At 36.1% G+C, this 57,671-nt stretch carries 57 protein-coding genes (2 of these 57 cut by a window edge); 31 read left to right on the top strand and 26 right to left on the bottom strand.

Features of this window, described 5'->3' with window-relative positions; translation table 11 throughout:
- Positions 1–55, bottom strand: partial view of an aminotransferase class V-fold PLP-dependent enzyme gene (locus B3C16_RS04780; RefSeq protein WP_291129332.1) — the beginning only. 1,433 nt of this gene lie to the left of the window's left edge; only the first 55 of its 1,488 coding nucleotides appear in the window; the start codon lies at positions 53–55; its stop codon lies beyond the left edge, outside the window.
- A gap of 142 nt (positions 56–197) precedes the next feature.
- On the opposite strand from B3C16_RS04780, the gene B3C16_RS04775 reads away from it, so the two are divergent.
- The 14 genes from B3C16_RS04775 (at position 198) to B3C16_RS04710 (ending at position 11,781) form a co-directional block, all read left to right on the top strand.
- The gene (locus B3C16_RS04775; protein WP_291129329.1) at positions 198–1,013 is read left to right on the top strand and encodes a hypothetical protein; all 816 of its coding nucleotides are present in this window, start codon (positions 198–200) and stop codon (positions 1,011–1,013) included.
- Positions 1,014–1,017: 4 nt separating this feature from the next.
- The gene (locus tag B3C16_RS04770; protein WP_291129327.1) at positions 1,018–2,409 is read left to right on the top strand and encodes a DUF1800 domain-containing protein; all 1,392 of its coding nucleotides are present in this window, start codon (positions 1,018–1,020) and stop codon (positions 2,407–2,409) included.
- Between the two features lie 2 nt (positions 2,410–2,411).
- Complete coding sequence (locus B3C16_RS04765) at positions 2,412–3,581, top strand: DUF1501 domain-containing protein (RefSeq protein ID WP_291129324.1); 1,170 nt, start codon at positions 2,412–2,414, stop codon at positions 3,579–3,581.
- 107 nt (positions 3,582–3,688) lie between these two features.
- Complete coding sequence (locus B3C16_RS04760; RefSeq protein WP_291129323.1) at positions 3,689–4,141, top strand: hypothetical protein; 453 nt, start codon at positions 3,689–3,691, stop codon at positions 4,139–4,141.
- 10 nt (positions 4,142–4,151) lie between these two features.
- Positions 4,152–5,930: a tetratricopeptide repeat-containing sensor histidine kinase gene (locus B3C16_RS04755; RefSeq protein WP_291129321.1), complete on the top strand. Its 1,779-nt coding sequence runs from the start codon at positions 4,152–4,154 to the stop codon at positions 5,928–5,930.
- Complete coding sequence (locus B3C16_RS04750; RefSeq protein ID WP_121314510.1) at positions 5,927–6,541, top strand: response regulator transcription factor; 615 nt, start codon at positions 5,927–5,929, stop codon at positions 6,539–6,541. Before B3C16_RS04755 ends, B3C16_RS04750 begins: the two co-directional genes overlap by 4 nt.
- A 324-nt stretch (positions 6,542–6,865) precedes the next feature.
- Positions 6,866–7,603, top strand: coding sequence for a hypothetical protein (locus tag B3C16_RS04745; protein ID WP_147406878.1), 738 nt, complete (start codon positions 6,866–6,868; stop codon positions 7,601–7,603).
- 41 nt (positions 7,604–7,644) lie between these two features.
- A complete protein-coding gene (locus B3C16_RS04740) occupies positions 7,645–7,872 on the top strand; it encodes a hypothetical protein (protein WP_291129319.1) in 228 nt (75 codons plus the stop codon).
- A gap of 301 nt (positions 7,873–8,173) precedes the next feature.
- Positions 8,174–8,647 carry a hypothetical protein gene (locus B3C16_RS04735; protein WP_291129318.1) on the top strand — a complete coding sequence of 158 codons (474 nt, stop codon included), beginning with the start codon at positions 8,174–8,176 and terminating at the stop codon, positions 8,645–8,647.
- A gap of 153 nt (positions 8,648–8,800) precedes the next feature.
- Positions 8,801–9,448, top strand: a complete 648-nt coding sequence (locus tag B3C16_RS04730) for a hypothetical protein (protein ID WP_291129315.1) — start codon at positions 8,801–8,803, stop codon at positions 9,446–9,448.
- 371 nt (positions 9,449–9,819) lie between these two features.
- On the top strand, positions 9,820–10,467 hold the full coding sequence (locus B3C16_RS04725) for an intradiol ring-cleavage dioxygenase (RefSeq protein WP_291129312.1): 648 nt from the start codon (positions 9,820–9,822) through the stop codon (positions 10,465–10,467).
- A 163-nt stretch (positions 10,468–10,630) separates the two neighbouring features.
- Positions 10,631–11,167: a DUF2975 domain-containing protein gene (locus tag B3C16_RS04720; protein WP_121314517.1), complete on the top strand. Its 537-nt coding sequence runs from the start codon at positions 10,631–10,633 to the stop codon at positions 11,165–11,167.
- A 3-nt stretch (positions 11,168–11,170) separates the two neighbouring features.
- Positions 11,171–11,374, top strand: coding sequence for a helix-turn-helix domain-containing protein (locus tag B3C16_RS04715; RefSeq protein WP_121314518.1), 204 nt, complete (start codon positions 11,171–11,173; stop codon positions 11,372–11,374).
- Between the two features lie 38 nt (positions 11,375–11,412).
- Positions 11,413–11,781: a glyoxalase gene (locus B3C16_RS04710; RefSeq protein ID WP_291129308.1), complete on the top strand. Its 369-nt coding sequence runs from the start codon at positions 11,413–11,415 to the stop codon at positions 11,779–11,781.
- Positions 11,782–11,867: 86 nt separating this feature from the next.
- On the opposite strand, the gene B3C16_RS04705 is transcribed toward B3C16_RS04710, so the two are convergent.
- Complete coding sequence (locus tag B3C16_RS04705) at positions 11,868–12,596, bottom strand: biotin--[acetyl-CoA-carboxylase] ligase (protein WP_291129305.1); 729 nt, start codon at positions 12,594–12,596, stop codon at positions 11,868–11,870.
- A gap of 93 nt (positions 12,597–12,689) precedes the next feature.
- On the opposite strand from B3C16_RS04705, the gene rsfS reads away from it, so the two are divergent.
- The 7 genes from rsfS (at position 12,690) to B3C16_RS04670 (ending at position 18,247) form a co-directional block, all read left to right on the top strand.
- Positions 12,690–13,061 carry a ribosome silencing factor gene (gene rsfS, locus B3C16_RS04700; RefSeq protein ID WP_121314521.1) on the top strand — a complete coding sequence of 124 codons (372 nt, stop codon included), beginning with the start codon at positions 12,690–12,692 and terminating at the stop codon, positions 13,059–13,061.
- A gap of 18 nt (positions 13,062–13,079) precedes the next feature.
- Entirely contained in the window at positions 13,080–15,014 is a 1,935-nt protein-coding gene (ftsH, locus tag B3C16_RS04695; protein ID WP_121314522.1) for an ATP-dependent zinc metalloprotease FtsH, read from the top strand.
- A gap of 114 nt (positions 15,015–15,128) precedes the next feature.
- Positions 15,129–15,734: an LUD domain-containing protein gene (locus tag B3C16_RS04690; RefSeq protein ID WP_291129299.1), complete on the top strand. Its 606-nt coding sequence runs from the start codon at positions 15,129–15,131 to the stop codon at positions 15,732–15,734.
- Position 15,735: 1 nt separating this feature from the next.
- On the top strand, positions 15,736–16,539 hold the full coding sequence (locus B3C16_RS04685) for a phosphatidate cytidylyltransferase (protein WP_291129297.1): 804 nt from the start codon (positions 15,736–15,738) through the stop codon (positions 16,537–16,539).
- Positions 16,529–17,179 carry a phosphatidylserine decarboxylase family protein gene (locus tag B3C16_RS04680; RefSeq protein ID WP_121314525.1) on the top strand — a complete coding sequence of 217 codons (651 nt, stop codon included), beginning with the start codon at positions 16,529–16,531 and terminating at the stop codon, positions 17,177–17,179. Before B3C16_RS04685 ends, B3C16_RS04680 begins: the two co-directional genes overlap by 11 nt.
- Before the next feature lie 12 nt (positions 17,180–17,191).
- Complete coding sequence (locus tag B3C16_RS04675) at positions 17,192–17,467, top strand: acyl-CoA-binding protein (protein WP_121314526.1); 276 nt, start codon at positions 17,192–17,194, stop codon at positions 17,465–17,467.
- 3 nt (positions 17,468–17,470) lie between these two features.
- Positions 17,471–18,247: a superoxide dismutase gene (locus tag B3C16_RS04670; RefSeq protein WP_121314527.1), complete on the top strand. Its 777-nt coding sequence runs from the start codon at positions 17,471–17,473 to the stop codon at positions 18,245–18,247.
- 34 nt (positions 18,248–18,281) lie between these two features.
- On the opposite strand, the gene B3C16_RS04665 is transcribed toward B3C16_RS04670, so the two are convergent.
- The 14 genes from B3C16_RS04665 to B3C16_RS04600 form a co-directional block, all read right to left on the bottom strand.
- On the bottom strand, positions 18,282–20,321 hold the full coding sequence (locus tag B3C16_RS04665) for a M13 family metallopeptidase (protein ID WP_121314528.1): 2,040 nt from the start codon (positions 20,319–20,321) through the stop codon (positions 18,282–18,284).
- A 109-nt stretch (positions 20,322–20,430) separates the two neighbouring features.
- The gene (locus B3C16_RS04660; RefSeq protein ID WP_121314529.1) at positions 20,431–20,616 is read right to left on the bottom strand and encodes a YgaP family membrane protein; all 186 of its coding nucleotides are present in this window, start codon (positions 20,614–20,616) and stop codon (positions 20,431–20,433) included.
- Between the two features lie 11 nt (positions 20,617–20,627).
- Positions 20,628–20,933, bottom strand: coding sequence for a hypothetical protein (locus B3C16_RS04655; protein WP_291129291.1), 306 nt, complete (start codon positions 20,931–20,933; stop codon positions 20,628–20,630).
- A 4-nt stretch (positions 20,934–20,937) separates the two neighbouring features.
- Positions 20,938–24,168: an efflux RND transporter permease subunit gene (locus B3C16_RS04650; RefSeq protein ID WP_291129408.1), complete on the bottom strand. Its 3,231-nt coding sequence runs from the start codon at positions 24,166–24,168 to the stop codon at positions 20,938–20,940.
- Between the two features lie 76 nt (positions 24,169–24,244).
- Positions 24,245–25,330, bottom strand: a complete 1,086-nt coding sequence (locus B3C16_RS04645; protein ID WP_291129289.1) for an efflux RND transporter periplasmic adaptor subunit — start codon at positions 25,328–25,330, stop codon at positions 24,245–24,247.
- Positions 25,331–25,359: 29 nt separating this feature from the next.
- On the bottom strand, positions 25,360–26,667 hold the full coding sequence (locus B3C16_RS04640; protein ID WP_291129288.1) for a TolC family protein: 1,308 nt from the start codon (positions 26,665–26,667) through the stop codon (positions 25,360–25,362).
- Between the two features lie 143 nt (positions 26,668–26,810).
- On the bottom strand, positions 26,811–28,409 hold the full coding sequence (locus tag B3C16_RS04635) for a hypothetical protein (RefSeq protein WP_291129285.1): 1,599 nt from the start codon (positions 28,407–28,409) through the stop codon (positions 26,811–26,813).
- A 111-nt stretch (positions 28,410–28,520) separates the two neighbouring features.
- On the bottom strand, positions 28,521–28,721 hold the full coding sequence (locus B3C16_RS04630) for a hypothetical protein (protein WP_121314534.1): 201 nt from the start codon (positions 28,719–28,721) through the stop codon (positions 28,521–28,523).
- 121 nt (positions 28,722–28,842) lie between these two features.
- Complete coding sequence (locus B3C16_RS04625) at positions 28,843–29,043, bottom strand: DUF6132 family protein (protein WP_121314535.1); 201 nt, start codon at positions 29,041–29,043, stop codon at positions 28,843–28,845.
- 3 nt (positions 29,044–29,046) lie between these two features.
- Positions 29,047–29,313 (bottom strand): heavy-metal-associated domain-containing protein, encoded by a 267-nt coding sequence (locus tag B3C16_RS04620; RefSeq protein ID WP_291129280.1) that lies wholly within the window; start codon positions 29,311–29,313, stop codon positions 29,047–29,049.
- Between the two features lie 3 nt (positions 29,314–29,316).
- Positions 29,317–29,622: a thioredoxin gene (trxA, locus tag B3C16_RS04615; RefSeq protein WP_291129277.1), complete on the bottom strand. Its 306-nt coding sequence runs from the start codon at positions 29,620–29,622 to the stop codon at positions 29,317–29,319.
- Positions 29,615–29,818: a hypothetical protein gene (locus B3C16_RS04610; RefSeq protein ID WP_121314538.1), complete on the bottom strand. Its 204-nt coding sequence runs from the start codon at positions 29,816–29,818 to the stop codon at positions 29,615–29,617. Before B3C16_RS04610 ends, trxA begins: the two co-directional genes overlap by 8 nt.
- 9 nt (positions 29,819–29,827) lie before the next feature.
- Positions 29,828–31,246: an MBL fold metallo-hydrolase gene (locus tag B3C16_RS04605; protein ID WP_291129273.1), complete on the bottom strand. Its 1,419-nt coding sequence runs from the start codon at positions 31,244–31,246 to the stop codon at positions 29,828–29,830.
- Positions 31,247–31,378: 132 nt separating this feature from the next.
- Entirely contained in the window at positions 31,379–32,011 is a 633-nt protein-coding gene (locus B3C16_RS04600) for a Crp/Fnr family transcriptional regulator (protein WP_121314540.1), read from the bottom strand.
- 116 nt (positions 32,012–32,127) lie between these two features.
- Here B3C16_RS04600 and B3C16_RS04595 point away from each other — a divergent pair, with 116 nt between their 5' ends.
- The 5 genes from B3C16_RS04595 (at position 32,128) to B3C16_RS04575 (ending at position 36,346) form a co-directional block, all read left to right on the top strand.
- Positions 32,128–32,331, top strand: coding sequence for a YgaP family membrane protein (locus B3C16_RS04595; protein WP_291129269.1), 204 nt, complete (start codon positions 32,128–32,130; stop codon positions 32,329–32,331).
- Positions 32,332–32,481: 150 nt separating this feature from the next.
- On the top strand, positions 32,482–34,062 hold the full coding sequence (locus tag B3C16_RS04590; protein ID WP_121314542.1) for a bifunctional response regulator/alkaline phosphatase family protein: 1,581 nt from the start codon (positions 32,482–32,484) through the stop codon (positions 34,060–34,062).
- Positions 34,063–34,159: 97 nt separating this feature from the next.
- The gene (gene tsaE / locus B3C16_RS04585) at positions 34,160–34,567 is read left to right on the top strand and encodes a tRNA (adenosine(37)-N6)-threonylcarbamoyltransferase complex ATPase subunit type 1 TsaE (RefSeq protein ID WP_121314543.1); all 408 of its coding nucleotides are present in this window, start codon (positions 34,160–34,162) and stop codon (positions 34,565–34,567) included.
- A 38-nt stretch (positions 34,568–34,605) separates the two neighbouring features.
- Positions 34,606–35,805, top strand: a complete 1,200-nt coding sequence (locus tag B3C16_RS04580; RefSeq protein WP_291129406.1) for an alanine dehydrogenase — start codon at positions 34,606–34,608, stop codon at positions 35,803–35,805.
- A gap of 154 nt (positions 35,806–35,959) precedes the next feature.
- Positions 35,960–36,346: a DUF4258 domain-containing protein gene (locus B3C16_RS04575; protein WP_121314545.1), complete on the top strand. Its 387-nt coding sequence runs from the start codon at positions 35,960–35,962 to the stop codon at positions 36,344–36,346.
- A 66-nt stretch (positions 36,347–36,412) separates the two neighbouring features.
- On the opposite strand, the gene secDF is transcribed toward B3C16_RS04575, so the two are convergent.
- The 4 genes from secDF to asnB all read right to left on the bottom strand — a co-directional run bounded on the left by secDF (position 36,413) and on the right by asnB (position 44,423).
- Positions 36,413–39,385, bottom strand: a complete 2,973-nt coding sequence (secDF, locus tag B3C16_RS04570; RefSeq protein WP_291129264.1) for a protein translocase subunit SecDF — start codon at positions 39,383–39,385, stop codon at positions 36,413–36,415.
- A gap of 226 nt (positions 39,386–39,611) precedes the next feature.
- On the bottom strand, positions 39,612–40,547 hold the full coding sequence (gene mdh / locus B3C16_RS04565) for a malate dehydrogenase (RefSeq protein WP_291129261.1): 936 nt from the start codon (positions 40,545–40,547) through the stop codon (positions 39,612–39,614).
- A gap of 132 nt (positions 40,548–40,679) precedes the next feature.
- Positions 40,680–42,620 carry a DNA topoisomerase (ATP-hydrolyzing) subunit B gene (gyrB, locus tag B3C16_RS04560; RefSeq protein WP_291129258.1) on the bottom strand — a complete coding sequence of 647 codons (1,941 nt, stop codon included), beginning with the start codon at positions 42,618–42,620 and terminating at the stop codon, positions 40,680–40,682.
- A gap of 186 nt (positions 42,621–42,806) precedes the next feature.
- Positions 42,807–44,423, bottom strand: coding sequence for an asparagine synthase B (gene asnB, locus B3C16_RS04555; protein ID WP_121314549.1), 1,617 nt, complete (start codon positions 44,421–44,423; stop codon positions 42,807–42,809).
- Between the two features lie 265 nt (positions 44,424–44,688).
- On the opposite strand from asnB, the gene B3C16_RS04550 reads away from it, so the two are divergent.
- Complete coding sequence (locus B3C16_RS04550) at positions 44,689–45,711, top strand: acyltransferase family protein (protein WP_291129255.1); 1,023 nt, start codon at positions 44,689–44,691, stop codon at positions 45,709–45,711.
- Positions 45,689–47,194, top strand: a complete 1,506-nt coding sequence (locus tag B3C16_RS04545) for a phosphoethanolamine transferase (RefSeq protein ID WP_291129253.1) — start codon at positions 45,689–45,691, stop codon at positions 47,192–47,194. The genes B3C16_RS04550 and B3C16_RS04545 overlap by 23 nt, the downstream gene beginning before the upstream one ends.
- A gap of 6 nt (positions 47,195–47,200) precedes the next feature.
- Here B3C16_RS04545 and B3C16_RS04540 read toward each other — a convergent pair whose 3' ends face one another.
- The 3 genes from B3C16_RS04540 to B3C16_RS04530 form a co-directional block, all read right to left on the bottom strand.
- On the bottom strand, positions 47,201–47,650 hold the full coding sequence (locus tag B3C16_RS04540) for a hypothetical protein (protein WP_291129251.1): 450 nt from the start codon (positions 47,648–47,650) through the stop codon (positions 47,201–47,203).
- 108 nt (positions 47,651–47,758) lie between these two features.
- Entirely contained in the window at positions 47,759–49,480 is a 1,722-nt protein-coding gene (locus tag B3C16_RS04535) for a TonB-dependent receptor (protein ID WP_291129249.1), read from the bottom strand.
- A gap of 54 nt (positions 49,481–49,534) precedes the next feature.
- On the bottom strand, positions 49,535–52,549 hold the full coding sequence (locus B3C16_RS04530; RefSeq protein WP_291129247.1) for a tetratricopeptide repeat protein: 3,015 nt from the start codon (positions 52,547–52,549) through the stop codon (positions 49,535–49,537).
- A 255-nt stretch (positions 52,550–52,804) separates the two neighbouring features.
- On the opposite strand from B3C16_RS04530, the gene B3C16_RS04525 reads away from it, so the two are divergent.
- Positions 52,805–53,488, top strand: coding sequence for a cell division ATP-binding protein FtsE (locus B3C16_RS04525; RefSeq protein ID WP_121314554.1), 684 nt, complete (start codon positions 52,805–52,807; stop codon positions 53,486–53,488).
- Here the strand turns inward: B3C16_RS04525 and B3C16_RS04520 are convergent.
- Positions 53,457–54,740 carry a glycosyltransferase family 39 protein gene (locus B3C16_RS04520; RefSeq protein WP_291129245.1) on the bottom strand — a complete coding sequence of 428 codons (1,284 nt, stop codon included), beginning with the start codon at positions 54,738–54,740 and terminating at the stop codon, positions 53,457–53,459. The genes B3C16_RS04525 and B3C16_RS04520 overlap by 32 nt on opposite strands.
- A gap of 205 nt (positions 54,741–54,945) precedes the next feature.
- Here B3C16_RS04520 and B3C16_RS04515 point away from each other — a divergent pair, with 205 nt between their 5' ends.
- Together B3C16_RS04515 and B3C16_RS04510 are read left to right on the top strand one after the other, a co-directional pair.
- Entirely contained in the window at positions 54,946–55,842 is an 897-nt protein-coding gene (locus B3C16_RS04515) for a glycosyltransferase family 2 protein (RefSeq protein ID WP_121314556.1), read from the top strand.
- The gene (locus B3C16_RS04510) at positions 55,842–56,768 is read left to right on the top strand and encodes a glycosyltransferase family 2 protein (RefSeq protein ID WP_291129242.1); all 927 of its coding nucleotides are present in this window, start codon (positions 55,842–55,844) and stop codon (positions 56,766–56,768) included. Before B3C16_RS04515 ends, B3C16_RS04510 begins: the two co-directional genes overlap by 1 nt.
- Here the strand turns inward: B3C16_RS04510 and B3C16_RS04505 are convergent.
- Together B3C16_RS04505 and B3C16_RS04500 are read right to left on the bottom strand one after the other, a co-directional pair.
- A complete protein-coding gene (locus tag B3C16_RS04505) occupies positions 56,754–57,158 on the bottom strand; it encodes a sugar 3,4-ketoisomerase (protein WP_291129240.1) in 405 nt (134 codons plus the stop codon). The genes B3C16_RS04510 and B3C16_RS04505 overlap by 15 nt on opposite strands.
- Positions 57,151–57,671, bottom strand: the final stretch of a protein-coding gene (locus B3C16_RS04500; protein WP_291129238.1) for a glycosyltransferase. 568 nt of this gene lie beyond the right edge of the window; the window shows 521 of its 1,089 coding nt (coding positions 569–1,089); the start codon falls outside the window, past its right edge — the gene reads right to left on this strand; its stop codon occupies positions 57,151–57,153. Before B3C16_RS04500 ends, B3C16_RS04505 begins: the two co-directional genes overlap by 8 nt.

Raw genomic sequence — 57,671 nt, 5'->3', positions numbered from 1 at the left:
GGCGAAATTGTTGGAAATACTGCTCTAAAGCCGTTTGGGTTTCTGTGGTAATCATAATGCAACTATTTGTGTTCAAAGATACATTATTTTTAATTTTAGGTCAAAAAAAATACTATTTATTGATAAATTCACAAAAGTCTAATAGGTTTTAAACCTTAACTGTTGGAGATAAGTCTTAACTAGAAATCTCTTTGAATATGAAAAAAAGTTTATCCCTGCTGATGGTTGTACTAGGAATAACCACAGGTTTTAGTCAAGAAGACAATCGTCCTATAAATACCGGTGATGATTTTAGTTTGGAAGGTGCTTTGGCCCTATTTAAAAAAGCCAACTCCTTAGAAGAATTTGAAAAACTCCTCAACGAGGAAAACAACCATGTCAATAATCTTGATCTCAATAACGATAACGATATTGATTACATTGTTGTGGAAGACATCAAAGAAGGAGATTCTCATGTTATCCTTCTGAGTACTTATCTCAATGAAAAAGAAAAACAAGATATTGCCACCATTGGCATTGAAAAAACCGGTGTAAGCCAAGCAGCACTTCAGATTGAAGGGGACAAAGATTTATATCCCGAAAATACCATCGTTGAGCCAATTGATGAAAAGGAATCGATTAAAAGTTCTAAAGGTGGACCTAATATTCCTGAAATAGACATTCAAATAGTTTCCGTCAATGTTTGGCTTTGGCCAAGTGTGCGCTTTTTATACGCTCCGAATTATGTGGTTTGGGTTTCCCCTTACCGTTGGAGAAACTATCCTCGTTGGTGGAAACCTTGGCGACCAATTTCACACCCCGTATTTTATGCCCATTGTGCACCTCACCGCGTTTATTATCGTCCGGTAACTACGCGCAGAGTAGTTGTTGCTCGCAAAACTTATAGTTCCAGAAGACATTCCTCTACTCTAGTGGTGCACAATCGCCGTGGAACTACAGTGATTCACAAAAACAAAAGAGGCAATGTAAAAGCCGTGAAAGTAAGAAGAACTCCGGTAAGAGGAAGAAGATAAAATTATGAACAAGAACTCTCTTTGGTCTTTACGTTTAGGTTTCTCGGGAAAGCAAAGTAATCTCATTCAAAATATGGGGCTCCCAAAGTTTCTCGAGCAATCTTATGCCTCAAAATTGGACAAAAACGTGCCTTCTTTTTTAAACAATAGTCCAAAATCAATTCAAGAATTAAGAGCCAAACGACAAGCACTAAAAAGTACTTCTCCCGAAGAAGCCAAAGAATTACTCAAAATAGAACTCCAAGTTTCTCAAGAAATGAAAGCTTGGTGGTTAGAAAAAATGATAACCGAAGAATTTCCGCTGCGCGAAAAAATGACTTGTTTTTGGCACAACCATTTTGTTTCCACTTTTCAAAAAGTAAAAGTCAATCATTGGATTTTTCAGCACAACCAATTGCTTCGCGAAAATGCTTTCAGCAACTTTAAAACCCTGACCAAGCAAATCATCCAAACCAATGCCATGGTTCGTTATTTGGACAATGTCGACAATCGAAGAGACAAAATTAACGAAAACCTCAGCCGAGAATTATTAGAATTATTTACGCTCGGCATTGGGAATTACACCGAAGACGATATTAAAAATGGTGCCAAAGGTTTGGCCGGATTAAACATAGGTGAAGACCAAGCCATTTATCGTAAAATTCTTGAGAACAATGATACGATTACCTATTTTGGTAAAACCGGCAAATTCAAAGCAGATGAAATGGTTGATATTATTTTCGAACAAAAAGCGGTTCCTTACTTATTGACGCGAAAAATACTAAAGTGGTTTATCTATGACAACCCATCGGAAGCATTGGTAGAATATTATGGTGATTATTTCCGAAAAGTAGATTTTGAAATCAAACCGTTGCTAACGAAAATCTTCACGGAAGAATTCGCCAAAGACAATGCCGGAAGCAAAATCAAAGACCCATTGGTTTACATTATACAATTGATGCACGAGTTAAAAGTCGAGCAATTGAACCCGAAACTTATTGCATTTTACCTTAAACAACAAGGCATGGATTTGTTCAATCAACCTAATGTAAAAGGTTGGAATGGTGGCAAAGAATGGCTAACATCCCAAATCTATTTGCAACGCAACAATGCCGCCGATTTACTTTGCAACGGCAAAAGTTTGAGCCGAAGAAAACAATTCAACGATGATGAGATGATTAATGAAAGTATGAACCAATTGGTGAAAGTAAAACTGAATTGGAACAAAACCGGCAACAACAAAACCATCATAGCCGAGCTTTCAGACAGATTGTTATTTCATACTGATGACAATTTGCAGAAAGATTTTGAAGCGATTTTAAAATACGATTTTAATCCCAAAGCTGAGAATGCCGATTCTGCCGTATTGCGATTGTTCAATGCGATGATAAAAACACCCGAATACCAATTGATTTAGCCATGAACAGAAGAAACTTTTTATCGTTGACAGGCACATTTACCGGCGGTGCCTTATTGCTGCCCGATTTCCTTCATGCTTTCGGGATTCAAGCGAGCTTGGTGATTGGAGAACAATGTTTGGTCTTCATTCAACTAAACGGCGGCAATGACGGTTTGAACACATTTATTCCGTTTGAGAATCCTTTGTATTATGATTTGCGTACCAAAATCGCGCTTCCTAAAGACACTATCATCAGCAAAAACAAAGGCATGGCGTTTCATCCGGCGTTGAAAGATTTTGCGAACATGCAGCAAAACGGTGACTTGAGCATCATTCAAAACGTAGGTTATCCAGAGCCGAATCGCTCGCATTTTCGCAGTCAGGAAATTTGGCAAACCGCTTCGGGTTCGAAACAGTATTTGAATGAAGGTTGGCTCGGACGCTACCTCGATTTGCAATGTAAAGACCACCAACCTACAGCCGGCGTGAATTTGGATTCGATAGATAATTTGGCGCTAAAAGGTAACGAACCCAATTTCATTACTGTCAAAGATCCAAATCGTTTTAAAATCAGAACTGACAATAACGATACTGTAAAACTTTCCGATAATCCGCAATTAGATTTTGTTCGAAAAATTGCCAATTCAGTTTCCGAAGGTTCGGATGAAATTCAGAAAGCGATTGCGAAATCAACTACAGAAATGAGTTATCCTAAAACCAATTTGGGCAAAAATTTAGAATGGATTGCCAGATTAATCAAAGGAAATTTGAACTCCAAAGTCTATTACACTTCTCAAAATGGTTATGATACTCATGACAATCAGTTGAACATCCACCAACGCAATTTAACAGAATTGAACGATGCAGTTTTTAGCTTTTATACCGATTTGAAAAAAGCCAAATTATTGCAAAATGTAACCCTAGTAGTTTTCTCAGAATTTGGGAGAAGAGTCAAAGACAACGGTAACGGAACCGACCATGGAACCGCCGCTCCGATGTTTATCATTGGCGGAAACAACACTGGAAAAGTCATAGGTAACAATCCCAATCTAAGCGATTTAGATAATGGTGATTTAAAACATGAAACCGACTTTAGAAGCGTTTATGCCGGTTTACTTCAGAGCAAAATGAATTTTGATTATGCCAAAATCGGGATTACTGCTCCACCGATAAAAGGGTTGTTTTTCTAATTGTACTATTTATTCCATACAAAGCTGTAAGAAATCCCTATTGTGGGGTTTTTTTTTACAAATTAATTCCTCATCTTTGGTATTACTAATCAAAACATTAAGGCAACATGAAAGTTTACGAATCAACAGGCACTTTTAACCCGGGTGATGGAACCTTCTCTATTACCATTCAAACTACTGATATCAGTCCGGATGCATTTTATATCAGCCAATATTACAATATATGTAATAAAAATCGATATGCGATAGTGGGCATCCTTGAAACTAAAGATAAAGACGCTACCGATTTTTCTTCCTATCCGCCTAATGAACTGCTTATTCAGGAAGACGTGCCCTTTGGCGACCTTGACAATTCCTATGTTGTAGCTGGTGACAAAGACATTTGTGACATTACCTCCGCTGACGAAATTGTAGTTTACATTCACGACGGGATTGGTTTTGACCCGACAACCAATGAGGATGACAACAAATACATCGAAAACTATAAATTAGGCATTTATGTGCACTTAGCCGGTGGATCACCTCCGGGAGTTGGTGGACCAGGTAGTCTAAATGATTAAATCTTCTTCTATGAAGTCAAATCCAATTAAATTCATTTTTATAGTGCTTTTTTTTTTTAGCACGATCATAACTGTTGCTCAAAACGCAGCTTTAAAACAATTTGAATCTGAATTTGACAATCTAGATTATAAAACTCGTTTGGCTGAATTAAAAAAGTTTAAGCCAGGCGAGCTATCCTTAAAAGACCAAGCGCTTTTTGAACATTTATCGGGTAAAACCCAATACCTAAATAGCTCCGGTGTCGGTGCCGTAGAGCATTTTGTTAAGTCCAAAGAATTATATCTTCAAGCTAAAGATTTTGATAAAGTAGCCGAGCTGTTAGTAACATTAGCCGAACAAAAAAGTTTGAGTGATTATCAATATGCCGATTACAAACCTTTGTTAGATGAAGCTATTATCTATGCCGAAAAAAGTAAGAATCCAAATTTATTATGCAAAACCTATAAACAGATTGGAAAAAGCATTTATAAGTTGGAACCTCAAAAAGCGATTCGTTTTTTTCAAAAAGCGATTGCAATTGCCAATAAAAACAAGCTATTTATTCATGAGATTAAGATTAATGGCAACATTGGAGTTACCTATTTTGAAGTACTTAATGATTTAAAAAAAGCACATTATTATCATAATTTATCTTTAGAAATAAGTAAAAAACACAATTATCAGGAAGGTATAGCTTATGCCTATGTTAATTTCGCAGCCATCTGTCGCAAAGAAAAAAAGTATGACACTGCTTTAGAGTACTATGAAATGGTTCAAGATTTAAAATTTGACAATTACAGAGCTAATTTTGATCTGCATGTACTCCAATTCATATCGGATACTTACAAAGAGATGAAGAATTATGAAAAGGCTTTTGAATATCTCGATAAGAAAAAAGTGCTTGAGAAAGAACTTAGCGATCAGGAAGAAAATAAAATCATCCGTGACATTAATACCAAATACGAAACCCAAAAGAAAGAACTCGAAAACAAAAACCTAAAAATCAAAGACCAACAAAACAAACTGATACTCTACGCGTTTGTTGGTGTGTTTTTGCTTTTTGTGATTGGGGCCTATTTCAGAATCCTAAACATAAATAAAAAGAAAAGAATTGCCGAGCAAGAAAAACAAATTGAAAGCCAAAAACTAGAAAATGTACTCAAAGACCAAGAGTTGCATGAAATAGACAAAATGTTAGAAGGTCAGGAAAAAGAACGGCTTAAAATTGCCAATGATTTACACGATAACTTGGGCAGTATTTTAGCCACTTTGCGACTCAATTTTCAAAATTTGTACCAACAAAAAGAAGGTATCAATGAAGAAGAACAAGAAATGTTTGCCAAAACAGATGATTTGATTGAAGAAGCTTACCAAAAAGTTCGTGGTATGGCGCATGCCAAAAATGCCGGTGTAATCGGTAGCGAAGGCTTGGTTCCGGCAGTACAAAATATTGCAAAAAAAGTAGCGATTCCGAATAAACTTAAAGTACAAGTAATCCCATTTGGCATGACCAAAAGATTAGAAAATGCGCTCGAAGTCACGCTTTTCAGAATGATTCAAGAAATCTTGACCAATACCATTAAGCACGCTGAAGCCACAGAAATAACCATAAGTTTAACCCAAGACGAAGACAGCATCAACATTCTCATTGAAGACAACGGCAAAGGATTTAATCCAAAAGCTATTGACAAAAAAGAAGGCATGGGATTGAACAACATCCAAAAGAAAACCGAACAACTCAACGGTACTTTCAGCATAGACAGTTTTGAAGGAAAAGGAACTACCATCATTATAGACATCCCAATATGATAACGCTAATTATTGCCGAAGACCATCAAGCCCTGATTGACGGAATGAAATCATTTCTGAAAAATGAAAATGACATCAAAATCATTGGCTATGCTAATGATGGCTTAGCTCTTATAGACATTGCGCGCCTACTCAAACCCAATGTGATTATTACTGATATTCGCATGCCCAAATGCGACGGCATCATCGCTACCAAAACCATCAAATCCGAATTGCCACATACCAAAATCATCGCCTTCAGCATGTTTGACCACGACGATGCCATTTCACAAATGAAAGAAGCCGGCGCTTCGGGTTATATTATGAAAAACTCTTCCTTGCAAACGGTTTTAGATGCGATTCGTGCGGTCAACCAAGGACATTCTTATTTTGTCAATGAAACAGATAATGAATACGAAACACCCAAAAATGAATTGTTCTTTAGCTCACGTGAAAAAGAAATCCTACAATTAATTGCAGAAGGAAAATCATCACAAGAAATAGCTGAAACCCTCTTTATTGAGAAATCAACTGTCGATTCACACCGCAAAAACATGTCAAAAAAAATTAAAGTTATAGGAAAAACCGATTTAACAAAATTCGCTTTAGAGCGCAAATACGACTATTTGTAGTAAATTTACATAAGAATCACGATAAAAAATCCCCATTGATGGGGATTTTTTTTTTGGATTTCTTTCCCGAATTTTAAACAATCAAAAAAAAGAAATATTTGATTCTTGATTGGTTGTAAAATAAAGCCCGTTGTTAATAAACTTTCTTAGTGGTATTTGAAGGATATATTTAAGGTTAGATTTTACAAAAAACAATTAGATTCATAATAATTTAAGTTTTGGTTAGTTAATAAGAAGAATCCTGCCCGCTTAAGCAAAAATTTTAGTGGTATTTGATAGTTGTATTAAGGGCAGGTTTTTTTATCCATAAATTAAAATCAATATATGCCTCAAAGAAATCTCAACCCTAATCTGGTCATTTCCTACCATAGCATGCGTCAAAGCATAGGATGGCTCGGATTAAGTTTACCCTTTCTCTTACTAGTGGGCAATTATATTATTAATGAATACAATTTACTCAATAACGACACTTTTGTAATGACACAATGCAATGTTTATACTGCGGACACCTCGTTCAAATCTTCCATCAGTCACTATTACTATACGACTGTTGGCGGACTTTTTACCGGAGTACTTTCTGCCGTGGCTTTGTTTATGTTTAGTTACCGTGGATATCCGCAACGCGATGAAGAGATAGTGCCTTCCGATAGTTTTATGACCAATCTGGCCGGGATTTGCGCTTTGGGCGTGGCTATTTTTCCAACGTCATCCTACAATTGCTTGTCCGATAATGTTCGTACTTTCATCAGCAGTGAAACTATGGGCTATGTACATTATATGTTTGCCGGGTTCTTTTTTATCACGCTGTCACTCATTTCGATTTTTAATTTCAGACGTACCGCCAAAGTTGAAGATTTCGGCAAAATGCCTTCGCATAATTTTTACAAATACTGTGGTATCGTCATGCTGGTTTGTATTTCGCTGATTTTGATTTATTCCGTATGGCTGGAAAACGATTATCCAGAGCTTGACTCTTATAATATTACTTTTATTTTAGAAACCTTTGCTTTGATCGCCTTTGGTTTGTCATGGCTAAAAAAAGGAAGAATAGACAGTAACTAATGCCTTAATATTCAAATAATTTATAACTAAACAAAAAAATCATGTGTTGGAACAAAGTAGAATCGCAGTGTAAAATGGTTTACAGCACTCCTTTCATCAATGCCGAAAAACCGTTAGACCGCAAGTTTATCATTCAAATCATTGCCGAGGAGTTTCCCGATTTTCCACGTGTACGCATTGCGGCCACGGTGGATAGCTGTTTTAAACTATTCCCTACGCCGGTGTCACGCCAAAAGCTACTGCACTTTGTGCAAATGAACTTGCGATAAAAAGACCTCTCTATACCTACCACTCCTCCCTCTTCCATTTTGAGACTTTGAAAGAGGGTTTTGGAGTGACAAAATAGTAATGCAACCCTGAACCCAAATCAGATACAAGTAACCTTATTGGAGATTGTATCTGATTTTTTTTTTTGAAATATACAAAACACTTAAAAGTGGTTGCATACATGATAAAAGTGGTTTTTGTATATTAGCAAGGGGAATAAATTGTATTTGTAATATTTTTAAGCAAGACATAAGGTAACCTAAAGAACATTTCGTTTTACAGAAACAAATACATGAATTATTTATGCACAAAAATTCTTTACCAAACTGGATAAATAGCGATTCTGATTTACAAATTCTTTTAGAAAATATTGATGCTCAAACTGTGAATGAATATGAAAAAGCCAGCATAGCTTTTGATAAATTAACTGAACTATATGGCTTACCAAAATATCCAGAAGACATACAATCTAGAGAAACTTATCAGGTTGGAGATTTTCATCTTTATAACTCAATTTCAATGTATGAAGTTTTAGGAAAACTAAAATTTGTAAACAAGTCAACAGAAGAATTAAAATCGAATGTTCTTCTTGCTGCATATTTAATTAAAAACAGTTTTGAACCAAACATTGATGATGAGCTTGATACTTATTTAGGTGACGATGAATTGTCCGGTTTCGGCTATAAAGGCAAAAGTGTAGATGTCGAAATGATTCCAATAAGAAATGGTGAAACTTGGTTTGACAAAGGTTGCGTGTATTTCATAAAAGAAGAGTAATAAAAGTCAGCCTATAACTGCGGTTTATAGTAACTGTGCTAAAGCTATTTCCGAATTTTCTCCGAAAATTCAAAGCCAAGTTTTGCAATTAGAATAATAAATAATCATACCTATTAAAATAGGTAAAACATTACCCATCAGCATAAAAACAACATGAAAAATTTAGCATTACTTTTAATGGCAGCAATATTAATTTCATGCAATGACAAGACAAACAATCTTGTTGATACCCCAAAAAAAACGAGGAATGAAGAAGTAAAAATTCCCAACAATACTATTGAGCCTGATAGCGCGAAAATTAAAGACTACCCAAATGAAGTAATGCTAGAAGACGATATGCTGTTTAACGGAAAACTAAAAAGATATTTTTCTCTAAAAGACTTCGAAAATGTCTTTGGAAAAGCAGACAGCATAAAATTATTAGCAGAGGAAGAACCATGCACTTATATTTTTGACACCGAAGTTCAAACTAACGATAGTAATGACAACCAGTATTTTTATAAAGATGGCTCTCGTTATGAAAACTATAAAGAAAAAGTTGCCGTTGACAAGTTTAAATTTTTAAAAAATAACTTCATTGTCTACCGAGGAAAAATACTAAGCTCCGCTACATCAATTAATGACCTTAAAAAACTCTTTCCAAATGCCATTCAAAACATAAAAACTATGGAGGTTGTTGGAGAAGGAAAACTACAAATAATTCAGTTAAGAGATGAGGAAAACAATCTTTCTGACGGACATATAAATGTCTATTTAAAAAAGGGGAAATTGTATTATATACATTGGTGGTTTCCTTGCTAACACACCGAATGCAAAATAGCGTAGAATAAAATAGTTGTTCTCAAAAAAGCAGTCATGAAGTTCTAAATTAACATCAACAAAGTCTAAAACAACATGGGAAAAGTCTAAAACGATATGGGAAAGTTCTAAAACGACTCCGGTAAGTTCTAAAATGACATGGGAAAAGTCTAAAACGACACCTGCAATGTTCGAAAAGGCACCTGCAACCTTCAAAAAGACAACTGCCAACTCTGAAAAGCAACCTGCAATATTCGAAAAGTGTCCTGCTAAGTCTAAAAAAGAACAGACAAACAAGGACAAATTAAAAACTGAATACATAATAGCATTCTAAAGAAAATGCTTAGCATAAGTTTTCAACTAAAACAAAAACCATGAAACTTTTTAAAAACATAATTTACTTGCTACTGACAATCATCCTAATCAGCTGCAACAATAAAACGCGCAACGCAACTCCTCAAGATACTAAAAAAGAACTCATCATTGGCGGCGGTTGTGACGGTTGTGAAATCATGTATGAAGGCATGCCCAAAGACCTAAAAGCTATTGACACCAGCGACGGTTGGCAGGAAAAAGGTCAAAAGTTAGTAATAGAAGGCACCGTTTTTAAACCAGACGGCAAAACAAAAGCTCCCAATGTGATTATTTATTATTGGCAAACAGACACCGCTGGTTTGTACTCTAAAACCAAAGAGGAAAACACCATTCATGGTCATTTGCGCGGTTGGTTACAAAGTGATGCCAACGGTAATTATAAAATCTACACGGTTCGTCCGGCGTCATATCCTAACAGTTCGATTCCGGCACACATTCATTTTGCTATTAAAGAACCTAAGCTCAACGAATACTATATCGAAGATTTGCTATTTGAAGACGATCCACATCTAACCAAAGTAGAACGTCAAAAGTTAGAACAACGTGGTGGCAATGGTATTGCCAAAACCAGTACGGTAAATAACGTGCAATATGCCAGACGCGATATCATTTTAGGAAAAAATATTCCGGACTATCCTAAACCATAAGCACAAAATCAAAACTTTTATTATTTCCAATTCTTCTTGAAGGCCATAAACTTCAGGAAAAATGAGTTACGACAAATATTTATTAAAAAAAAATGTATATTTATTGTTTATCAATAAATATTTGTTTTATATTTGTCCTGTTAAACTTTAAAATTCAATCCATATGTCAAAAACAAACAACTTCGTATTTTGGGTCTTGTGTATTATAGCCTGGATCATTTTTGTCGGCTTGTCCATTGAAGCAGGAGGACTAATAGTAAATTTCATTGTCAGTATTTACAACCCTGAATTTGTTCAAAACCTGTATCAAAAGTTGGACTTAATTCAAATGTATAAAGAGAGCAAATTAGCTTTTTTCGGGGTGTATAGCTTTATCCTAATCATTTCGATTTCGAAGGCCTGCCTGTTTTACACAGTGATCTTGCTAATGCACAAAATGGATTTGTCAAAACCGTTCAGTACTTTTGTTGCAAAAAAAATCTCACAAGTTAGTTATTTTGCCCTCTCAATTGGATTGTTGAGTTACGTTGCTAGGCACTTAGTTCAAGATCTAAAGCATTACGGTTTTGTTCCCGACAACTTAAACCAATTTTGGGTAGACAGTGAGGCATTTATTTTTATGGGAGCTGTGATTCATATTATTGCCATTATTTTCAAAAAAGGAGTCGATATTCAAAACGAAAACGATTTAACTGTTTAAGCTATGTCAATAATTGTAAACTTAGACGTGATGATGGCCAAAAGAAAGATGTCGTTAAACGAACTTTCCGAAAAGGTAGATTTGACTTTATCCAATCTTTCCATCCTAAAAACAGGTAAAGCCAAAGCCATTCGTTTCAGTACACTCGAAGCGATTTGCAAAGCCTTGGATTGTCAACCTGGTGATATATTGGAATATACAGACTAAAAGTTTTGTATATTTGAAAGGACTAGAAATTAGAAAAAATGGAACACAAAGGAATATCAATTCGGCCTTTCATTGGTTCAAAAGACTATGAAATATCAAGAAATTTTTACCAAGACTTGGGTTTTGAAGAAGTGGTTTTATCACCCAATATGTCTTATTTCAAAAGCAAGCAATTGGGTTTTTACCTGCAAGACGCTTATGTCAAAGATTGGATAGACAATACGATGGTTTTTATGGAAGTTGGTGATGTAAACCGCTTTTACAAAGAGTTGTTAGTTTTAGACTTACCATCAAAATACGATGGCGCTCGAGTAGTTCCAATACGGCAATTAGATTGGGGTAGCGAATGCTTCTTGCATGATCCTTCGGGAGTGTTGTGGCATTTTGGGGAGTTTATCAAACGATAGAATCTAAAAAACAACCACCGGAATTGAAATTTTTCTAACCACATAGAAGCATAGCTTTTTTTTCTATGACTCTATGTGGTTAAGTCTTAATACAACAGCTTCACTTCTTTCAATTCATAATACGCGATGGTATCGTCATTTAAAAGCACCGCCAATTTCCCATCACGAGTCACACATTTGATAATTCCCATAAACCGGTCGCCATTCGGAAATTCAAAAGCAGAAGGCTTGTCTTTTTTGAACAACAAATCGTTGTAATGCGCCCATGCTTCATCAGCTCTTTCAGGAAAAAGTATCAAATGTAGTTTCAATGATTTGATAAAACTTTGCGCCATTTCATCTAAATCATAAGTTTTGTTGGTGATGTTACTCAGCGAATTGGCTTGGGGTAAATGCTCAAAATCAGTTTGGTTTAAGTTCAATCCAAAACCAACCACTGCTGTAAAACTGCCATCAGACTTTAAGGTATTCTCTATCAATATGCCACCTACTTTTTTATTCTCTGCCATAATGTCGTTGGGCCATTTAACATTTACTTTCGATATGCCATTCATGGTTAGCAAACCTATTCCGGCCAAAGCGACCGCAATATTAAAATCGTAAATCGAAATCATATCTTGCGGAACATCTTTAATCAAAACACTGATAGTTAGATTTTTACCGGATTCGCTCACCCATTCAGAACCCATTTGTCCTCTGCCTTTAGTTTGTACCAAAGCCATGACAGCCGTGTAGTTTTCCAACCACTTTTCTTTGGCCAATTGCTTTAAATAGTCATTGGTCGAATCTATGGCATCGAGTTTGATTATAGGCATAATAGAAATAAAAATTGGAGGTAATTTTAAACTTTTGTTAAGCAAAAATAAGGACAAAAAGTAATACCTTTGCCAAATACACATAAATACTAGATGACGAAAAAAGCAATAAACACTGATGTACTCTTAGCGAGCATCATCAAAGGCATTGAAGAAGTAAAAGGAAATGATATTGAAATACTCGACTTAAGAGCTATAGACACCGCAGTTTGTGATTATTTTATCATTTGCAACGGTAACTCCAATACCCAAGTTAACGCGATTGTTAACTCTATCCAAAAATTAGTTTCCAAAGAATTAAAAGACAAACCTTGGCACGTAGAAGGTACGGACAATGGCGAATGGGTTTTAATGGATTATGTTGACATTGTGGTGCACGTGTTCCAAAAACAAATCCGTGAATTCTACAATATCGAAGGATTATGGGGCGATGCCCAAATTACTACCATTCCAAGTAACTATTAAAAATTGCGCTAAACACATATGGCTACCGAAAAGAAACCCAATAATTTTAAAGTAAGTCCGTGGTGGATTTACGCTGGATTAATCATCATATTCTTCGGATTAAACTACATCGGTGGTTCCGGTTTTCAGGATACTGCTAAGATTTCTTCGTCTAAATTCAACGAATATTTAGACAAAGGACAAATCGAAAAAGTGGTTGTTTTCAACAAAACTGAAGGTGAAGCTTACCTTACTGCCGCGGCTTTAAAAGACAAAGCACACGCCAAAGTTTCGAAAGACATGCTCGACAATGCCAATAAAGGACCACATTACTCTTTTGAGATTGGTAATGATGAAGTCTTCCAAAACAAAATCGAGAAAGCCAAATTAGATGGTAAAATTAAGGACTACGATTTTAAACCCAAAAGCAATTGGTCTGAGATATTTATCAGCTTGTTGCCTATCATCATTATCATCGGAATTTGGATTTTAATCATGCGCAGAATGTCTGGCGGTGGTGCCGGAGGTGGCGGTGGTCAAATCTTCAACATCGGAAAATCGAGAGCCAAATTATTTGACGAGAAAACCGATTTAAAAACCACATTCAAAGACGTTGCAGGATTAGAAGGTGCCAAAGAAGAAATACAAGAAATTGTAGAATTCTTAAGAAACCCTGATAAATACACTACACTTGGTGGTAAAATCCCAAAAGGGGCGCTATTAGTCGGTCCTCCGGGAACCGGTAAAACCCTTTTGGCGAAAGCCGTAGCAGGAGAAGCCAAAGTACCATTTTTCTCTTTATCAGGTTCTGATTTTGTGGAAATGTTTGTGGGTGTTGGTGCCTCACGTGTGAGAGATTTGTTCAAACAAGCCAAAGACAAAGCACCGGCGATTATCTTTATCGATGAGATTGATGCCGTTGGTCGTGCTCGTGGGAAAAACAATTTCTCAGGTTCGAATGACGAACGTGAAAACACCTTAAATCAGTTATTGACTGAAATGGATGGTTTCGGTACGAATACACATGTTATCGTATTGGCCGCTACCAATAGAGCAGATGTTTTAGACAAAGCTTTATTACGTGCCGGGCGTTTCGACCGCCAAATTTATGTAGACTTACCGGACGTGAGAGAGCGTAAAGAAATTTTTGAAGTGCACTTAAAACCTTTGAAAAAAGTAGACGGTTTAGATGTGGATTTCTTAGCCAAACAAACTCCGGGATTCTCAGGAGCAGATATTGCTAACGTATGTAACGAAGCAGCATTAATTGCAGCCCGAAATAACAAAACAGCCGTTGACAAACAGGATTTCTTAGACGCAGTTGACAGAATTGTTGGTGGTCTAGAAAAGAAAAACAAGATTGTTACACCGGATGAAAAACGTGCGATTGCCGTTCACGAAGCCGGTCATGCTACCGTAAGTTGGATGCTCGAACACGCAGCACCATTGGTGAAAGTTACGATTGTTCCGCGTGGACAAAGTTTAGGCGCCGCTTGGTATTTACCGGAAGAGCGTTTGATCGTTCGTCCGGAGCAAATGTTGGATGAAATGTGTGCCACTATGGGCGGACGTGCTGCTGAAAAAGTAATGTTCAACAAAATTTCTACCGGAGCTCTGAGCGATTTGGAAAAAGTAACCAAACAAGCGCGTGCTATGGTTACAATTTACGGATTGAATGAAAAATTAGGAAACATCACTTATTATGACTCTTCAGGACAAAGTGAATACAATTTCTCGAAACCTTATTCAGAAGAAACGGCTTTGGTTATCGATAAAGAGATTTCAAATTTAATCGAAACCGAATACCAAAGAGCTATCCAAATTTTGCAAGACAACAAAGAAAAACTGCAACAATTGGCTGATATTTTGATTGAAAAAGAAGTAATTTTCAAAGACGATTTAGAAACCATTTTCGGCAAAAGACCATACGACAATCACAGTGATGAAACCGTAGCGGATGCCGTAATCGAATAACATTTACCGTTTTTTAACATTTTTTTAAAATCTTAATTCAAAACATACTTTTGAATTAAGATTTTTTTATCTTTGAGGGATTTCAATCACAAAACTCGATTATACCAAACAAGCATGAGTCTTTTCAGAAAAATTTTTGGCACTAGTAATGATGCCTCTGACGAAGAAAGTCAAAGCGAATTTAACAATACTCCTTCCAGCTTTTCGCTACTACCCGTAGATGAGAAGTTTACTTATAATTTCAAAAAAAATGGCGGTAAGTTTTTGTATTGCGAAAACTTGAATGAAGTAAAAGATCAATTCCTAAATATCTTAGAGGAAAACGATTGGTTCGAATGTGAAGCATTATGTTATGAACCAAAATTATTCAGTATGCTTGATGAAAACAAGTTGCAGTACGACAAACCGGCTAACCCAATATTTTTATTCGCCAGCTGTGAAAATCTAATTGCCGATGAAGGTTCGGTGTTATTTTCCTCCAATCAAATCAAGCAAAACAAACCCAACGATTTACCCAATAACATTATCATATTGGCTACAACAAGTCAGATTTTGGAAACCAAAAGCGACGGATTGCGTGTCATCAAAAAGAAATATGATAAAGATTATCCAACCAATATTACTACTATCAAATATTTCGAAAAAGCTAAAGACGAAGATTTCCTGCAATACGGAAGCTCGGCTAAGAATTTATACCTCTTGCTTTTAGAAGATTTATAGCATGACGACTACCGTAACAAGAGCTTTATCCGGCGCAGTTTACGTACTGTTGCTTGTTGGCGCAACTTTATATTCACAATATAGCTTTTTGCTGTTGTTTGGTTTACTATTACTTTTTTCAGTGGTAGAATTCTGCAAATTGGTTTCGCTAAAACCTATTATTCCACTTGTAATAGCCACGGTTGGTTATATACTTTTCAACTTAAATAACACAGTCAAAACCAACGAGATTTTGTTGTTGATTGCGGCTTTACTGGTTTCCATTCGGTCACTTTTATTTCTATTTGAAAAGAAGGATAGATTTCTGGATGTACAAGCCAAATACGTTTTCCTGATTGGCTATCTCATCATACCCATCATCATTTTTACCAAAATTCCTTTTATCAATAACCAATATGTTCCCGAAATTATCATCAGCATCTTGGTAATTATTTGGTCCAATGATACTTTTGCGTATTTGGTTGGTATCACAATGGGGAAAAACAAACTATTCGAAAGAATTTCGCCTAAAAAAACTATTGAAGGTTTTGTTGGTGGTGTAATTTTTGCTGTCGTGGCCGGAATTTTATTAGCAGAATTTTACCTCCATGAACCAACCATCAGATGGATTATCATCGCGATGATCGTTAGTGCTTTTGGTACTTTAGGAGATTTAATAGAATCAAAATTTAAAAGAATTGCAGGCGTCAAAGACAGCGGTAACATCATGCCCGGTCATGGTGGTTTTCTAGATCGCTTGGATAGTATTATATTTGTAGCACCATTTGTTTATTTGTTTTACCAAATTATTTATTATGTTTCATAAAGAAGGTTATAAAATCATTTTCATTGCAATAGTAAGCTTTATCGCTGCATTATTATTGGCGGATAAGTTTATTTCTATTGCTTGGCTTAGAATTGCCATTCAATTGGTTTTTGTTTTCCTTTTTATCATGATTTTGCAATTCTTCAGAAACCCGAACAGAAAAATAATGCCAAATGAAAATTATTTTTTGGCACCGGTTGATGGAAAAGTGGTAGTGATTGAAGAAGTATTTGAAGAAGAATATTTTAAAGACAAAAGATTACAAGTTTCAATTTTCATGTCACCCATAAATGTGCACGTAACGCGTTATGGTGCTTCGGGTAAAATCAAATTCAGCAAATACCATCCGGGAAAATATTTGGTTGCTTGGCATCCAAAAGCGAGTACTGAAAACGAAAGAACAACAGTAGTGATTGAAACCTCTGCCTTTGGCGAAGTCTTATACCGACAAATCGCCGGCGCTTTGGCACGCAGAATTGTAAACTATGCCGAAGAAGGACAACAAGTCGTTCAAGGTGATGATGCCGGTTTTATAAAATTTGGTTCCAGAGTTGATATTTATTTCCCGCTAGGAACTAAAGTGGATGTGGCACTGAAACAAAATGCTGTCGGTAACCAAACGGTTATTGCCTCAAAATAATAGTCTCAAAACATGTCTGAAAAAGAATTAGAAGTTCGATTTCTGGAAGCCGTTGAACATGCTTCTAAAATGACACAGTCATCGTTGCCGCAAGATGTACAGTTGCGATTGTATGCCTATTATAAACAAGCTACTTTTGGCACTATTGAATACAACAACTCGTCTACTTTTGATTTGAGAAATGCTTTTAAAACCAATGCTTGGATGCAAATCAGTCATCTTTCGGTTGAAGAAGCTAAAGAATTATATATCGAAGCCATCAATGCTATTGTAAACGCAAAAAAATAAACTATGAAAAGGATTCTTGTTATCGCTTTATGTTTTTCTTTTACGCTCCTATTGTCTTCCTGTAATAAAAAAAAATTAACTGAAGTAGTTGAAGTTCCATTGCCTTCAGCTGAGGAAAAAATTACGATTGGACAACCTGATGATGTTAGTGCCGATGAAGGCCAATTTGCTTTAGCCAAACTTCCTTATGAATATAATGCACTAATGCCAAGCATTGACATCCTAACCATGGAAGTCCATTATTCCAAACATTATTTAACGTATACCAATAACTTAAACAAATTGGTTGCTGCCGATCCTTTGATGGTTGATTTAGCTATTGAAGATATTTTGAAAAAGTTAGACATGAACAATGCCGACTTGCGAAACAATGCCGGTGGTTATTACAATCACACATTATTTTTTGAAGGCATGGCGCCAAAAGCTGACGGACAACCCAAAGATACTTTGGCAACCATTATTAACCGTGATTTCGGTTCGTTTGAAGTGTTTAAAAATCAATTTTCTGATGCTGCTGAGAAGCAATTTGGTTCTGGTTGGGCTTGGTTAGTCGTGGATAAAGCCGGAAAATTATTGGTGACAAGCACACCAAATCAAGACAATCCTTTAATGCCAACCCAAACCGTAAAAGGAACACCAATTTTATGCTTGGACGTTTGGGAACACGCTTATTATTTAGATTACCGTTACAAACGCAAAAAATATATTGATGCGTTCTTTAAAGTAATTAATTGGAAAAAAGTTTCCGAACGATATTTAGAAGCAACAGCTACAAAATAAAAAAATCCCTAATCTTCGATTAGGGATTTTTATTTTACCAAATAACCACTTTCAAATTATCCGGTCTTCGCATTTTGCTTCCCGGCTTAATATTGAAAGCTTTGTGAAAATCAGGATTATTTTCTAACGGCCCGTTGATTCTGTATTTCGCCGGGGCGTGAACATCGGTTAGTAATTGTTGGGCTAACGATTCAGGTTTGATGTTCACCATCCAAGCGTAACCATACGCCAAGAAGAAACGTTGCTCCGGTGTAAAACCGCTAATTTTTTCTTTGTTTATATATTGTTTAGATTTTTTGAAAGCTTCAAACCCCATCACTACGCCACCTAAATCAGCTATGTTTTCCCCTTGAGTAGCATCACCGTTTACAAATTTGCCAGGCAAAGCTTCGTATTTACTGAATTGCTCAACGATTAGTTTGGTTTTGGCTTTGAACTTTTGCAAATCTTCTGCGGTCCACCAATTGTTCAAGTTTCCTTTTTCGTCATACTGACTGCCTTGGTCATCAAATCCATGGGTAATTTCGTGCCCAAAAGTGGAACCACCGATAATACCATACAACACTGCATCATCAGGCATTCTGCCTTCAAATCCGGGTACTAAAATATTACAAGCCGGAACACAAATTTCATTATTACTTGGACTGTAATAAGCATTATACGTTTGCGGATACATTCCCCATTCGGTTCTATCTACAGGCTTACCATATTTTGAAATCATATCTTTGATTGCCCATTTATTGGTTGCCATTACATTGGCTAAAAATGTTCCCCTATTAATAGTAACACTACTCAAGTCTTTCCATTTGTCGGGATAACCCACTTTCATTACGATTTTACTTAATTTGAATAACGCTTTTTTCTTGGTTTCTTCACTCATCCAATCTAAAGTTTTGATACGCTCGGCATAAACATCGCGGATATTGTTGCCTATTTCCAAAAGTTTTTCTTTGGAACCTTTTGGCAAATAATCTTTTACATAAACCTGTCCAATCAATTCGCCTAAAGAACCATCGGTTTGCTCTACTATTCGTTTCCAACGTGGTTTTTGTTCTTTTACGCCACTCATTACAGTAGAATAAAAATAGAAATTTTGCTTTTCAATCGCATTGTTCAAATAAGACGCATAAGAATTTACTAAATCCCATTCCAGGTAAGTTTTCCAATCTTCAACCGAGTAACTTTTAACCATTTGGTCTAAAGCTTTATAAAACTCAGGCTGACCAACAATAATAGTGTCGGCATTTTTAATTCCGATAGAAGCGGTCATTTGTTGCCAATTGATATTTGGCGTAGCACTGTTCATTTGAGCAATACTCATTTTGTTGTAATTCTTAATCGGATCACGTAAGGCTTCTAATTTTCTGGAGTTTTTGGCCAATTCGGTTTCCAATTTCATGATAATTGCAGCATTGGCTTTAGCAACATCAGTAGCCTTTCCAATCAATTGACCCATTTTCTGTAAATGCTTCACATACTCGGTACGAATATTTACCGTTTCTTTATCGGTATTGAAATAATAATCGCGATTCCCTAAACCTAATCCGCCTTGACCTAAAAAGACAGCATATTTCGCACTATTCTTATCGTCTTGTCCAACATATAAAGAAAAGGCCGGATTAGCACCGATAGTATGCAAGTAAGCAATCGTATTTAATAATGAAGGAACATCATTGATGGCTTTTATTTTATTCAAATCAGCTTTCAAAGGAGACAATCCTAATTTTTCTATCTGCAAAGTATCCATACCGGAAGCATAGAAATCACCGATTTTTTGTTCGTTACTTCCTTTAGGAGCATCAGTCATTTCAGCCGATTTCTCACAAATTTGCTTGATTTGAGAATTGATAGTATCGCCTATCGTTCTGAAAATCCCATTGCTTCGTTCACTATCCGGAATTGGATTCCGTTTGAACCATCCGCCATTGGCATACATAAAAAAGTCATCACCCGGATTAAGCGTTGTATCTCTGTTGGTCACTAAAGGATCAACAAAATCGGCTTCTTTTTGGTTACAGCTAACCAGCAATATCGCAGAAAATAAGCCTAGAGTAAATTTAGTTATTGGTTTCATAAAAGTATGTTTTGATGGATAATTGGACTGATGAACAGTAAAAATGTTACCAAATGTAAAACATTTGTTGAGATTGTAATAAAAAAACCATCCGAAGATGGCTTAGTCATTAGTCTTTGATTCCAAGTTTGTCTAAAATATCTTCCATCAAACACCATTTGGTTATGGAAGATTGCAACAAATTCGTTCCGACAAAAGCGGTAAACCACAGCCAATTTTGATTGACATAAATCGCCAATAGCAAACTGATTAAAATAAAAGTTCCGGCTACAGCTCTGATAATTCTATTTTTCATGATACTAGTATTTAATTAGATTTTTCAATGTTTAGTACGGCCACATTGAGTTGGGCCTTGGTTTCTTGTTTGGCGTTAAAATCCGCTACGAGTTGGAAAAACAAATCGACACTCTCTTTTTTTACAAAAGCGTAAAAGAGTAAGGATTCGGTTTCGTTCATTTCGGAAGCGAACCAATTGGTTTCGATAAATTCTTCCGAAACGTCTTTGTAACCCATTACATTTCGGTAACTAAACGCTCTGACATTGGCCTTTTTCAACAGTATTTTGATGTCTTTTTCAAATTCTGTTATAGCAGTAATGATTAATAGTTTCATAATATTACGAATTAGATTCTCCAGATTCGGAAGACGATGGAGTGTGATCTTCCCATTTTTTTCTTTCAGTGACATAATAAATCAACGGCACTACAATTAGTGTTAGTAACGTTGAAACAATCGCTCCAAATACTAAGGAAATCGCCAATCCTTGAAATATTGGGTCAAATAAAATAATTGAAGCCCCGATTACTACGGCACCAGTGGTTAATAAAATTGGCGTGGTTCTCACAGCTCCTGCTTCAATAATCGCTTGCTTCAATGGAATACCATCATTCAAACGAATCTCAATAAAATCAATCAGTAAAACTGAATTTCGGACCATGACTCCGGCCAAAGCAATCATGCCGATAAAAGAGGTTGCGGTGAAGAAAGCACCCAATAACCAGTGACCTAATACAATGCCGACTAACGAAAGTGGAATTGCCATCATCATCACTATCGGCGTTTTGAAATTTTGGAACCAACCCACAATCAACATGTATATAATGACAATCACGATTACGAAAGCCGCACCTAAATCGCGGAAAACTTCTAAAGTAATTTGCCATTCACCATCCCATTTTACGGTAAAATCACTTTCATCGGAAGGTTGTTCCATGTACAGTTCGTTGACTTTGTAACCTTTAGGTAATTGCATTTTTTGGAGTTTTTCATTCATTCCTAAAATGGCGTACACCGGACTTTCCAAATCGCCGGCCATATCGGCTGTTACATAAACAACACGTTTTTGGTCTTTGCGGTAAATGGTTTTCTGTAAAGTATCTTGAACCACTTTAACCAAATCACTCACCGGAACTACATTGCCATGATTGCCTTTGATTTTCAGATTTTGAATATCTTGTAAACTCGTTTTATCCTTATCGTCCAAAGACAATACTATCCCAACATTGTCATTCGAATTTTCATCATATAAATTGGAAATCGGGTATTCTTTTAAGATATAAGTCAAATTGCCTACGACTTGTTGCGGAGCTATTCCGTTTAGCATGGCTTTTTCTTTATCGACAACCAATTTATATTCGGTTTGATTGTCTTCAGTCATCCAATCGACATCAACGATATCCGTGGTATTTTCCAGAATACTTTTTACTTGATTGGCGACTTTGATTTGCTCTTTATAATTGGGTCCATAGATTTCCGCAACTAAAGTCGATAACACCGGAGGACCTGGTGGTACTTCTATAATCTTAACATTGGCAGCATACTTTTTGGCTATCTTTTGGATTTCGGGACGCACGATTTTAGCGATGTCATGACTTTGCAAATCGCGGTCTTCTTTGTGTAATAAATTCACCTGAATGTCGGCCATATTGCTTCCGCCACGCATATCGTAATGACGAACCAAACCGTTAAACGTAATGGGTGCGGAAGTACCAATGTAATTTTGGTAATTCACTACTTCCGGAACAGTAGAAAGGTATTGTGCAATTTCCTGAGTTACTGCCGCCGTTCTTTCTAAAGTCGTTCCTTCAGGCATGTCAATCACGACTTGAAATTCATTTTTATTGTCAAATGGTAACATTTTAACCGCAACCGATTTGGTAAAAAACATCAAGACCGAACCGATTAGCAATAAAACAGTTATTCCTAACATCAAACGACGCTTTTTAGAACTTTCTAAAAATGGACGTTCCATTTTACTGTAGACTTTGTAAATCCATGACGTTTCTATTCCTTGTTCGGCTTTGTGTTCTTGGGTTTCTTTTTCATGTAATAAATGGTAACCCAAATAAGGTGTAACGGTAAGTGCTACAAACAAAGATAACAACATCGCAATCGAAGCGCCAATTGGCATCGGACTCATATATGGCCCCATCATCCCCGAAACGAAAGCCATTGGCAATATGGCTGCGATAACCGTAAAAGTGGCTAGAATGGTTGGGTTTCCAACTTCATTAATAGCATAAATGGCAGCTTGTTTGAACGGTAAACGCTTCATCTTGAAGTGACGGTGCATGTTTTCGGCAATGATGATACTGTCATCTACGACAATGCCCACTACGAAAACCAAGGCGAATAAAGTGATTCTATTCAAAGTATAACCCAACATATAGTAGGCAAATAGTGTCAAAGCAAACGTCAAGGGCACCGAAAAGAAAACCACTAATCCACCGCGCCAACCCATCGCCAACATTACTAAAAGTGTGACCGCAATAATCGCAATGCCTAGATGCAACAACAACTCTCCTACTTTATCCGAAGCGGTTTCACCATAATTTCGAGTCACTTCTACGTGAACATCATCGGTGATTATCGTTTGTTTTAAATGCTTGACTTTTTCCAAAATCTTTTCGGAAATTTTCATGGCATCGGCACCTTTTACTTTACCAATGGAAATCGTTACCGCCGGATATTCCGAATTGTTTTTGGCGAATTTTTCATTTGCTTTTCCATAACCGAAAGACACATAACTTCTCGGCGTTGAAGGTCCGTCTTGTACCGAAGCGACTTGTTTTAAATAAACCGGCATATTGGCATTCACACCAACTACCAAATTTTCAATATCTTCTGCAGATTTTAGAAATTCTCCTGTAGTCAACAGATATTCTTTATCGGCGGAAACAAAACTTCCTGACTGTGAGCTGCCGTTATTGGCCTGAATCATTTGCATAATGCCCAACGCATCAATACCACTTTCTGCCATTTTATCTTTGTCTAAAACCACTTTGACTTCACGGTTTCTGCCCCCGATTTCTTTGGTGATGGCGACATCTTTTACTTTCTCAATCTCCGAAGTCACTTCTTCCGCAATTTGACGGATCTCGAAATCGTTTAGTTTTTCGCTCCAAAGTGTTAGGCCTAACATCGGAACATCATCGATAGAACGCGTTTTTACCAAAGGTTTATAAACGCCTTGCGGGAACATATTTTCGTGTTTGGCCAACTCGTCGTATAATTTTACATACGAACGTTCTACATCTTGTCCGACATAGAATTGTACAATTAACACCGCTTGACCGTTCATTGCCATACTGTGCACGTGTTCTACGCCTTTGATATTGGAAACTATTTTTTCCAAAGGCTTTACCACGCGACTCTCAACTTCACTCGGGCTCGCTCCTGGATAACCCACCATTACATCGGCCATCGGAACATTGATTTGTGGTTCTTCTTCTCTTGGAATCAGAAACGAACTGTATACACCAATAATCATTAATCCAACCATTAACAGTATGGTTAATTTCGAATTGATAAAAAAATGGGCGATTTTACCTGATATACCTTCTTGCATCATATTTTGTTTAAAAGTTTCAAGTTCCAAGTTTCAGGTTTTGTTCTGAAAACTGATACTGAACACTGATTACTGATTACTGAACACTTATTTTGGCTCCATTGAATAACTTACCTTCTGAAGAAACGATGTATTGTTCATTAGCAGATAAGCCCGATAAAACTTCTACTTGGTTACCGAAAGATTTCCCGATGCGCAACCATCTTAAAATGGCTTTATTTCCGTTGCCAATAGTGTAAACTCCGGTGAGTTGACCTTGTTTGACCAAAGCACTTTCAGGAACCAACACTTTATCGGGTTTGGTCGTTGTTTTTGCTTTATTGGCCACAGGAAATTGAACATTGACAAACATGCCTGATAAAATGGCTTTGTCTATTTGGTTCAAACCGACTTTAACCAAATATTGTCCGCTGGTATTTATAGCAGAACTGCTTACTTCGATTACTTTTCCTGAGACTTCTTTGTTGATGGATTTCACTAACACTTTTACTGCCATTCCGTTTTGGATGTTGGCAATATCGCTCTCCGAAACCATCGCAGTCACTTGTAATCTCGTTATACCTTCAATACTTACTAAAGGCATTCCGGGATTGGCCATATCGCCTTCTTTGACAAAAGTATTGGTCACTTCTCCCGAAAACGGCGCAGTAATATTGCTGTAATTGAATTGCGCTAAAACTTCATTTTTCATTTGTTTGGCGGCTTCCAATCCGGCTTTTGCCATTTCGTAACGCGACGTCATGTCGTCTAACTCTTTTTGAGAAGCACTTTGCTGGTTGAACAAAACAGTGAATCTTTCGAAATCTTTTTTCGCATTATTGAAAGCAGCAGTAGCTTGCAAAATAGAAGCGTCTACTTGGGCTTTTTTGGCTTTAAGATCGGTGTTATTGATGCTTACCATTAATTGTCCGGCGCTAACTTTTTGACCGACTTTGACCTGCACCTTGGTCACGTAACCCATCATTCGGGTACTGACATTGGCACTATTTTCGGCTTCAATTTTGCCGCTGGCAGTTACAAAAGAACCATTGTTTTGCGCAGTCATTCCGCTAACTTTTACCGGAATTACTGCTGTATTATCCGGAATTTCTTTTCGGTCTTTTCCACAGGAAACGAATAAAAAAGCGGAAAGTGATAGGATTGTTATTATTTTATTATTCATGTTGATCTGTTTTATTAGTTGTCTTAATACTATTGGGTCAAAAATTGTAAATACTGTTGGGTATAATTGTACTCAAAAACCGCCTGCAAATGCTCTAATTCTTTTTGAATCATTTGGGTTTCGGCTGTCAATAAATCGGTGGTTTTTTCCAAACCCTGTGTGAATCGATTTTGGCGAATACGATAAACTTCTTCTGATTGTTTGAAAGCCATTTGTGATAAACCAACTTTATTTTCGGCATCTTTTAATTGGCGATTGGTTTTACTTAATTCGAGTTGGCTCTGCTTTTTATATTGTTCCGTTTCGATTGTAGCCTTTTGAAAATCGGCTTTAGCTTTATCGTATTTTCCAATGGATTTGTAACCGTCGAAAACGTTCCAAGACAATTGTGCTCCAACCAAATAGCCCTTTGCAGCCGTTCCTAAAAACTGACTATCATAGAGTTCATAACTACCGAAAGCGTTTAGTCTTGGTAAGAAATTCATTTTACTCATAACCATCATTTTTTGATACGCTTCGGAAGATTTATCCATGGCTTGAATGTCTTTTCTGTTGTCTGATAATTGGGTGTTTATCGCTTCAACTTGAATGGTATTGTCTAGCTCTTCAGAAGGTTTAAAAGTTTTGCCTTTAGCGTCTTCGTTTAATAGAAAAGCCAAATAATCCGATGCGTTTTGCACACTGCTTTTGGCGTATTGCAATTGATTCGAAATGTCATTCACGCGCACTTGAACATTCAATACATCGGTCTTTTGCAGCAAACCTTGTTTGAAATAATTTTCGACCAATTTCAAATTGGTTTTAGCCGTTGACTCCGCTTTTTCCAATACACGAACTGCCTTGTAAGCCAATTGTAATTGCATGTACGCTTTAGAAAATTCGAGCTCTACATACTCTTGAGTTCGCTGCGTTTGCAGTTGAAAAGCTTCCATTTTAGCTTTAGCGGCTTGTCTACCGAAAATACCATCAACGTTTAATAGTGGCTGTTTGATTTCGATTTTTGTAGCAAAATTTTGAGTGGTTTTAGGGTCATTCAATAATGCCGGATTAAAATCGGATTGGGTTAAGATTTCTTGGTTTAATTTGGAACCAAAAGCCATCAACGGATTGGTGGTTGCCATTCCGGTGTAAGAAATACTAATGTCAGGCAAAAAGAGTGCGTTGGATTGGCGAAAATCTGCTTGGGCCGATTGATAATTTTTCTGGGCGATTTTGATTTGCATGTTCTTTTCGGATACTTTTTGTTTCAAATCGCTTTTGGAAATAGACAAAGTATCTTGGCTGAATCCAAAAATAGATAGAAATAAAAATCCTGTGGTTACTAATAATTTGCTCATATACATCATATTTTATCTGAATTATGAAGCAAAAATAGCGTGGTGAAAAGGCTTGTACAGTTACAATTGTTACAGAGGTAATTGGGCATAAAAAAAATGCCTGATTTCACAGGCACTTAGAAAAAAAATGGTATTTATTTGATTTATTTCACAATCACTTTTTGGGAAACATAAAACTTGTGGTCAAATATAAAAGTGATGATAACCGTTTGATTGGCGATGCCGTCTAATTCGAAATTCATAGCATTATCCCCTTGCGTCGCCTCTTCAATTTCACCATCTAATACGATTTTACCATCTGTAGTAGAAACAAAATAATCGATAGTAGTTGCATAAGCCATTTTAAAATCGATTCGTACTTGATTACGTTCGGTCGGATTTGGAGAAACGGTCATTGAAAAAGGATTTTTACCATTCATTTCATGAACTCCAAGTGGCGTGTTTCTAATCAGTTTAACTTCGTAAACCGTTGTATTAGCCGATGTGGTTGATGTATTGTTAACCGAAAAAGGGTTTGCACTCGAGCTGGTCAATCCGCCAACGATATGACCAATTACAAATTCATTCGCTGTAATTTCACTGAGTTTTATGACTTCGTTACTGTAATGTGGTAATGCTTTGTTGGGTATAAACTCTGCACTTGCGCCTTTCAGTGCCGGCATTGTTTCGGGCAATTGGTATTCTTGCAAAGTACCGTCTGCAAACCTTGTAGTTCGGCTAATAGTATTGACAAATGGCACATTATTATCTTGAATTAGAGTTGTTCCGTTGTACTTAAACTGGCTGATTCCTCCAAAAAAAAGATTGTGCATTCGATTTTCAACAGCATCATACAAACAGGATTTGGCACTGTGGTAATTGCTTAAATACTGGTTAAATATCGTTTCTGGAAAATAGCCTTCAGGTTTGATGTCTACCGGGTATAAAAATGGTAAATCGACATTGATTTGAAAAACGCCTGACGAAATCGTATAACCTTGAGTACCATCAGGGAAAATTTGGGGTAACAGATTGTAATCTCTTCGGTGTAAATGAACCGCATCAGTAATGGCTTGGTAATTGGAAATACTCAATTGCGTCCCTGAATTATCAATAGAAAACTTCCGGATTTGATTGGAATAGGTTTGGGTAAAAGTTGGATTGTTCATCGGATTGTATCTTCCGTCGAAACGATGTCCGCCGATTAAATAAAAGGTATCGTTTATTTTACCTAATTGTCCTCCGGTAATAGCAAAATTCTCCTCAGTCATTTGTTTGAAATGCGGTAAAATGGATGTACCATCCACTACTGAATTAATCAAACCAGAAACGTCAATCGAAGTCATTTTATTGAACGTAATATGATCATTGGCTGTAGCCGAAAAAGCATAACCTCCTATAACATAAAGTGTATTTTCGTCTTGGTAAAAGTTGAAATTGGTGGCTTGCAATTGCTCTTTTAAAGCCGTTGGCAAAACGTTTACAGAAACCGACCAAACTTGATTTGCTTCAATGTCTACCACAAAAATATTGGTATTATTATTCGATGCCGGAAAAGCATTAAAAGGTTGTCTGGCGTGAATTCCGTCTACTCTTCCACCGATGATTAACCATTTACTTTCATGTTGGGCAAAAGCATAAGAATGTATTCCTGGAAAATTGGGTATGTTTATCGGATTGAGTTGTACTTGGTAATCAAAATTAGATTGTGAAAAAGTTGTATTGGCAAAAACCAAAAATAACAAGGTGCAAAGTAGTTTCATGCTAAGAATATTTATTCAAAGCTATTGATTATGAACCAACTGTTTTGCAACATTTGTTACATAAAAAACGCCCCGAAATCGGGGCGTTTTAAATCATTTAAAAAAGTGCAATTACGCTTTTTTATCTTCTGCTTTCTTAGAAGCGCAACATCCGGCTTTTTTCTCAGTGCTGCATTCTTTTTTCTCTTCTGTTGAGCAAGACTTTTCAGTTTTTGCTTTTTTCTTTTTTTGTTTTGGTTCACCATTACTGGCATTAACATTCATGGCAAATAATAGCGCGACAGCGGCAAATGCGGAAACTAATTTTTTCATCTTTTATAATTTATTTAATGGATTAATCTATTTAATTGTAATCAAATGTAATATTAAAAACTATTGACTCTCAAAAATTTAACTTAAAACTAACTTAAGAATCAATAGACAAAAATGTTTTTCAATGATCTTGTTTTGTTTTTGGAACGAAGATATTAAACAACAATCCGCCCATCAAACCACCATATAAAGTGGAGTTCAAAGGTTTGGATGTGATAGCACAAGTTCCGTTGGCACAACCTACATAATGGTAATACGCAAAGCCAATGATGGCACCAACAACAGTTCCAAGGAAAGTGATAATTATTGCTTTTTTTCTCATTGGTTAATTGTTTTCTGTCATTCTGCCAATGGCACAATTTACATAAGATTTTGCTTTTCTAACCAAGGTATTATTTCCTTTTTCGGGATAACCTAAATCATTGAGTTTATCAATAATTATGGCTCTGTCTACATTTCCGAAAACAAAAATAATATCAGTGTCTTTATCAATGATTACATTTTCTGCACCATCAATTTTAAGTAAAGCCGTTTTGATACTATTCATACAACCACCACATTTGATATTCTCAACTTCAAATTGCTGTTCCATAATTTAGTTACTTAAGTTATCTAAAATATTTTTAATAATTTCTTCTTTGGACAATACACCGGACTGTCGCCAAAGTTGCTTTCCGTTTTGAAACAATATCATGGTTGGTACACCACGAACTTGTTGCATGGCAGCCAATTCTTGGTTTTTATCAACATCTACTTTAATAATGGAAACTCGTTCACCAAGGCTGTCTTTAACTTCTTTTAAAATTGGGCCAAGCACTTGGCATGGACCGCACCAAGTGGCAAAAAAATCAATCAAGACAGGTATCTCTGAATTGATAATTTGGTCAAAACTATTATTCATTCTTATGATTTTTATAACTTACAGTACAACCATTAGCGCCACAACCTAAGTCAAAAACCCCTTGAAACAAAAAGAAAACTCCAAATGCAATGAAAAACCAGTGATGCGTTTCATAAGCCTGATAAAACAAAAAAAATGCAAATGCTACTCTGAAAAAGCGCATCAAATGCCAATTGGAGAACAATATTCTTTTCATTACTAAAATTTATAACAAGGTTGTTGGACAAACATAATTGGTAATCGGTAAATTCGTTAACTTAATTTCATTGAATCCACCAATCACATCGACAAAATTTTCAAAACCTCTTTGTTTTAAAATCGAAGCCGCAATCATACTGCGATAACCACCAAGACAATGCACCACAAAGTGTTTGTCTTTTGGAAACTCAGCCAAATGCAGATTGATTTCGTTGAGAGGAATATTAATGGCGCCTACTAAATGTTCAGATTCATATTCGCTTTTCTTTCTGACATCAAAAACAGGCGTTAAGTGAATTTCTTCCAAAATTTCTAAATCATCAGCCGAAATTCTATTGACAGTATCTGTTTCTTTTCCTGCTTTTGTCCAAGCTTCAAAACCACCTTCAAGGTAACCGATAGTATGGTCATAACCTACTCTGGACAATCTAATGATAGCTTCTTCAACCTTTTCGTGGTTTTCAGCAACCAAAAGAATTTCTTGTTGTAAATCGGGAATTAATTCGCCAACCCACATCGCAAAATTACTATCTAATCCGATGTTGATACTATTCGGAATAAATCCTTTAGCAAATTCGGAAGCCTTTCTCGTATCTAAAATCAAGGCCTGCGTTTCATTGGCAACGATTTCAAAAGTTTTGGCATCATAAGGCTTTTGACCGCGATGCATCACTTTTTCCAAACTTTCATACCCTTGAATATTCATCAAAACATTTTTTGGAAAATAGGCTGGTGGTGCTGTTAATCCGGTTAACAATAAGATTACGAATTCGTCTTCGGTCAATTTTGGATTTAAGGCGTAATTGGTTCTTTTTTGGTTACCTAATGTATCGGTGGTTTCCTTGCTCATCATTTTACCACAAGCACTTCCGGCGCCGTGGTTTGGGTAAACGATTAAATCATCCGATAAAGGCATTATTTTATCGCGAAGCGAGTGAAACAGCAATCTTGCTAGTTTGTCTTGCGTTAAATCGGCTACTACATGTTGGGCCAAATCAGGTCGACCAACATCACCAATAAATAAAGTGTCTCCGGTGATGATACCATGTTCTTTTCCGTTTTCATCAATAATTAAATAAGTGGTACTTTCCATCGTATGCCCGGGCGTATGAATGGCTTTGACTTTGCAATTTCCAACTTCAAAAACCTGATTATCATTGGCTACCAAAGCTTCAAACTCGGGTTTGGCGGTCGGTCCGTAAACAATAATTGCCTTTTCCTTTTGAGCCAAATCCAAATGTCCCGACACAAAATCGGCGTGGAAATGGGTTTCGAAAACGTATTTTATTTTGGCTTTGTCTTTAGCCGAGCGGTCTATATAAGGTTGCACTTCACGCAATGGGTCAAAAATGGCAGCTTCGCCATTGGATTCCAAATAATAAGCAGCATGTGCTAAACATCCGGTATAAATTTGTTCTAGTTTCATATTCTAAGTTTTTCTCAAAAGTATCATTTCAAATCAAGTTTGAAAATGATAATTATCAGTTGCATCGAATACAAAAGTAGTCACACGGATTAGGGTAATCAGTATCAAATGTTACATAAAAAAATCAAAAATTTAGGCTCGAAGTAATTCAATCGAAGCGCGATGCAATTTGATTTTACCCTCGTTTTCTAAAGCTTTCAGTAATCGGGAAATTACCACACGAGAAGTGTGCAAATCATAGGCAATTTGTTGATGGGTATTTTGAATGGAATTGGTTTTGTTGATTTGGGCTTTGTCTAAGAGATAATTGTAAAGTCTTTCATCCATGTTCATGAAAGCCAGATTATCAATGGCCACAAGCATTTCTTTAAGGCGTTCATTATAGCTGTTGAAAACATAATTTCGCCAGCTCTTATATTTGCCTAGCCATTCTTCCATTTTTGCAACCGGAATCATGACAACTTTACCATTGGTTTCAGCTACAGCTCGAATTTCACTTTTGGTTTCACCCAAACAGCAGGCCATCGTCATCGCACAAGTATCGCCTTTTTCTAAAAAATACAACAGCAATTCGCCTTCGTCAAAATCTTCACGGAGAATTTTAATCGCACCCGAAAGTAGTAAAGGCATATTTTTGATATAATCACCAAAATCAATCAAGATATCGCCTTCTTCAAATTCTCTGAGTTGAGATACTTGGGCAATTTCCTCAAGAAGTTTTTCTTCAAAAATGAAACCGTAGCTTTCTTTTAATAATTCTAACATGATGATATATTTTGTCTTGTAAATTTCGACTAAAAAAGAACATGATAAAAATCATTTCATTAAAAATATGAAGTGATTAACTTTACTCACTATAAACCAATTAATTACAAATCATCATGAAGAAAAACATGGGAACTTTAGACAAAGGCATAAGAGTGATTATGGCTGCGATATTTACTTATTTATATTTTAGCGGAACCGTTAAGGGAACTTTTGGTTATGTTCTGTTGGCTTTTGGCGTTGTCTTCTTGCTAACCAGTTTAGTTAGCTTTTGTCCTCTTTACACATTATTGGGAATCAACACTTGTGAAAGAAAATAATATGTTTGCATGTTTATTTGTGACCATGCGGTCGTTAGCATTCCCTTTTTTTTAATAAATATCTCCCGAGAAAAGATTTCCATATTTTATAATAATTTTAATATTACTGCGTTTTATAAGTAGTAATTTGCACAAAATTAAACTATAACTATGGACAAAATCAAAATACTTTGGGTTGATGACGAGATTGATTTGCTCAAACCACATATCTTATTTTTAGAAAGCAAAAACTATAAAGTAACAACCTACAACAATGGCCGTGATGCTGTTGACGCCTATGAAGAAGGAAATTTTGACATTGTTTTTTTAGATGAAAACATGCCGGGAATGAGTGGCTTAGAAACTTTGTCGGAAATGAAGGAAAAAAAATCTTCCACACCTATGATTATGATTACCAAAAGTGAGGAAGAATATATTATGGAGGAAGCCATTGGCTCTAAAATTGCCGATTACTTAATTAAGCCTGTTAATCCGAATCAAATCCTATTGAGTTTGAAGAAAAACTTAGACCATTCAAGATTGATTTCAGAAAAAACAACTTTGGATTACCAAAAAGAATTTCGAAAAATCGCCATGGAAATGGCCATGGTCAACAGTTATGAGGATTGGGTAGAATTGTATAAAAAACTCTTGTTTTGGGAATTGGAGTTGGAAAACATCAACGACCAAAGCATGGTTGAAATTTTGGAAAGTCAAAAAGTGGAAGCCAATGTACAATTCGGAAAATTCATCGAGCGCAATTATGAAGATTGGTTTGCTACGCCTGTTCGTCAAGGCTCGAGTGAACCCAAAGCGGATAAACCGATACAATCGCATACGCTTTTCAGAGAATTAGTAGTTCCTGAATTGGTCAAAAAAGACAAGCCCATTTTATTTGTTGTGATTGACAACTTGCGCTACGACCAATGGAAAGCCATAGAAAGCGTTGTAGGCAATCATTATAAATTAGAAAAAGAAGTACCTTATTTTGCCAGTTTACCAACCGCTACACAATACGCCCGAAACTCGATTTTCTCTGGTTTAACACCATTAGAAATGGAGAAACAATTCCCGCAGTATTGGAAAAATGATGTAGAAGATGGTGGAAAAAATCTTTATGAAGCAGAATTTTTAACGGCTCATTTAAAGCGTTTAGGTTTAAATATCAAACAGGATTATTTCAAAATCACCAATTTAGCCAGTGGAAAAAAGTTGGCCGAAAATTTCAAAGGATTAAAGGACAATCAATTGGTTACCGTAGTTTACAACTTTGTAGACATGCTTTCCCATTCGAAAACCGAGATGGATGTGGTAAAAGAATTGGCTTCCGATGACAAAGCTTATCGTTCGTTAACGCTGAGTTGGTTTAAAAATTCACCACTACTTGAAATTATTCAACAAGGGCAAAAATTAGGTTTCAAATTAATCATTACTACTGATCACGGGACGATTAATGTAAAGAACCCATCTAAAGTGATTGGCGATAAAAACACCAGTTTAAATCTTCGATACAAAACCGGTAGAAGCTTGACGTATGAAGACAAAGACGTTTATGCTGTTAAAGATCCGAAGAAAATTGGATTACCAACGATCAACATGAGCAGTTCGTACATATTTGCTAAGAATGATCTATTTTTGGCCTATGTTAACAATTACAATCATTATGTAAGTTACTATCGAAATACTTACCAGCACGGCGGTATTTCATTAGAAGAAATGATCGTGCCGTTTTTAGTATTTAATCCGAAATAAAAAAAGTAAACAATGTTCAGTATTTAGTAATCAGTTGAAAAACTAAATACTGAACACTCCCGAAGCTTTGGGACTGAACACTGACCACTTACTTACCATGGAAATCATATTTTCAATTGACGAAATAAAAGAAGTCGCTCAAAAAATTTTAGCCGAAAAACCCAACAAAGTGATTCTTTTTCACGGCAATATGGGCGTTGGAAAAACCACTTTAATCAAGGCTTTGGCGAAAGAACTAGGCGTGAAAGATGCTACTAGCAGTCCTACATTTTCCTTAGTAAATGAATACCAAACGGATGACAATCAATTTGTATATCACTTTGACGTATACCGATTAAAATCAGAAGCAGAAGCTTTGGATATGGGCATCGATGAATATTTGTATTCGGGTCATTGGTGTTTTATTGAATGGGCAGAGAAAATCCCTAATCTGCTTCCGGAAGATTTTTCTATAATTAACTTATCTATAACGGTTGAGGGTAAAAGAGATTTAAGGTTAACATAATTAGATAAATTTTCGTAATTTCGGGCTAAATTCAATTACTGATTATGTCCTTAACCCCATTCACTAAGCAACAACTTTTACCTCAAGAGGAAAAATTAGAAGTCTATCGTCATAAAAGTGAACTTTTTATTGGCATTCCCAAAGAGACTTCATATCAAGAAAGACGTATTTGCTTAACGCCGGATGCGGTGAATTCATTGACATCACACGGACATAAAGTAATGATTGAATCGGGTGCCGGATTGAGTTCGAGTTATACCGACAAAGAGTTTAGCGATGCCGGAGCGACCATTACCAAAGACACCAAAAAAGTCTTTAGTTGTCCAATGTTATTGAAGGTTGAACCCTTAACGATGGAAGAAATTGCCTTTGTCAATAACAATGCAATAGTGATATCGGCCATTCAATTGAAAACCAGGAAAAAAGAATATTTCGAAGCCTTGACCAAGAAAAAAGTAACGGCTTTAGCCTTTGAATATATCAAAGATGAAGACGGTTCATATCCCGCAGTGAAATCTTTAAGTGAAATTGCCGGAACGGCTTCTGTACTTATTGCGGCTGAATTAATGATCAACAACCAATTTGGGAAAGGGTTATTACTGGGAAATATAACCGGAGTTCCGCCAACCGATGTGGTTATTCTAGGCGCAGGAACTGTGGGCGAATTTGCGGCTAAAACTGCTTTAGGCCTTGGTGCTAGTGTAAAAGTATTTGACAATTCTATTACCAAACTAAGACGTTTACAGAACAACTTAAACCAAAGAATATTCACCTCTACCATACAACCAAAATCATTGCTAAAAGCGCTCAGAAGATGCGACGTAGCTATTGGCGCGATGCGCGGTAAAGAACGTTGTCCGGTGGTTGTTACGGAAACTATGGTTGAGCACATGAAAAAAGGCGCCGTAATTGTAGACGTAAGTATTGATACCGGTGGTTGTTTTGAAACTTCGGAAGTGACTACGCATGAAAATCCAACCTTTATCAAAAACAATATTATTCATTATTGCGTTCCGAATATACCTTCGCGCTATTCAAAAACAGCTTCGCTTTCTATTAGTAACATTATCACACCGTATTTACTTCAAATAGCCGAAGATGGTGGAATTGAAAGTGCCATTCGTTGCAACAAAGGATTGAAAAATGGAGTTTATTTATACCATGGGATTTTGACCAATAAAGCCATTGGCGACTGGTTCAATCTGCCAGACAATGATATCAATCTGATTGTATTCTAAAATAAACCTTCTTTTCATTTACTGTATATCTCACATTGATTACTTTTGCAAAAAAATAATCATATATGAAATGGCCTCAATACTTAGTTGTTGAATAAAAATCAATTAACTATGGCTATTCCATATGACCTATTAAAAACAATAAATATTACATATGAAATTTTACCAACGATTGGCCTACTATTTAGTGGGTTTTGTCATCGGGTTGTTTTTTGTTGCTATGGTTCTTAGCGGAAAAGATACAAGATGCAACTATTTCCCGAATGCCAGAGTATTAAATGACCTCAGAAACAAACCTTTCCAATACGATTCGATAGCGACCAAGCAAATGACACAAGGTTTAGCTGACAAAACTGACATCAAAAACATATTGACCCATGGCGATGTAGATTTTGACAAAAGCAACAAACCACAACAAGGCGGCGGAAAGCTATATGTCATTTACGGCCAAAATAAAAAGCAACAAGAAATCACGATAGAAGTTATTAATTTTTCGGATAAAGCAGTTTTAAAAAACATTAGCGAAACCAAAGAAGAATAAAAAAAGAGTTCAATAAAAAAGGGTTGTCAAATTGACAACCCTTTTTTTTATCTATATAGTTTAAAACTATGTTTGATTTCCTGTGTGACGGCTTTCGATTTCTTCAACCTCTTTCTTACTCATAGTATCATATACAACCGGAGTTGCAATAAATAAAGAAGAATAAGTTCCGACAACGATACCAACCAACATAGCGAAGATAAATCCTCTGATTGATTCTCCACCAAAGATGAACATGATTAACAACACTAAAATCATCGTTAATGAGGTGTTAATTGTTCTGGAAAGTGTAGTATTAATAGAGGCGTTTACCACATCTTTGAAATTACCTTTCACATTTCCGGCTAAGAACTCTCTAACCCTGTCAAATACAATTACAGTATCATTCATCGAATAACCAATAACCGTTAAGATAGCCGCAATAAAGTGCTGGTCCATTTCCATGTGGAATGGCATGTATTTGTACAATAAAGAATATAATCCCAATACGAATACAACATCATGTAATACTGCTGCAATCGCACCTAATGAATATTGCCACTTACGGAAAGAGATTACCAAGTACAATCCAACAACCAACATGGCACCAATAACAGCCCAGAATGAATTGGTTTTAATATCAGCCGAAATGGCCGCACCAACTTTAGAGGCTTGCAATACACCTACTTTCTTTCCATCATAAGTATTGATGAAATTTTCATAAGAAATGTTTCCGTTGTAATATTTTTTTAAGGAGTTGTGTAACTTCTCATTTACTTCTTTGTCAACTTCAACACCATCTTCTTTGATTTTGTATTTAGTGGTCAATTTCAATTGATTGTCATCCCCAAAGACTTTAGCTTCAACCGCTACTCCAAAAGCAGCAGACAATTCCTCAGACACTTTAGTTGCTTCTACAGGCTTGTCAAATTTCACTTGGAAAGTTCTTCCTCCAACGAAATCAACACCTTCATCTAAACCATTAACGGCAAAAGAAATACAACTTCCAACCACTACTAATGTAGAGAAAATATAAGACCATTTTCTAACTTTAATAAAGTCGAAATGGAAACCTGTAAACCAATTTTTAGTCAATGGCGTACAGAACATTAAACTTCTGTTTTTAGCGATATCTCTATCAATAAAAATTCTGGCAATAAAGATTGAAGTAAATAATGATGTAAAAATACCGATTAACAAAGTAAGAGCAAAACCTTTGATTGGTCCGGTTCCAAAAGTATATAAGATAGCTCCGGTCAAAACGTGCGTTACGTTAGCATCAATAATCGAACGCATTGCACCTTTCCATCCGTAGGAAGATTTTACTGCTTCGGCTAAAGTTTTTCCTTCGCGCAATTCTTCTTTGGCTCTTTCATAAATAATAATATTGGCATCAACCGCAGTTCCTAACGTCAATACGATACCTGCAATTCCAGGTAAAGTCAAAACGAAACCAAAACTGGCCATTACACCAAATAAGAAAAGTAAGTTTAACAACAAGGCCGCATTAGCATACCAACCTGCTCTACCATAATAGAACACCATCCATAAACACACTAACAAGAAACCTACAATTGAGGAAGTCAAACCTGCACTAATAGCAATTTCTCCTAATGATGGTCCAACAATTTCCGACTGGATAATTTCTGCTGTAGCAGGTAATTTACCGGCTCTTAAAACGTTGGCTAAATCTTTAGTCTCCGCTACATCAAAACTTCCGGTGATTTCTGATCTTCCACCTGAAATTGGTCCCGAAGTCACACCTGGAGCAGAATATACTACATCATCTAAAGCAATAGCAATAAAGCCTTTTTGTGTGTAAGCATTGTTGGTTAATCTTTCCCATTCTTTTGCTCCGGCACCGTTCATTTGCATAGAAACGGCTGGTTTACCCATTTGGTCAAAAGTATCTCCGGCATCAACAATAACACCGCCACCTAATGGTGCCACGTCATCCTTGTTTCCTTTTAAAGCGTATAAATCAACTGTAGTAGTCTCTTTTTTGGTTTTCGCATCAGTATTAGTTACCGGTTTACCCCAAACAAATTTAGCAAAACGTTTGTCACCCGGCAATAAAGCGCGGATTTCATTTCTTTTAAAATAACTATTAACTGCTGCAGTATCTTTAGTGTTAACAATCGCTAAGATTGGTCCGCCACCGATAGAAACAAATTTGTCAAACAAAGGATTGTTTCCTTTTTTTGCTGTGGCTGAATCTCCGGCTTTATCCGTTAATAATTTGCTAAGTGAATCTTCTGCTTTAACGGCTTCCACTTTTTCGTCAACTTTTACAGTCGCTTTCAAAGTTTCGTTTGCTTGTTGAAGGAATCCGCCTAACTCTTCTGCTTTAAAGGTTTCCCAGAACTCTAATTCTGCTTTGCTCGATACTAATTTCTTAATACGGTCAACGTCTTTTGCACCAGGTAACTCAATTAAGATTCTACCGGTTTGACCTAATTTAGCAATATTGGGTTGCGTTACACCAAATTTATCGATACGACTTCTCAATACGCCAAATGCTGATTCCACGGACTCGTCAACTTTTCTTCTCAATACTTTTTGCACTTGTGCATCCGTTGAGTTGAAGTTTAACTCGCTGTCGTCGAAATTTCTGTTGGCAAAAATATCCGGAGAAGCTAATTTTGTTGTTCCTTTATTGGCATCAAACGCTTCGAAGAAAGCATCCAAGTAAGATTGATTTCCTTTTTGGTTCACCTTAGCATCTTCCAATGCTTTGTTGAATACAGGATTTTTTGAATTGTTTGATAATTGTACCAAAACATCTTTAACCGAAATTTGAAGAATTACGTTAATTCCTCCTTCAAGGTCAAGACCTTTGTTAATCTGTTTGTCTTTCACATCATTAAATGTGAAAAAGTCAAGAAAAACTTTTTCTTTTCCTATCGAGTCAAGATATTTAATTTCTTTCTCAGGATTTCCTCCTGCAAAGTTTTTGGCATCATCTTTTACTTTATTGGCCACAAAAGTGAACGAAAGTTGGTAGATACTTACCAATGCAAATAGAATTGCGAAAAATTTAACTAGTCCTTTATTCTGCATTATTACTAAAAATTAATTAATTCTGGTTTTGTTATTGTTATACATAAAGCAAAAAACTATTGAAATTCAAAACATTATACGTTAAAGTATTGAATTTACAACAATTCCATTTTTTATGAAACGTGCAAATATATAATTATAGATAAGATTAACCAATATTTTCATGATTAATATCAAAAAAAAGACTGCAAAGTTTGCAGCCTCTTTTTCATCTTACCTTAATATATTATCCCAAATGAGATTTTAAGTCGTTATTCATGTTGCGAACCGCATCGGCACTCTTAGCAAATAAAGCTTTTTCAGCGTCATTCAAGTTGATGTCTACGATTTCCTCAATACCGTTTTTACCTATAATACAAGGCACGCCGATACAAATATCGCTTTGACCGTACTCACCTTCTAAGTAAACTGAACACGGAATCATTTTCTTTTGGTCATTCAAAATAGCATCTACCAAATAAGATACCGAAGCACCCGGAGCATACCAAGCTGAAGTTCCTAATAATCCTGTCAAAGTTGCACCACCAACCATAGTGTCAGCCGCTACTTTTGCCAATTCTTCATCCGACAAAAATTGAGAAACCGGCACACCATTATAAGAAGCCAATCTCGTTAACGGAATCATCGTAGTATCTCCGTGACCGCCGATTACCATTCCTTGAATATCATTTGCAGGTTTGTCAAGCGCCAAAGACAAATACGTTTTAAAACGTGAACTGTCTAAAGTACCACCCATACCAATGATTCTGTTTTTTGGTAAACCCAAAGATTTATAAGTCAAATAAGTCATTGTATCCATAGGATTAGACACAATCACAAAAATGGCATTAGGGGAATTTTGCAACAAATTTTCCGCCACCGATTTCACAATCCCGGCATTAATTCCGATTAACTCTTCACGAGTCATTCCCGGTTTTCTCGGAATTCCTGAGGTAATCACTACCACATCGCTTCCGGCTGTTTTTGAATAATCATTAGTACTTCCAATCACTTTGGTATTAAACCCTAAAGTGGTTTGGGTTTGCATGATGTCTAATGCTTTTCCTTCAGCAAAACCTTCTCTAATATCCACCAACACAATTTCGCTGGCAATTCTTCTGTAAGCAATCGCATCGGCACATGTTGCCCCAACGTTTCCTGCTCCTACAATTGTAACTTTCATTTGTATATAATTTGTTGTTTCTTTCTTTTTTTTTAAGCTAATCCCGCTATCCGTTGCAATCTTTTTTAGTTTGTCATACTGAGCCTGTCGAAGTACAAACTAAAAAAGGATTTCCACTACTATCGGGGCTAGTTACGCGTCGATTTTTGCATAAACCGCATTTTTCTCAATAAACTCTCTACGTGGCGGAACTTCGTCACCCATTAACATTGAGAATACTCTATCAGCTTCTGCCAAACTATCAATCGTCACCTGACGCAGGGTTCTGTAACTTGGATCCATGGTAGTTTCCCACAATTGCTCTGCGTTCATTTCACCCAAACCTTTATAACGTTGGATAGCGGCACTTCCACCCATTCTTTCATTGGCCAAATCACGTTGGTCATCATTCCAAGCGTATTCTTTTTTATTTCCTTTTTTAACCAAATATAAAGGTGGCGCAGCGATATACACGTGTCCGCCTTCAATAAGTTCTTTCATAAAACGGAAGAAGAAGGTCAAAATCAAAGTAGAAATGTGACTACCATCGACATCGGCATCACACATGATGATTACTTTATGGTATCTTAATTTTTCTATGTTCAACGCTTTGCTGTCTTCTTCGGTTCCGATGGTTACCCCTAAAGCCGTGAAAATATTGCGAATCTCTTCGTTTTCAAACACTTTGTGGTGCATCGCTTTTTCCACGTTCAAAATCTTACCACGCAATGGCATGATGGCTTGGAAATTACGGTCGCGTCCTTGTTTTGCCGTTCCTCCCGCGGAATCTCCCTCGACGAAGAAAATCTCACATCTGGCCGGATCTTGCTCAGAACAATCCGATAATTTACCCGGTAAACCACCACCGCCCAAAACGGTTTTGCGTTGAACCATTTCACGCGCTTTTTTGGCTGCATGACGTGCCTGAGCGGCTAAGATTACTTTTTGTACAATGATTTTGGCGTCATTCGGGTTTTCTTCCAAATAATTTTCCAACATTTCCGCCACCGCTTGAGAAACCGGAGACACAACTTCTCTGTTCCCTAATTTGGTTTTGGTTTGTCCTTCAAACTGAGGCTCTGCTACTTTTACTGAAATAATCGCAGTTAACCCTTCACGGAAGTCATCTCCTGAAATTTCAAACTTTAATTTTTCTAATAATCCCGAAGCGTCAGCATATTTTTTCAACGTACGGGTTAATCCCATACGGAAACCTTGTAAATGCGTTCCTCCTTCGTGTGTGTTGATGTTGTTTACATAAGAGAAAATGTTTTCCGAGTAGCTTTCGTTGTAAATCAACGCCACTTCTACCGGAATTTCACCTTTGTCATTTTCCATCGAAATCACGTGACCGATGATCGGAATACGATTGCCGTCTAAGAACTTGACAAACTCTTTCAATCCTTCTTTAGAGTGAAAAACTTCTCCTTCATACTCCCCGTTTTCTTTGGTAAATCGTTTATCGGTTAAAGTAATGGTAATGCCTTTGTTCAAAAAAGACAACTCACGCATACGCGCCGCTAAAGTATCATAAGAATATTCTAAGGTTTGGGTAAAAATAGTAGCATCCGGCTTAAACGTAACCGTAGTTCCTCTTTTGTCAGTTTCGCCTATTTGCTTTACAGGATATAATGATTTTCCTCTTTCGTATTCTTGCTCGTATACTTTACCATCACGAAAAACGGTAGCACGCAAATGATCGGATAGCGCATTCACACACGATACACCAACCCCGTGCAAACCTCCGGAAACTTTATAAGAATCTTTATCAAACTTACCTCCTGCTCCGATTTTGGTCATTACTACTTCCAAAGCCGAAACACCTTCTTTTTTATGCAGGTCTACCGGAATTCCACGTCCATTATCTTCAACAGTAATAGAATTGTCTTCATTGATTATTACACTGATGGTATCACAATGTCCAGCCAAAGCCTCATCGATAGAGTTGTCAACCACCTCATAAACCAAGTGGTGCAAACCTCTAACTCCGGTATCTCCAATGTACATGGAAGGACGCATTCTTACGTGCTCCATTCCTTCTAACGCCTGAATACTATCGGCTGAATAATTGTTCTTTTTAATCTCGTCGCTCATATAATTTTATCGTAAAAAATGTATTTTTGTCTAACACGCAAATATATAAAAACGCATAGGATTTCCTACTGTAAAAAGGGTTTAAAAGGGTTAAGTTATTAACATTTTTGGCATGATTTCAACAAAAAAACGCCCGCCAAAAATGACGGACGTTCTTTAACAAACAAACTAAACTTCAATCTAAACTCAAACGCTAACGTTTGGTTTTGCTATTTCAACATCTGCTTGGACGTGCGCTGAATTCGCTCTTCCGCTTGGATCTTGATTCTCTTGCCATTTTGGTATCCATTTGCGAACGGTTTGTGCCGCACTGACCTGTGGATAATATTTATGGAAAATTGTTCTGTAAAAATAAGCTTCTTTCGTTGCCGGTGAATTGTAAGGAAAAAGAGTAGCGGCTTTCTCCATTTGCTCATCGGTTACTTGCGAAGCGCAATAGTCAATTAAAGTGTCAATCCAGTTGTAACCAACACCATCCGAGAATTGTTCTTTTTGACGCCACAAAACTTCATCCGGAAGATAAGGTTGTTCCGGCGTGTCGAATGCTTTTCTTAAGATGTATTTTTCTTTTCCGTCGTAAGTCTTAGGCTGTTTTTCAACGCCTTTGATTTTCATCGCTACATCTAGGAAGGCTTTGTCTAAAAACGGCACTCTCGCTTCTAATCCGTGCGCCATCGTTGATTTATCGGCACGAAGTAAATCGGCTGTAAACAACTTTTGGACTCTTTCGATGGTTTCTTTGGTAAAATCTTCGGTGCTTGGTGCATTTCTAAAGTACAAATATCCTCCGAAAATCTCATCGGCACCTTCGCCCGAAAGCACTACTTTGATACCCAAATCGGTTATCGCTTTTGACAAAAAATACATAGGTGTACTGGCTCTTACCGAAGTAACATCATAGGTTTCCAGATGCCAAATCAATTTATCCAAAATCTCAATACCCTGTTCGATAGTAAAATGAATTTCATGGTGCTTAGTTCCTAAAAATTCAGCCACTTTTCGTGCAGCTTTGGCATCTGGTGCTTCCGCATCCAAACCTATAGAAAAAGAATGCAATTCTTTCCCTTTTTCTTTTAATAAACGAGCTGCAATTGACGAAGTTAAGGAAGAATCTAATCCTCCAGAAAGCAATACACCAATGGGCACATCACTCATCAATCTTTTGCGAGTAGCTTCCGTTAATGATTCTCTTAAAGCAGTATAATCAACCTCAGCATCGCATGTTGTATAATCTTCGTATTCCGGCGTATAATATTTTACAAAACCGGTTTCTGCGGTATAATAATGTCCCGGTGGAAAGGTAGAAAATGTTTTACATTGGTCGGCTATCGGCTTCATTTCGGAAGCAAAATACATTCTGCCTCTTTCATCCACGCCATAATATAAAGGTTTCACTCCTAGTGGATCACGACCGGCAATATAATCATCACCATCAATCACTACAAAAGCAAAATCGCCATCTAATAAGTGTACAAAATCGTAGCCCAACTTCTCATACAAATGAACAATAACCTCTGAATCTGATTTGGAACGGAACACATGGTCTTTCAAAATCGTATCTCTTAACTCTTGGTGATTGTAGATTTCGCCATTGTGGACCATCCAAGCGGTATCACAACCTTGAATAGGCTGTCTGCCTGAATGCAGATCAATAATTGACAAACGTTCGTGGCTTAAAATGTGTCCGTTTTCGGTAACATGGATATCACTCTCATCCGGTCCGCGATGCGACATTCTTTTGGAAAGTTGTTTCACCAATTGCTCATCTTTTCCTTTTCCTATAATGGCTAATATTCCGCACATAATCTTTTCTTTTAATTCTAACTTTGTTTATTTGATAAAGCAAAAATGCTATATTCGTTTTAATACAAAAACAAAAAACAAACAATTGATTATAATTTGTAACTAAAAAAAGAAATAAAGATTAATTACGAAAGTGAATCTACAAAAAAGAGAGTCTTTAAGTAAGGATTTATAAAAATCAGCTTTTTTTAGTAATGAAGTATTCAAACATTGTAAAAACAATATTCTATATTTGGTCAAAATCAAGTCAACGGTGACGTATTTCATGAACTACACAGACTTTTTAAATAAAACTTCATTAGACAATAGGATAAATTGGGTTGACCAAGTTAAAGGCTTCACCATTTTTTTGGTGGTGTATGGTCATAATTTTCCGTTCAATGAAAAATACATCTATAGCTTTCACATGCCTTTGTTTATTATGGTTGCAGGTTTTTTCCATCCGGCTGTATCCGCTTTGTCCAACATAAAAAAAAGAACAACTTCTATTCTTGTTCCTTACTTTTTGTGGAGTTTTATTTTATTTGCGCTTTGGTTTTTCATTACCCGTAACTATGGTGACAATCTTCTGTACCATCTTTCTCCTCTTAAGAACTTTCTTGGAATATTTTATTCGCAAGGCGGAAGAGATTATATGGATTGGGGAATACCCATGTGGTTTTTGCCTGCTATCTTTATGACTTTCTTGATTTTCCATTGGTTGCGAAAGATCAAAAACGACGCATTGTTTTGTGTTATTTTAGCGCTTATTCCGATTTGCGGTTTTATTTATTCGAGGCTTACTCACATTAATTTACCATGGAGTATTAATATTGCTATGGTGGCTTTAATTTTCTATGCTTTTGGATTTTATGCCTTTCCAAAAATAAATTCAATTGCCAAGAAAACAAGTATTCTCTTGGTGGCAATCATAGGACTGATTCATTTTTTTCTATATGATCACAATCTCAAAATAGACCTGTACCGAGCGGTTTATGGAAACGAATTCTTTTTCATCTTAAATGGTATTTTGGGAAGTTTATTCATATTGTTCTTTTTCAAAGCTTTTCCGGTTTTCCGGTTTTTAGCCTTTATCGGAAAGTTTTCTTTAACTATATTGGCTTTACAGCTTTTGGCTATGACTTTTATCAAAGTAATTCTTCTGTATGTGTTGGGCCAAAACGATTTTAATTTCTCGGAATGGGAACGTTTTTTATATGCTGTTTTGCAAATCATCTTAATGATTCCGGGGTTTTTCATCATCAACAACTATGTACCAATATTAAATGGAGGTTTTAAAAAAATATAAAACACAGCTTCTTTTTCACTTGTTTTTGAATTTTGCCTTTGCCCTATTCATTACGCTTGCTTCCTATTACCATCTTCCGTTGTATTCATTTACTGATTACAGCTTTTACTTTTTCCACTTTTTGGCATTGCAATTTTCAATATTTGGTTTTTTATACTTTTTAAGCTTAAACAAATACCTGTTCCGATTTTTGTTCCCTGTAATATTCATGCTTTTTTCGTGCATCGCTTATTGGGTTTATTTTCAAGACATTGCCATTTCGCATAGTATTATTCAGGTTTCATTGGAAACAAAGGCCGATATTATTTTGGACTTAATCAGTATTCCATTCATACTCTATCTTCTTTCTTCGATAACGATAATATTTTTTATACTGAAGTATTATAACAAGCTAAAAGCAAACCAACTAAAATCACCTTTGACAATATTAGCGGTAATCGCCCTATTCAGTTATTCGTTTGTGGAAAATTATAGATTTGGCACCTTCAACAGAAGATTACCTTATAATGTTATAACGTCTTCCAGAGAGTATTTTGGACAAAACAATCTTATTGTAAAACCAATCAACCAAACTATAAAAGCCAATACTGACAGTTTAAACGTAATATTTATACTTGGTGAAAGTGTTAGAGCAGATCATCTTCAGCTGAATGGTTACCATAGAAAAACAACACCGTTATTAGCCAAAAGGAAAAACATCATCAGCTTTCCGAATGCTTATACGCCTTTAACTTATACCGCGATTAGTGTTCCACAAATACTAACCAATGCAACACTTACCGATGATTACAGTCAGCCCAAATATTCTTTAATAGATGTTCTGAACCACGCCAAAATACAAACGAATTGGATTGGAAATCAAACACCAGAAAAAAGCTATGAAATATTTATTGAGCAATCGGGATATCAAAAAATCATTGATCCGTTACATTCCGAATTGAGTTTTCAGAAAGATTATGACGATAAAATGCTTCCGGTTTTCAAAACCATTTTTAAACCCAATCAAAGCCAATTTACAACCTTACACATGATGGGAAGCCATTGGTGGTATGAAACGAGATATCCTGATGTATTCAGAAAATTTCAACCCGTTATCAAAAGCAAACACATTCCTTCAAACACCAAAGAAGAAATGATAAACTCTTATGACAACACAATTTTATACCTTGATTTTTTTATTGATCAAGTGATTGAACATGCCGAAAAGCAAAATTCAAACACCTTGATTATTTACTTGGCTGACCACGGAGAAATTTTAGGCGAAGACAATTTGTGGCTACACGCACAATCCGGAAAAGCCAGCGAGAATCCGGCGATGCTTATTTGGTATTCTGAGAGTTTTAAAGAAAAATATCCCGAAACTATTTCCAAGTTGAAACTAAAACAAAACGAAAAAACCGACTTGGATTTCTTTTTCCACAGCATTTTGGATGTATACAAAATTGAAGGCATTGAATACAATAAGAAAAAAGTAATTTTTTAAATCTGTCTATTCAACCTTTTCTATAAGATAAGGTTTCCCATTCATATCAAACTCAAATCCGATTGAATTTCCCATCAATTTACTACCTAAAGGTGATTGTGGTGAAAGTGCAAAAACCGTTTTACTATCGATAGTTATTTTAGGCAAAGCGACACTGATAAAAAGCAACATACCATTGGCTTGCACTAAACTTCCCAAAGCTACTTTTTGATGTCTGGCAGCAGCATCAATTTTATCAAGAACTACTTTCTGTTCGAGAATTTCTTTGAGTTTGTGATTCAGTTTTTCCTGTTCCAAATGCATCATCGATAATGCAGTTTCGTGCTTATCGCCTGCCGAACCTTTGGCATCATTTTGCGCATCAATCGTCAAACCGGAAATCATGTCTTGAAAAACATCAATTCGGTCTTGGATTAATTCTTTGTAACGAAGAAGGATTTGTTGTTTAAAAGTCATTTGTTTTAACCGCAAAGGTCACAAAGTTTTTCGCAGAGTTCGCTAAGAAACCCTTTTAAACACTTTGCGTGCTTCGCGGTTCCTCAGCGAACTTTGCGGTTGAATAGATTAAAAGTCGAATTTATAACTCGCACCACCAAGCACTTGCAATCCTTGCACCGGATAGTTTAACCAACGTTGGTAATCTTGGTTAGCTAAGTTATTTCCTTTTAAGAAAAAGGTCAAACGCTCGCTGTATTTGAATCCAACATGTGCATTTAAATCGAAATAACTATCCAAAGTTACATTCTGAATTGGATAATCAATCAACAACGAACTGCGGATAAATTGGTCTTTTCTTTCTCCAACAAAAAACAAGCTGGTTCCGGCGTACCATTTTGGCGTAATATTGACATCCAAATTAGCACCTACTTTTATTCCCGGTAAATTCCAAGCTTCACCTTGTGCATCCATCGTGTAGCTGTTGAAAGTACCGTTTATCCCAAAAGTTACATTTTTAGAGAAATCCGCTTTCAGTTCCCCAAAGAAACTAATGGTTTTCACGTTGTCATACAACACATTGAAGGAATTTCCAAAAGTATAACCGTCTGTGTTCGGATTATTTTCGTCGTAACCATAGCTTTTGAATAATGGTTTGTTTTCTTCACTCAAATAAGAACCACGAACATTATAACTCACGCTATTGGCTAATTTTCCTTTTAAACCAACATACACATCAAACTTCTGATCCGTTGGCGCAACACCTAATGTTGGTGCCACAAAGAAGTTTTCCTGTACAAAATCGTGATAAGAGTTTTGTTTCAATGTACCTTCAATTCCGGCATAAAAAATCATTAAATCACCAACAACTCTATACGAACCGGTAACTTGCGGATAGATAAAGAATTTGCTTTCTCCTTCTTCTTGCGCAGCACTGTAAAAGAAACCTACTCCGGCATTAATCGTCAAATCATCTTTTTGGATTTTAACACTAGGTTGAAAACCAACATTGGTAAAACCATATTTATAACTTGGATTTCCTGAAATGTCTTGATCAAAAGAACCACTGATGTAATCTAAGATGAAGTCGGCTTTAATTTTTTGCTCTACAATATCAAATTCTAAGGATGGTTTGGCTACAAAACGGTTTTCCGCTGATCCAAAAGCATCCCAAAAACGACTGAATTTAATAGAACTTTCTTTTAAAACACTACTCAATCCTAATCTTCCTCCAACATATAATGTATGGTAAGTTTGTTGTTCATCAATGGTTTCAATCGTTGCATCCGAAAAAACTCCCGGTGGAATTCCATACCAATTGTAAATTTGGTTTTTATACCCTAAATCGGCATTCCAAGTCATGGCTTTGGTTCGGCTTCCGTACGTTAAATCTAAAGCAGTGTTCATGAATTTATCGTCTAAAATGACATTATCAATTCCACCTTGAGACGAACTGTGACGCAACATACCACCTAAATAATCGGTATTACTTACATTTTCAGTCACGAATAATTCAACATTGGCTGTGCCGTAATTTCCGGCAGCTAATGTCAAATAATTACTAAAGATTTTCTCTTCAGGCGATTTGTCAACATTGGCTGCTTTTCCTTTAGAAGGTGCAAAAGTAGAAGCTACCGGAAAAGAAAAAATGTTGTACTTGATGTTTTCTTTTTTTAAGGTTTCTTCGTCATCCAAAGTTGGCGTTTCCTTTACTTTAAAAGCATCAGAAATTGTTGGCGTATAAGGTTTCACGACGTTTACCACTTCAGTTCCTATATTGTCATCTTTCTTTTGGGCAAAGGAGATTTGGGTCAAAAAGAGAACGGCTACTATATATTTTACTTGTTTCATATCTATTTAAAATTTCACAGAGGTTCACAAAGAAGCTCAAAGATTCACAGAGATTTAATCGGTTATTGAGGAATTCGTTTTGGCCGCTTCGCCTTTGATTATGTCCAATTCGGTTTGCGCTTCCGCTACGATATCGGCATAGGAAGCAAAATTTTTAATTACACTATCCAAGATAGATGTTGCGCTGAAATTGTCTTTTAATTGGTAATAGTTTTTCGCCATTACAATCAAACCTTTGGCACCAAAATATTTATAACCTGAATAATCTTTGGCTAATTTTTGAACTGTTTTATTCGAATCTTCATATTTACCGTCTTTGTTTTTGAAATAGGCTTCATAATACAATGCTTCGGCGGCTAGTTCTCCTTTGGCAATAGTTAATAGTTTGGCGTAAGCCACACGAGCTTTAGCTTCATCATTCACTTGAATCGCCGCACGAGCAACAATAATTTGCGCATCACTCTTAACTTTATTGTCTGTTTTTGGATTAGCCAAAACCTTGTCAGCATAAACTACAGCATTAGCATAATCTTTTTGTTCATAATAAGCACGCATCAAATTGGCTTGGGCAAAAGTTACGTTTTGAGGAAAATCAGCTTCTGCTTCTAAGCGTTTCAAGACCGGAGAAGCTTTGGTGTAATCGTTTTTCTTTAAATGAATTTCGGCCAAACGCGCTAACGATTGTTCGGTAAATTCGTTTCTCTGTTTGTTGATTACGTATTCATAATTGGCCACCGAATTACCTTCCAAACCATCAGCATAATAAGATTGCGCCAAATAGAAATTGGCCTTCAACGCGTGAATTCCGTTCGGAAATTTAGACACATAACCGCTCAAACTCGAGATCGCTTGCTTGGTATTGTTTTGCAAATATTGTTTTTCTGCAGCTTCATAAGTATCATTATCCAATTCGGCATCAGTTACTTCTACGAAATCCAAAGTTCTTACCCAAGAGGCATATTCGTCTACTTTTCCGTTGTCCATATAAATCAAACGCGCAGTAGAAACAGCTTCTAATGCTTCCGGAGATTTTGGATAATCGGCCGCTACTTTTTTGAATTTAGCCAAAGCCAATTCATCTTTTTGTGCATTATAATAAACCAATCCTTGACGCAAAACTGCTTTCGAAGCAAACGAGCCGTTTTTGAATTCGCTCAACAATTGGTCATAAGTTTTTACAGCCAAATCGGTTTTTCCTTCGGCTACATACGTATTCCCTAACTCAAACAAAGCGTCATCACGGAATTTTGAGGTTTTGAAATTTTGCAAGAACTTATTGAAGTCTTCAATTTTCTTATCATTTCGCGAAACGAAACCATAACTCAAGGCTTTTTGGAACGCTGCATAATCGGCGTCAATGCCTTTCATTTCGATGGCTTTGTTGTAAGCATCCATGGCAGGCCAATATTTAGAAGTCACGAATCGGGAATCGCCTAAACGCAAATACGCGTCATTCAAACGCACTTTATCGTCTTTGTTTCCGTCAATGAAATTTTGGAAATAATTTCCGGCTTGTTCGTATTCCTTTTGCTTGAAATAAGCGTAAGCGATGTTGTAATTGATGTTTTTATGTTCCGGTGTTTCTTTGGCGGAAGCATAAGCTACAAATTGTTTGAAACTCAACAAAGCTTCATTGAAATTGTCTAAAACATATTCGGTTTCGCCTTTCCAGAAAGTCGCTCTGGCAGTGAACTTTTCATTTTTTGGCGTCGCAATTGACTTTTTAAACATGCCTAAAGCACCTTTATAATCGCCATCCGTATACAATTCAATCCCGCGATAGAAAGTTACTTTTTGATAAGCCGGCTTGTTTTCGACGGTATTGTTTTTTTCCAATAACGTCAACGCATCTTTATAATTTTTCGAAGTGATATACGAATTGATTAACAAATTTTCGATTTCAACTTTGCTGGTCGAATTCGGATATTTGGTCAAAAACGCCGACAATACATCCGGAACCGATTGGTAGGAGTTTCCGATTTCGTAACTCAATTTGGCGTAATTTAAATTGGCATCTTCCTGAATTTGTTTGTCAAAATCCATTTCAGAAGCACTTTTGAAAGCGTTCAATGCTTGTTGTTTTTTATCGGTCTTGAAATAACATTCACCCAAGTGATAATAGCCATTTTGAGCTACCGAATCTTTTCCTTCAATGATTTTATTGAATTGCAAAATCGCATTTTCATAGTCTTTTTGCATGTAGTAAGTGTAACCTAATTGGTAATAATCAGTGTTACTCCATTTGCCTTTTTTGCCTCGGTATTCTTTTAAATAAGGCAATGCTTTGTCATATTGTTTCAAATTGAAATGACTTTCGCCTATGATTTTATTCAATTCAGATTTTTCGGAAGCGTTTGAATTGGGCATTGCAGTCAAACCGGCTTGAATGGCTTGCTCAAATTCACCGGCTTTAAAATGCATGTCGGCTTTGAAATAAGACAATTTCTCTTTGTATTTTTCTTCGGTTTCAACTTCTTTGAAATATTTATTGGCTTCTTGGTAATTGTTGCCTTCATATTCCATAAATCCTAAGTAGTAATTGGCTTGTGTTCCGTATTCTTTAGAATTCACGACTTTTTTCAGATACTCAGCGGCTTCTTTTTTGTTTCCTGCAGTAAAATAAGCATAGCCTTTTTGGAAAGTAAATTTTTCACTTTGCTCATAAGTCAAAGCACTTTCGTCTACTTTATCAAAATATTGCAACGCTTGAGGAAATTTTCCTTGCTCAAAATAGTATTGGGCTACTTCAATGTAAGCCTGATTTTGTTTCGAACTCGTTGGATAATCCGCAACGAATTTTTCCATCAACTCATCGGCATTGCTTTGATTTAAATGAATAGCACAATTGGCGATATAATAAGCACAGTCGGATTGAACATCTTCTGCTCTGCTGTCTTGCTTTACTCTTTCGAAAAGAATTTGGGCCGATTGGTACTGCTTGTCTTTGTACAATAAAATAGCCTTGTCGAAATCGGATAAATTATGGGTATAAATAGCAGATTGTTGGGCTGACATCGTTGAAATTCCTGCAACAGTCAGTAGAAAACATAACATTAAAACTCTACGCATGGTCTTTATTTTTACTTATCCAAAAATATTACTCTATACACTATAACGTGAAAACTATACCATTTATTATAAACATTCTTTTAAACAATTTCTTTTGAGGAAAAGATAAGAGAAGATGAGACAAAAAGAGGAGAGACATTCTATTTGAAATGAGTCTATTATCTATCCGTCTATCATCTATTATCTGAATTAGAAAAATATATTTTGAATACAAGCCTTATCTTTATTACTTTTACCACATAAACCAAATTACTCATGTCACAAACAGTTTTATCTTTAAAAAACGTTACGATTTATCAGGAAAAGAAAGTGATTTTATCACAAGTTAACCTTGAAGTAAAAGAAGGCGAATTCCTTTATATCATTGGTAAAACAGGTACGGGTAAAAGTAGTTTTATGAAAACTTTATACGGAGATTTGCCTTTGACTGAAGGTTCCGGAACTATTGTGGGCTATGATTTGGTGAACTTAAAGGAAAATGACATTCCGTTTTTGAGAAGAAAGATTGGGATTGTTTTTCAGGACTTTCAATTATTGCACGATAGAAGCGTAAACAAAAACATGTTGTTCGTTTTAAAAGCTACCGGTTGGAGTGATGAAAAAGCGATGCAAGACAAAATCGACGAAGTTTTAGAAAAAGTTGGTTTAAAAGGAATTGCCAACAAAATGCCGCACCAACTTTCGGGCGGAGAACAACAAAGAGTAGCGATTGCGAGAGCATTATTGAACGATCCGGAATTAATCCTAGCAGATGAACCAACGGGAAATTTAGACCCGCAAACAAGCGCGGAAGTTTTGGCTGTATTGAAAAAAATTAACGAAAATGGCAAAACGGTAATTATGGCTACGCACGATTATGCGGTGATTATGAAATTCCCATCGAAAACGTTGAAATGTGAAGACAATACTATTTTTGAAGTCGTTCAGAAGACGGTTTAATCCCATTCACATCGGTTAAAAACTTAGCCAATAGCAAAATTACAAACGGAAAAGTCACGAGGTGAAATCTATCGCCTTGACCACACGACACTCCTGACAACACAATAATATAAGTAATAAAAAACGCTATAAAAAAGTACAGACGTTCTTTTTTGTAGTACTTGAATAAAAAGTAGGCGGAAAGCAATATCGCCAGCAAAGTAAAGATTCTGTTTTGCCATTTGGTCACCTCAAAAACTAACGATTTCCAAAACGAAAAGTTATCTTTATTCTCATGATTTATCAAATTTTCAATGCAAACATTTCCGGTTATTGAATTATCGAGTACATCATCAAAATAGGCTTTTATCAAATTCGGAAAATTGTTTTTAACTTGGTCTTTAAGATCTTCCGTTGCCACTTTCTTTTGGTCAGTAAAATTCAGACCAAACAAATATTCTCCTCTCGGATTGTTCCTTCCAATGTATTCCTGCCCGTTTTCATAACATTTCGCTTTAGTACAAAGATAATTGTGATAGGTCACACCGTCAATGTAGCTGATGGTAAAATCGCCATACTGCACGCGCATTCCCACTACTTGAATGGCAATCATTAATAGACTTCCATACACAAAAATCATGCTTTTTGACTTGTAGTTTCTAAAAACTTCTTTGATAAAAAACAGTGTAATTATAATTGCAAAAAACTTAGCGCCCGGTTTGACCAACATACTCGACAATACTAAAGCCAAAGCCAATGACAGATACCAAAACTTCTTGGTTTTATAATATTGGAACAATAAATAAAAGGCCAACATGATGAAAAAAACAAAAATGTTTTCGGTCAAAATGTGAAAATTCCAAATGATATTTCCCAAGAAAAAAAAAGGAAAAATCGCAAACACAAAAGCCACTTTTTCTTTGACAAAATACTTCGCAATTTCAAATAGAAGTATCGAAGTGCCTAACCAACAAAAAACATTGACCAACAAACTCCATTGAAAAATTCCGGCATCTGAACTTCCGAATAAATACGGAAATCCGGTAATAAAAGCCATCACCATCGGTCGGTAATAATGACCTGTGAATTTATGATACATCTTTTGGGCTGATTCCAAATAGTTCTCACAATCGGGATAAACTTTGGTTTGCAGGTCTAATTGCAAAAGAAAGTTTAAGGTTTCCAAACAAAACAAACCCACAATAATAATAAGGAAATGATAACGGTATTTTTTCCAAAAGGAAGTCAAACTATTCTTATTTGTTGTCAACATACTGATTTTATTTGAAGTCTATTGTAAATCTACAGTAAAAAATATACCTGAATTTGAAGGGTTATACAACTAAAATTTACAATTAAAAATAGCTGAACGAAAATCCATGTAAATTAAGATTTACTAAATCAATTCGGTTCATAGTGCTAATATTACCAAAAAATATATTTCTTTGTAAAGGTATTATTAAATTCCGCTTTTGTAAATGATTTCAATCCTTATTCCAACATACAACTTCAACACTTTACCTTTAGTACAGGAATTGCACAATCAAATCCTTTTGGAAAATATCGAATTTGAAATCATCGTTCAAGATGATGCTTCTCCGGTCAACGAAAATACGGAAATCAACTCAAAGATAAACCAACTGAAAAACTGTCGTTTTGAGCGCAATGAAACCAATTTAGGTCGTGGACAAAACAGAAATGCCTTGGTAGCGAAAGCCCAATATGATTGGATTTTATTAATGGATTGCGACATGTTTCCCAAGAGTAAAAACTTCATCAAAATTTATTTAAAAAGCATTAGTAAAAAAGACAAACAAGCCGTTTTTGGAGGTATTATTTATTTTGATGAAAAACCTAAAGATAATGAAGTCCTGAGATGGGTTTTTGGCAAAAACAGAGAAGAAATTCCGTTAAAAAAAAGATTGACAAATCCTTATCATTATACTTTAATCTCGAATATTTTAGTCCAAAAAAAATGGGTAATGGCACATCCTTTTGACAATAACATTTACAATTATGGTTATGAAGATGTGGTCTTAATTTTAGGCTTTAAAAGTAATAACATTCCCATACACCATATCGAAAATCCGGCCTTTCATCTGAATCTAGAAACATCTTCCGTTTTTTTAGAGAAATCGCATTGTTCTTTGGAGAATTTGAAACACATTATTGACAAGAAAATCATCGAACCCAATGATACTGCTTTGATTAAAATGTATGCTAAACTCGAAAAATTGAAATTGGTAAAAACGACAGCGTTTCTATTCAAAATTTTAAAAAAGTATTTCATTAAAAATTTGCTTTCAAAAAACCCATCCATTTTTATATTTGACGTTTATCGTTTAGGTTATTTTTGCCAATTAAACTCACGCTGATGCCCAATTTTTCAATAGTTATAACGGTTTACAACAAAGAAAACTTTGTAGGCGAAACGCTAGAAAGTGTTTTGAAACAAACGTATACCGACTTTGAAATAATCATTGTTAATGACGGCTCAACAGACAATAGCGAGACTGTTATCCAAACTTTTAAAGACAGTCGTATTCAATATTTTTTTCAAAAAAATGAAGGCGTTGCCAAAGCAAGAAACTTCGGAATTGAAAAAGCCCAAGGCGATTATGTTTGCTTTTTAGATGCCGATGATTATTGGAATTCGAATTTTCTGGAAACCATGCATTACTACTGTCAAAAACTTCCCGAACAAAAAGTGTTTGCGTGCGCAATTGAAGTGGAAACAGAGAATAAAACCTTTCCGGCGAATTATTCAATTGACAAAAAAGCAGATTTTGAAATCGTTGATTTTTTTACCGCAAGTCAAAAAGAATGTGTGCTTTGGACATCAAGTTCGGTTTTTCAAAAAAGTGTTTTTGAAAGCGTTGGACACTTTGACACCAATATCAAAAAAGGCGAAGACACTGAGTTATGGATTCGAATTGGCCTTCAATATCCGATTGTATTTCTTTGGCAGATTTTGGCCAAATATGTTTATGACAAAAGCAGTGTTTCCCGCAATCTGACTTACTTTTTTGAACCTTATACTTTTGAAAAATACGCTTTAGAAGAAAAGAAAAATCCAAAACTGAAACAATACTTGGATTTGAACCGATTTTCAGCCGTAATTAAATGCAAATTGAACGGTGATTTTGAAACAGCAAAATTACTTTACAAAGAAATCGATTTGGAAAAAATAGGCTGGAAAAAAGAAATCCTATTGCAATTGCCAAGTCTCTTATTAAAATCCTTGATTAGTTTCAAAAACTTTTTAGCTAAAATAGGTTTGGGAAAATCAGTTTTTAGATAACAAAAACTCCTCGTAATCACGAATATAATCGGCTTCTACAAAAACTTCCGAAGCAATGACCAAACAAACCGAACCTGAAGAAAAATTCTCCAATTCGCGCCAAATGCCTTGCGGAATTAACAAACCTTGATTGGGTTTATTCAAAGTCACCTTTTTTTCACTTTGTCCATCATTCAGAATAACATCAAAACTACCGCTTAACGCCACCAAAAACTCCTGTTGTTCTTTGTGCGAATGACCACCACGCCGGCTGCCACTGGGAATATCATACAAATAATAAACACGCTTCATCTCAAAAGGAATAACCTCATTTTCTATAACAGAAAGATTCCCACGCGTGTCGTGAACTTTAGGAATTTCGATGATTTTGGCGTCGTTTATACTAGTCATTTGCTTTTAATAAATTTTGCCATTGATGGGCAATGGTTGTCAAAGATAAATGTTCTACACTTTTCTGAGCATTATTTTTACAGTTTTGGTATAAATTTTCGTCTTCAATCATCAAATTCATGGCTTCCGCCAAAGCTTTTGGGTTGTGATTTTCTACTAATAATCCGTTGACTTTATTTTGCACAATTTCTCTTGGACCGGTTTCGCAATCTACTGAAATCACAGGCGTTCCAACGGCTAAAGATTCCACCAAGGACATCGGGAAACCTTCAAAATAACTGGTCAAAACCGTAGCTCTTGCATTTTGAATGTAAGGAACAATGTCTTTTTGAAAAGGCAACACTTTAACAAAATCGTTGAGATTTTTGCTTTTGATTTTAGCCAAAATAGCGTCTTTATCAGAACCATCGCCTACTAAAAGTAAACTAACTTTTTTCTCTTGAAGTTTAGAGATTTCATAAGATTCAATCAGCAAAGTCAAGTTCTTGATTTTGTCTTCCAATCTTCCAAAAA

Origin of the sequence: Flavobacterium sp. UBA7682, assembly GCF_002482945.1 — a bacterium.
Taxonomy (GTDB): Bacteria; Bacteroidota; Bacteroidia; order Flavobacteriales; family Flavobacteriaceae; genus Flavobacterium.
This window is presented reverse-complemented; position numbering and strand designations above follow the sequence as displayed.

What these genes read in the sequence shown, in the direction of transcription:
- B3C16_RS04650 (WP_291129408.1), bottom strand. Translation starts at nt 24,168, where the DNA reads ATGCAAGAAGGTATATCAGGTAAAATCGCCCATTTTTTTATCAATTCG.
- B3C16_RS04710 (WP_291129308.1), top strand. Translation starts at nt 11,413, where the DNA reads ATGGAACACAAAGGAATATCAATTCGGCCTTTCATTGGTTCAAAAGAC.
- B3C16_RS04725 (WP_291129312.1), top strand. Translation starts at nt 9,820, where the DNA reads ATGAAACTTTTTAAAAACATAATTTACTTGCTACTGACAATCATCCTA.
- B3C16_RS04660 (WP_121314529.1), bottom strand. Translation starts at nt 20,616, where the DNA reads ATGAAAAATAGAATTATCAGAGCTGTAGCCGGAACTTTTATTTTAATC.
- B3C16_RS04715 (WP_121314518.1), top strand. Translation starts at nt 11,171, where the DNA reads ATGTCAATAATTGTAAACTTAGACGTGATGATGGCCAAAAGAAAGATG.
- B3C16_RS04590 (WP_121314542.1), top strand. Translation starts at nt 32,482, where the DNA reads ATGGACAAAATCAAAATACTTTGGGTTGATGACGAGATTGATTTGCTC.
- B3C16_RS04680 (WP_121314525.1), top strand. Translation starts at nt 16,529, where the DNA reads ATGTTTCATAAAGAAGGTTATAAAATCATTTTCATTGCAATAGTAAGC.
- B3C16_RS04690 (WP_291129299.1), top strand. Translation starts at nt 15,129, where the DNA reads ATGAGTCTTTTCAGAAAAATTTTTGGCACTAGTAATGATGCCTCTGAC.
- B3C16_RS04740 (WP_291129319.1), top strand. Translation starts at nt 7,645, where the DNA reads ATGTGTTGGAACAAAGTAGAATCGCAGTGTAAAATGGTTTACAGCACT.
- rsfS (WP_121314521.1), top strand. Translation starts at nt 12,690, where the DNA reads ATGACGAAAAAAGCAATAAACACTGATGTACTCTTAGCGAGCATCATC.
- B3C16_RS04535 (WP_291129249.1), bottom strand. Translation starts at nt 49,480, where the DNA reads ATGAAACAAGTAAAATATATAGTAGCCGTTCTCTTTTTGACCCAAATC.
- B3C16_RS04705 (WP_291129305.1), bottom strand. Translation starts at nt 12,596, where the DNA reads ATGCCTATAATCAAACTCGATGCCATAGATTCGACCAATGACTATTTA.
- B3C16_RS04575 (WP_121314545.1), top strand. Translation starts at nt 35,960, where the DNA reads ATGAAATTTTACCAACGATTGGCCTACTATTTAGTGGGTTTTGTCATC.
- B3C16_RS04720 (WP_121314517.1), top strand. Translation starts at nt 10,631, where the DNA reads ATGTCAAAAACAAACAACTTCGTATTTTGGGTCTTGTGTATTATAGCC.
- B3C16_RS04645 (WP_291129289.1), bottom strand. Translation starts at nt 25,330, where the DNA reads ATGAATAATAAAATAATAACAATCCTATCACTTTCCGCTTTTTTATTC.
- B3C16_RS04640 (WP_291129288.1), bottom strand. Translation starts at nt 26,667, where the DNA reads ATGAGCAAATTATTAGTAACCACAGGATTTTTATTTCTATCTATTTTT.
- B3C16_RS04510 (WP_291129242.1), top strand. Translation starts at nt 55,842, where the DNA reads ATGCCCAATTTTTCAATAGTTATAACGGTTTACAACAAAGAAAACTTT.
- B3C16_RS04765 (WP_291129324.1), top strand. Translation starts at nt 2,412, where the DNA reads ATGAACAGAAGAAACTTTTTATCGTTGACAGGCACATTTACCGGCGGT.
- B3C16_RS04685 (WP_291129297.1), top strand. Translation starts at nt 15,736, where the DNA reads ATGACGACTACCGTAACAAGAGCTTTATCCGGCGCAGTTTACGTACTG.
- B3C16_RS04760 (WP_291129323.1), top strand. Translation starts at nt 3,689, where the DNA reads ATGAAAGTTTACGAATCAACAGGCACTTTTAACCCGGGTGATGGAACC.
- secDF (WP_291129264.1), bottom strand. Translation starts at nt 39,385, where the DNA reads ATGCAGAATAAAGGACTAGTTAAATTTTTCGCAATTCTATTTGCATTG.
- B3C16_RS04665 (WP_121314528.1), bottom strand. Translation starts at nt 20,321, where the DNA reads ATGAAACCAATAACTAAATTTACTCTAGGCTTATTTTCTGCGATATTG.
- B3C16_RS04735 (WP_291129318.1), top strand. Translation starts at nt 8,174, where the DNA reads ATGCACAAAAATTCTTTACCAAACTGGATAAATAGCGATTCTGATTTA.
- mdh (WP_291129261.1), bottom strand. Translation starts at nt 40,547, where the DNA reads ATGAAAGTTACAATTGTAGGAGCAGGAAACGTTGGGGCAACATGTGCC.
- asnB (WP_121314549.1), bottom strand. Translation starts at nt 44,423, where the DNA reads ATGTGCGGAATATTAGCCATTATAGGAAAAGGAAAAGATGAGCAATTG.
- B3C16_RS04750 (WP_121314510.1), top strand. Translation starts at nt 5,927, where the DNA reads ATGATAACGCTAATTATTGCCGAAGACCATCAAGCCCTGATTGACGGA.
- B3C16_RS04540 (WP_291129251.1), bottom strand. Translation starts at nt 47,650, where the DNA reads ATGACTTTTAAACAACAAATCCTTCTTCGTTACAAAGAATTAATCCAA.
- B3C16_RS04525 (WP_121314554.1), top strand. Translation starts at nt 52,805, where the DNA reads ATGTCACAAACAGTTTTATCTTTAAAAAACGTTACGATTTATCAGGAA.
- B3C16_RS04545 (WP_291129253.1), top strand. Translation starts at nt 45,689, where the DNA reads ATGGAGGTTTTAAAAAAATATAAAACACAGCTTCTTTTTCACTTGTTT.
- B3C16_RS04595 (WP_291129269.1), top strand. Translation starts at nt 32,128, where the DNA reads ATGAAGAAAAACATGGGAACTTTAGACAAAGGCATAAGAGTGATTATG.
- B3C16_RS04520 (WP_291129245.1), bottom strand. Translation starts at nt 54,740, where the DNA reads ATGTTGACAACAAATAAGAATAGTTTGACTTCCTTTTGGAAAAAATAC.
- B3C16_RS04730 (WP_291129315.1), top strand. Translation starts at nt 8,801, where the DNA reads ATGAAAAATTTAGCATTACTTTTAATGGCAGCAATATTAATTTCATGC.
- B3C16_RS04670 (WP_121314527.1), top strand. Translation starts at nt 17,471, where the DNA reads ATGAAAAGGATTCTTGTTATCGCTTTATGTTTTTCTTTTACGCTCCTA.
- ftsH (WP_121314522.1), top strand. Translation starts at nt 13,080, where the DNA reads ATGGCTACCGAAAAGAAACCCAATAATTTTAAAGTAAGTCCGTGGTGG.
- trxA (WP_291129277.1), bottom strand. Translation starts at nt 29,622, where the DNA reads ATGAATAATAGTTTTGACCAAATTATCAATTCAGAGATACCTGTCTTG.
- B3C16_RS04530 (WP_291129247.1), bottom strand. Translation starts at nt 52,549, where the DNA reads ATGCGTAGAGTTTTAATGTTATGTTTTCTACTGACTGTTGCAGGAATT.
- tsaE (WP_121314543.1), top strand. Translation starts at nt 34,160, where the DNA reads ATGGAAATCATATTTTCAATTGACGAAATAAAAGAAGTCGCTCAAAAA.
- B3C16_RS04675 (WP_121314526.1), top strand. Translation starts at nt 17,192, where the DNA reads ATGTCTGAAAAAGAATTAGAAGTTCGATTTCTGGAAGCCGTTGAACAT.
- B3C16_RS04620 (WP_291129280.1), bottom strand. Translation starts at nt 29,313, where the DNA reads ATGGAACAGCAATTTGAAGTTGAGAATATCAAATGTGGTGGTTGTATG.
- B3C16_RS04635 (WP_291129285.1), bottom strand. Translation starts at nt 28,409, where the DNA reads ATGAAACTACTTTGCACCTTGTTATTTTTGGTTTTTGCCAATACAACT.
- B3C16_RS04600 (WP_121314540.1), bottom strand. Translation starts at nt 32,011, where the DNA reads ATGTTAGAATTATTAAAAGAAAGCTACGGTTTCATTTTTGAAGAAAAA.
- B3C16_RS04610 (WP_121314538.1), bottom strand. Translation starts at nt 29,818, where the DNA reads ATGAAAAGAATATTGTTCTCCAATTGGCATTTGATGCGCTTTTTCAGA.
- gyrB (WP_291129258.1), bottom strand. Translation starts at nt 42,620, where the DNA reads ATGAGCGACGAGATTAAAAAGAACAATTATTCAGCCGATAGTATTCAG.
- B3C16_RS04625 (WP_121314535.1), bottom strand. Translation starts at nt 29,043, where the DNA reads ATGAGAAAAAAAGCAATAATTATCACTTTCCTTGGAACTGTTGTTGGT.
- B3C16_RS04775 (WP_291129329.1), top strand. Translation starts at nt 198, where the DNA reads ATGAAAAAAAGTTTATCCCTGCTGATGGTTGTACTAGGAATAACCACA.
- B3C16_RS04770 (WP_291129327.1), top strand. Translation starts at nt 1,018, where the DNA reads ATGAACAAGAACTCTCTTTGGTCTTTACGTTTAGGTTTCTCGGGAAAG.
- B3C16_RS04755 (WP_291129321.1), top strand. Translation starts at nt 4,152, where the DNA reads ATGAAGTCAAATCCAATTAAATTCATTTTTATAGTGCTTTTTTTTTTT.
- B3C16_RS04605 (WP_291129273.1), bottom strand. Translation starts at nt 31,246, where the DNA reads ATGAAACTAGAACAAATTTATACCGGATGTTTAGCACATGCTGCTTAT.
- B3C16_RS04630 (WP_121314534.1), bottom strand. Translation starts at nt 28,721, where the DNA reads ATGAAAAAATTAGTTTCCGCATTTGCCGCTGTCGCGCTATTATTTGCC.
- B3C16_RS04745 (WP_147406878.1), top strand. Translation starts at nt 6,866, where the DNA reads ATGCCTCAAAGAAATCTCAACCCTAATCTGGTCATTTCCTACCATAGC.
- B3C16_RS04655 (WP_291129291.1), bottom strand. Translation starts at nt 20,933, where the DNA reads ATGAAACTATTAATCATTACTGCTATAACAGAATTTGAAAAAGACATC.
- B3C16_RS04515 (WP_121314556.1), top strand. Translation starts at nt 54,946, where the DNA reads ATGATTTCAATCCTTATTCCAACATACAACTTCAACACTTTACCTTTA.
- B3C16_RS04505 (WP_291129240.1), bottom strand. Translation starts at nt 57,158, where the DNA reads ATGACTAGTATAAACGACGCCAAAATCATCGAAATTCCTAAAGTTCAC.
- B3C16_RS04550 (WP_291129255.1), top strand. Translation starts at nt 44,689, where the DNA reads ATGAACTACACAGACTTTTTAAATAAAACTTCATTAGACAATAGGATA.